Raw genomic sequence first — 54,393 nt, 5'->3', positions numbered from 1 at the left:
CGGATCAGCCGCCAGGTCGAGGTGACGTTGATGGTCATCACCTTCTCGAAGGTCTTGGCCTCGACATGGCCGATCGGCGAGATGACGCCGAGCACGCCGGCATTGGCGACGAGAATGTCGAGCTTGCCCCAGCGCTCATGGATGGCGCCGCCCAGCCGGTCGATGCCGGCCATGTCGGCGAGATCGAGCGGCACCAGCGTCGCCTGGCCGCCGGCCGCCTTGATCTGGTCGTCGAGTTCTTCCAGTCCGCCGACCGTGCGCGCTACTGCGATGACATGCGCACCGGCGGCGGCCAATTCCTTGGCGATGAAATAGCCGATGCCGCGCGAGGCACCGGTGACGACCGCGACGCGGCCGGTAAGGTCGAGGGTCATGCGAGAATTTCCGTAAGGTCCAGAGCAATTCCAGGAAAAGTGTGAAGCGGTTTTCCGCCCGGAATTGTGTCAAAACAAAGAGTTAGAGCGGTTCGCCGTTTTCCGTGAAACGGTGAACTGCTCTAGCCTACGCCCCACTGTTCGCCAGCAGCGACAGTGTGCGCACATTGTCGTGGCCTTCGAAGTCGAGCAGGCGGGTCGGGTATTGGCCGGTGAAGCAGGCGTCGCAGAACTGCGGTTGCTCGTCGTTGCGGCTGGCCTCGCCGACGGCGCGGTAGAGGCCGTTGATGGAGAGGAAGCCGAGCGAATCGACACGGATGAATTCGGCCATCTCTTCCACCGACATGCGCGATGCCAAAAGCTTCGACTTTTCCGGCGTATCGACGCCGTAGAAGCACGAGGCGCTGGTCGGCGGCGAGGCGATGCGCATATGCACTTCCCTGGCGCCTGCATCGCGCACCATCTGCACGATCTTCTGGCTGGTGGTGCCGCGCACGATCGAATCGTCCACCAGCACCACGCGCTTGCCCTCGATCATGCGGCGGTTGGCGTTGTGCTTCAGCTTGACGCCCATGTGGCGGATCGAATCGCCGGGCTGGATGAAGGTGCGGCCGACATAGTGGTTGCGGATGATGCCGAGCTCGAAGGGAATGCCCGCCGCCTGGCTGAAGCCGATTGCCGCCGGGGTGCCGGAATCCGGCACCGGCACGACGATGTCGGCCTCGACCGGGTTCTCCTGCGCCAGCTCGGCGCCGATGCGCTTGCGCACCTCGTAGACGTTGCGGCCTTCGACCGAGGAATCCGGCCGGGCGAAATAGACATATTCGAAGATGCAGAAGCGGGTCTTCTGTGGCTCGAAGGGGAACAGGCTTTCAATGCCCTTGGAGGTGACGACCACCATCTCGCCGGGCTTCAGGTCGCGCACGAAACGCGCGCCGATAATGTCGAGCGCACAGGTCTCGGAAGCGAGGATCCAGGCGCCGTCGAGGTCGCCCAGCACCAGCGGGCGGATGCCAAGCGGATCGCGGCAGCCAATCATCTTCTTGGCCGTCATCGCCACCAGTGAGAAGGCGCCTTCGACCTGCCGCACGGCGTCGATGAAGCGTGAGTTGAGGTCGCGTTCCTTGCTGGTCGCGACCAGATGCAGGAGCGTCTCGGTGTCGGAGGTGGACGAGAAGATCGCGCCCTGCTTCTGCAGCGCGCGCTGCACCGTCATGGCGTTGGTGAGATTGCCATTGTGGGCGACCGCAAAGCCGCCATCGGCGAGTTCGGCGAAGAAGGGCTGGATGTTGCGCATGCCGGCGCCGCCGGTCGTGGCGTAGCGCGTATGGCCGATGGCGCGGTTGCCTTGCAGGCTGTCGATCACGCGCTGCTTCGTGAAAGTGTCGCCGATCAGGCCGACATGGCGTTCGACATGGAACTGGCTGCCGTCATAGGAAACGATGCCGGCCGCTTCCTGGCCGCGGTGCTGCAGTGCATGCAGGCCGAGTGTGACGATGGCCGCGGCATCCTGCCGGCCGAAAATGCCGAACACACCGCATTCGTCGTGGAAATGGTCGTCGGCCTCGGCGGAAAGCACGTCGTCTGCGTCTGCCATCTTAAGCTCCGCTAAAATCGCCATATAATGCGGGTTCGCGTCGAAAGCAACGCGCGCCGTGCAGCCTTTCACACCATCGCCTTAACCGACGCCCGTTTCGGCGTCAGTTTGCCGGTGCCGTGGGTGCCGCCGGTGCCGGCTTGGCGGTGTTGTCCGCCGGGCCGGCGTCATTGTCGTCAGGGGCCGGCGTGTTGGCGTCGTCACCTGTTGCCGGCACATCCGCCGCAGGTGCATCCGGGGCAGCCGGAGTCTCGGCGCCCGCTTTCGGGCTGAGCTTCTTGAGGATTGCGTTTTCCGTGTCGGCCGGCAGCAGGCTTTCAAGCTTGGCGCCGATCTGTTCCAGCAGTGGCCGCGACTTGGCCTCCGTCACCCAGGCCGGAGCCTTGGCGCCGGCCAGCCAGTTGAAGAACAAAAGCGCCACCGCGACGACCAGGATGCCGCGCGCGGCGCCGTAGAGGAAGCCAAGCGTGCGATCGAGCGCGCCGATGCGCGAATCGATGATCCAGTCGGCAAGCTTCATGGTGATGACCGAGACGACGATCAGCGCGATGATGAAGACGACGCCGGCCGAGGCCGCCATGGCGACCTTCTCGTTCTCGATATAGGGCTTCAGATAGGGCAGGACCGGCTTGTAGAAGAAGAAAGCCGCCGCCGCTGCCGCCGCCCACGATACGACAGACAACACCTCGCGCGAGAAGCCGCGAACCATGGCGAGCATCGCCGAGACCAGGGTGAAGCCGACCAGGATTCCGTCAAGCAGCGTAATCGGCATGTCTTTGGCCCCACTCCGATCTCTTTTTCACGGCTCGGCGAGCCGCGTCACTCTTCTTCGTCCACGCGGCTTCGGCGTGAGCCGGCTATGCGTGCCACGAGGTCGGCAAGCTCGGTAGGCTGGAAAGCGCCGGCCCCGATCCCCCCAGCAAGTTCCTCGCTGCCCAAGGGCAGAACCGCGCTACCAAAACCCAGCTTTTCGGCTTCCTTAAGGCGTTGCTGCGCATGCGCAACCGGCCTCACAGCACCCGAAAGGCTGATTTCGCCGAAATAGACGCAATCGGCGGGAAGGGCAAGACCGGTGAGCGAGGAAACCAGTGCGGCGGCGACTGCCAGATCGGCCGCCGGCTCGCTGATACGGTAGCCGCCGGCGACGTTGAGATAGACGTCGTGCTGGCCGAAACGAACGCCGCAATGCGCCTCCAGCACCGCCAGCACCATCGATAGTCGCGCGCCGTCCCAGCCGACCACCGCCCGGCGCGGTGTGCCGAGCGAGGATTGCGCCACAAGGGCCTGGATCTCGACCAGAACGGGCCGCGTGCCTTCCATGCCGGCGAAAACCGCGGCGCCCGGCGATTTCGCATGCCGCTCGCCGAGAAACAGCTCCGACGGGTTGGAGACTTCGCGCAGCCCCTTGTCCGACATTTCGAAGACGCCGATCTCGTCGGTCGGTCCGAAGCGGTTCTTCACCGTGCGCAGGATGCGGTAATGATGGCCGCCTTCGCCCTCGAAATAGAGCACGCCGTCGACCATGTGTTCGACCACGCGCGGGCCGGCGATCTGGCCTTCCTTGGTGACATGGCCGACCAGGACGATGGCCGCACCCGTCGATTTCGCATAGCGGATCATCGCCTGGGCGGAGGCGCGGACCTGGGTGACGGTGCCCGGCGCCGAATCGGCAAGGTCGGTCCACAGCGTCTGGATGGAATCGAGAATGACCAGGTCCGGCCGCTTGCCGTCGGCGATCGTGGCAAGAATGTCCTCGACATTGGTCTCGGCCGCCAGCTCCACCGGCGTGTCGGCGACGCCGAGCCGCTGCGCTCTCAGTCTGATCTGCGCGACGGCTTCTTCGCCTGAGACATAGACGATGCGGTGGCCTCGCGACGCCAGCGCGGCCGCGGCCTGGGTGAGCAGCGTCGATTTGCCGATGCCGGGATCGCCGCCGACCAGAAGTGCCGAGCCGCGTACGAAACCGCCGCCGGTGGCGCGGTCGAGCTCGCCGATGCCCGAGATGATGCGCGGCGCGTCCTCGATATCGCCCGAAAGCGTGGTCAGCACCACCGCGCGGCCCTTGCGGGCATTGCGGGTGTTGGCCGGACCCGAGCCGATGCCGCCGGACGTGCCTTCCTCGACCAGCGTGTTCCACTCGCCGCAGCCATCGCATTTGCCGGCCCAGCGCTGATGCACCGACCCGCAATTCTGGCAGATGAACTGGACGCGCGATTTAGCCATGAAGATGCGCCGTCCACCAATTGCAGAAAATAGGCGCCCGTAGACAGCCGCCGCCCTGGATGTTTGCTGCGATCTCGGACAACTGCCTACTCGTCAAACCTCTCGGCGATATGGTGCTCCTCGGCCAGATCGGAAAAGCGGGTGAATTCGCCGTGGAAGGCGAGCGTCACCGAGCCCGTCGGGCCGTGGCGCTGCTTGGCGACGATCACCTCGGCCTTGCCGCGCATCTCGTTCATCTCGTTTTCCCACTTGACGTATTCCTCGGTGCCAAGCTTGGGCTCGCGGTTCTTGAGGTAATATTCCTCGCGATAGACGAACATCACGACGTCGGCGTCCTGCTCGATCGAACCGGATTCACGCAAGTCGGACAGCTGCGGGCGCTTGTCTTCGCGGCTTTCGACCTGACGCGACAGCTGCGACAGCGCGATGATCGGCACCGCCAGTTCCTTGGCCAGCGCCTTCAGGCCCGTGGTGATCTCGGTGATTTCCTGGACGCGGTTCTGCGAAGACTTGGCGGATGAACCCTGCATCAGCTGGATGTAGTCGATGACGATCAGGTCGAGGCCGCGCTGGCGCTTCAGACGACGCGCGCGGGCGGACAGCTGCGCGATGGAAATACCGCCGGTCTGGTCGATGAACAGTGGGATCTTCTGCATGGTCTGCGAACACGCGACCAGCTTTTCGAAGTCCATTTCGCTGATTTCGCCGCGGCGGATTTTTGACGACGAGATTTCCGTCTGCTCGGAAATGATACGGGTCGCCAGCTGTTCGGACGACATTTCGAGCGAGAAGAAGCCGACGACGCCGCCATTGGCCGCCTTGAACGATCCGTCCGCCTGCTGCGCCGGCACATAGGCCTCGGCGATGTTGAAGGCGATGTTGGTGGCGAGCGACGTCTTGCCCATGCCCGGGCGGCCGGCAAGCACGATCAGATCGGATGCCTGCAGGCCGCCCATGCGGCGATCGAGATCGCGCATGCCGGTGGCGAGGCCTGACAGATGGCCGTCGCGCATATAGGCGGCGTTGGCCATGTCGACCGCGGTCTTGACCGCGTCGGTGAAGCTTTCGAAGCCGCCATCATAGCGGCCGGTTTCGGCCAGTTCGAACAGCCGGCGCTCGGCGTCCTCGATCTGCTCGGACGGCGACATGTCGACCGGCGCGTCATAGGCGATGTTGACCATGTCCTCGCCGACGGTGATCAGCGCGCGGCGCGTCGCCAGATCATAGATGGCGCGGCCATAGTCGGTGGCGTTGACGACGGTGACGGCTTCGACGGCCAGCCGTACGATATATTGTGCCACCGTCATGTCGCCGACCTTTTCGTCGGCCGGCAGGAAGGTTTTCAAGGTGATCGGCGTCGCCACCTTGCCCATGCGGATAAGCTCGGCCGCGATCTCGAAGATCCGGCGGTGCAGGGGCTCGTAGAAATGGCCTGGCTTCAGGAAGTCGGAGACGCGGTAGAAGGCATCGTTGTTGACGAGGATCGCGCCGAGCAGCGCCTGCTCGGCCTCGATATTGTTCGGTGCCTCGCGATACAGCGGTTGCTCCGCCACGCCGAATTTCCGCGCTGCCTCTGCCATGATATCCCCAAATTCAATCCCACCTTGCCGTAGCAGACCACGTTCAGGGCGGGTGAAGATTCGTCGTCCTTTCCTGCTTGTTCACAGCACAAAAAAATCGGTGGAAAGAATCCCGATTGACTCGAATCAGGCAACCGACCGTAGCGAATCTGCACCGGGAACAAAACAGGAAAATACACATCCGCCAGGGTCGGACGAGTCTAGTCGTGGAGGGTGCAATGGCTGGCGAGTTGATTGAGGCGCGTCTCCAGGAAGCGTCGTTCCGCCGGCTGGCGGGTCAGGTCCAGTGCCCGTTGGTAAGAGGTGCGTGCGGCTTCAGTCAGGCCTAGCTTGCGCTGCATATCGGCCCGCGCCGCATGCGCCAGATGGTAGCCATCGAGGCTGCCTTGTGCCATCACGACGTCGACCGCCGCCAGACCGGACCGCGGGCCGTCGCGCATGCCAAGGGCGGCGGCTCGGTTCAGCGCCACCACCGGCGAGGGGGCGACGCGCCCCAGCACATCATAAAGCGCGACGATCTGGGTCCAGTCGGTGTCTGCGGTACTAGCCGCTTCCGCGTGGACGGAAGCGATGGCCGCCTGGAGGATGTAAGGCCCGACCTGCCGCGAAGCGAGCGCCCGACCGATGAGGCCGTTGGCGTCGGCGATCAGCCCGCCGTCCCATTGCGACCGGTCCTGATCTTCAAGCAGGACGAGGTCGCCATTCACATCGACCCGCGTCGCGCGCCTTGCCTCATGCAGCAACATCAACGCCAGCAGCCCATGTGCTTCTGGATGGTCGAGCAGATCCACCACCAGCCGGCCGAGACGGATCGCCTCGGCGCACAGATCGGCGCGCGTCAGGCTTGGTCCCTGGGTTGCCGCGTAACCCTCGTTGAAGATCAGGTAGATCACCTGCAGCGCGCTCTCGAGGCGTGCCGGCAGTTCGCCGCGGTCAGGCACCTCGTAGGGGATGGCCTCGTCGCGTATCCTTGCCTTGGCCCGCACGATGCGCTGGGCGATGGTCGGCGCCGGCGTCAGATAGGCGCGGGCGATCTCTTCGGTGGTCAAGCCGCCCACCTCGCGCAGGGTCAAGGCAATGCGTGCGTCCGGCGCCAGCGCCGGATGGCAGCAGACGAAGATGAGCCGCAGTTCATCGTCCGCTATGTCTTCAGGCGCGATCGGTTCCAAAGTCTGTTCGCTCAAAGCCAGCAGTTCCGGCAAGGAGCCGGCCAGCCGCGCTTCCCGTCGCCAGCGATCGATGGTTCGGAAGCGGCCGGCCGAGACCAGCCAGGAATAGGGATTGGCCGGCAGGCCATCGCGCGGCCAACGCTCGGCGGCGGCGACGAAGGCCTCATGCAAGGCCTCCTCCGCCGCGTCGAACCCGCCGAGCAGGCGGATCAAGGTCGCCAGCACGCGCCGCCCCTCGGTGCGATACACCGTCTCCAGGCTGGCATGCGTGCCGGCGGCGCTCACAGCACCGGCCGGGGCTGGCTGAAGTCGACGACCGGACGGACTTCGATGTGGCCGATCGTGGCCAATGGATGTCCGCTTGCCACCCGCACGGCTTCGTTGAGGTCGCGGGCCTCGATGACGATGATCCCGCCCAGCACCTCCTTAGTCTCCATGAACGGGCCGTCGACCGCCGACATCTTGCCGTCGCGGACCTGCAAGGTCATCGCTTCTTCAGGCAGCACCAGGGCTTCGCCGGTGACGAAATGGCCGCTGGCCTTCAGCACCTCGTCATATCCGGCGCACTCGGCAAGCGCGGCATTGGCCTGCGGACTTCCGCCGAACAGTGTCTGAGGGTGATAGTAGATGAGACAGGCATAGCGCATGATGGTTTCCTGGTCTTGATTTGCGGGGTCAGGCGTCGAGGATCGGCGCGAAGCCGCCATGGACCCTTCGGCCGTTGTCGTAGGGCATGATGTCGGCATACATGCGCGGATCGGCAATCACCTTCTTCCAGCCTTCGTCACGAACTTGTTTCGACGGCCATTCGACCCAGGAATAGACCACGGCTTCCCCGTCCTGCGCTTTCACCGCCGTCCTGTAGTCGGTGACCTCGCCGTCGGAAATGTCGTCGCCCCAGGCTTCGACGATGTGGGTGGCGCCGAATTCCCGGATCACTGCGGCATGCTTCGCGGCCACGGCAAGGTAGGCGGCCTTGTTGGCGACGGGAACCGGCACCAGCGAGCCATCAATATACCCGGGGTTGGCGGAAGGGCCCTCGTCAACGATCGATGCGAAGCCGCCTATCATCATGCGCTGGCCGTCGAAGGGCATGGTCGCGACGATCTTTGCCACACGCGGATCGCTCATCATCGTTTGGTAGGCGGCGTCCGCAGCTGTCTTGTCGGGATATTCGTGCCACGAAAAGATAACGACCTCGTCCGGCGTTGCCTTCACGGCGCGCTTGAAGTCGGTGGTCTTGCCGCCGGGCACGTCGTCGCCCCAGGCTTCAACCATCCGGGTCGTGCCGAATTCCTTCAGCACCGACGCCGCCTCGGTGACATGCCTGCGATAGGCTTCCTTGCTGGCGGCGGGCACGGCGGCGACAAATCCTGCGATATAGTTCATTGTCTTTCTCCTGTTGGCGTCCCGGAAGGTCCGAGAACGCCAATGGTCGAACGGCACAGCCTGGATTCGACACCGCTCCCAGATTTTTCTTTGCTGGCGCTGTCGCAGTGCCTTTGCCGCTCTATTCGGACGCCAGCCTGTCGCCCCAGTCCAGTCGCCGGGCCAGCTTGAAGTCCGCGCCGTCGCGCTTGGTGAACAGCTGCTCCGTGGCCGTGCCGTCTTCCCGGCAAAGCTTGAGCAGAACCTTGCCCGAGCCGGATTTCGGCGGCGCGATGACCCGAGCGGCATGGGAGGCGGCCGGCTGGCGCGACGCGGCGACAAAGATGAATTTCTCATCCTCCCACGGCACCTCGGCGTCCTTGGCCAGCCGGTGCAGGCGCGAGCGGGCGACGCGACGGGAAAAGTGGCACCAGTCGGGCGCGGTGAGCGGGCAGGTCACCTCGTGCGGACAGGGCGCCAGTACATGCGCGCCGGCCGCGATCAACTGCGCACGCACCGCCAGAATGCGCTGCCAGCCCGCCGGCGTGCCCGGCTCGACAATCAGCAGCGTGTCGGTCGTCAGCTGCCACAGCCGGTCGACCATTTTGGGCAGCGATGCCGGCACGATCTCGTCCAGCACATAGGCGCAAGTAACAAGGTCCGCCGACTGAAGGTCGGCGAGATCAATAGTGACGTCGCCAGTGCGCCAGACGGTTCGGGCCGTGATGGCATCGGCGGCGAGCGTCTCGCCGACCTTGCGCACCGCGGCACTTGCCTCCAGCAAAACCGCCTGTTCGAGATCGGGCCAGAGATCGTTGGTGGCCCATAGCACCGTACCAGGACCGGCGCCGACATCGAGCAGGGTTTTCGGTGCGAATTCAGGCCGGGCCGCGCTCAGCGCGTCGAGGCTGGCGCGGACCGCGGCATAGGTCGCCGGCAGCCGAGTCGCCAGATAGGCCCTGACCGCCATGTCCTGCGCCATGTGCAGGCGGCCGTCGCGCATTTCTGCACGGTAACGGTCCGACAGTGTTTTCGCGGCCTGCTTCAGCTCCGGCAGCGAGATTCTTTCCAGGATGCGATCGACGGCTTGTCGAAGAGGGGCTGGCAGCTCCACGCTATGCTCCTCGCGGTGCGAGCAGAATGACCGAAGCGCCGGCTATGCAGAGCGCGGCACCCGCAAGGTCCCAGCGGTCGGGACGCACGCCTTCCACCAGCCACAGCCAGGCCAGCGAAGCAGCGATGTACATGCCGCCATAAGCGGCATAGGCACGGCCCGCCGCATTGGTATCGACCAGCGCCAGAAGCCAGGCGAACAAAAGCAGCGAGACCAAGCCCGGCGCCAGCCACAAGGGCGATCTTTCCAGCCGCCACCAGGCCCATACCGAAAAACAGCCGGCGATTTCGGCGAGCGCCGCGGCGGTGTAGAGGAGATAGGTCATGAAAAAGGCCTCGCGACGATCACGAGGCCTTTTTCAGGGCAGGGGCCGGGAATGGCAAGCGCCAATGGCCAACGGCGTGTCTACTCCGCCACCTTGCGGCGGCGAGCGGGCTTGACTGGCTTCTCGACGGGAGCCGCTTCGCGGCGGCCCATGTCGCGCATTTCCAAGGCCTTCTCGCATTTGGCCATATAGTCGCGGGTCATCGGCAGCGTGTCGTTCTTCTTGGCGATCTGGAACTGGAAGATGACCAGGTCCTGCCAGCGGAAAGCCGCTTCCGAAGCGGCCAGATAGAATTCCCACATGCGGCAGAAGCGCTCGTCGTAGATGGCCTTGGCCTTGTCGCGGTTGGCGGCGAAGCGCTGGCCCCAGTGCTTCAGCGTGTCGGCATAGTGAAGCCGCAGGATCTCGACATCGGTAACCACCAGGCCGGACTTCTCGATCGCCGGCAGCACCTCCGACATGGCGGGAATATAGCCGCCCGGGAAAATGTACTTGCGGATGAACGCGCTGGTCGCCCACGGCACGCCGGAGCGGCCGATCGTATGCAGCAGCATGACACCATCGGGTTTCAGCAACGTCGCCGCCTTGTCGAAGAAGGTGCGGAAGTGATTGACGCCCACATGTTCGAACATGCCGACCGAAACGATGCGGTCGAAGCGCTCGTTGAGTTCGCGGTAATCCTTGAGCTCGAAATGGACGTGGTTTTCCAGGCCTTGCGCATGCGCCCGGTCGGTGGCCACGCCATGCTGTTCGGTCGACAGCGTCACGCCCTGCACGTCGACGTCGAACGCCTTGGCGAGATAGAGGCCGAGCCCGCCCCAGCCGGAGCCGATATCGAGCACGGTCTGGCCGGCCTTCAGCCTGAGCTTGGCGGCGATGTGGCGCTTCTTGGCGGCCTGGGCCTCGTCCAGCGTCATGTCAGGCTGCTCGAAATAGGCGCAGGAATATTGCATGTCCTCGTCGAGGAAGAGCCGGTAGAGGTCGCCCGACAGATCGTAATGGCGCTGCACGTTGCGGCGCGAGCGCGAGGTGGTGTTGATCTGCTGCAGGCGGCGGAAGGCGTGGCGCAGGCCCTCGATGGCTTTCGACCAGGTCGCGTCGATGCCGCCGCTGCCCATGTTCTGGAAGGCGATGCGCATCAGTCCGAGCACGCCGCCTTCGAGAATGTCGAGCTCGCCGTCCATGTAGGATTCAGGTACCGCCAGCATCGGATCGAGGGTGATGGCGCGTTCGGCATGCCGGGTCTTGATGTGCATGTGCACCGGCTCGCCGCTGCCGTCGCCGAAGATGACTGTCGAGCCTTTTGGCCCGGTTACCTTGAGATTGCCCGTGCGCACCAGGCGGTCGAGAACGCGCTTCAGCAGAATGTTCATAACCAAATGTCCCCTCACGGTCAGACTGGCTGCCTTAATTCTGCAACAATATATGGGGGTTCGAAAAGTTCCTTTTGGCACAAAAATGCCCGGGCGAGAGGCCCGGGCATTGGTCCAGAACGGCTGGATTACGACAAAGTGATCGGAGCGCCGCTCCTTCGCTTGTCGTATGCGATCAGGCGTTGTCTTCGCCGCCTTCGAACTCGGCGTTCGGATCGAAGAAGTTTTCCGGCCGCGCATTGTCGTTGATGTCGTCGCCATAGATGGCTTCGGCGGTGGTCAGCGTCTCGCCCTTGGCCTGGCGCTCGGCTTCGTCGGCCGTGCGGGCGATGTTGAGCGTGACGGTGACCTCGACTTCCGGATGCAGCGCGATCGCCACATTGGTGAGACCAATGGTCTTGATCGGCTGGTTGAGCAGGATCTGGTTGCGGTTGACCGAAAAGCCTTCCGCCGTCAGCAGTTCGGCGATGTCGCGGGTCGACACCGAGCCGTAAAGCTGGCCGGTTTCACCGGCCGAGCGCACGGCGATGAAGCTCTTGCCGTCCAGCTTCTCGGCAACCTGGCTGGCTTCCGACTTGCGCTCGAGATTGCGGGCTTCGAGCTGGGCGCGCTGGCCTTCGAATTTCTTCTTGTTGGCTTCGTTGGCGCGCAGCGCCTTGCCCTGCGGCAGCAGGAAATTACGGGCAAAGCCGTCCTTGACCTTGACGGTATCGCCCATCTGGCCGAGGCGGGAAACGCGTTCGAGAAGAATGACTTCCATGGTTTGTTCCTTTCTTTGGGCGCAAGCGCCAAATTCACTGGAACAGGTCAGGAAGCTTGAGCGCCTTGAGCGCCGGTGTCGCTGTCCTGCCTGTCGCGGCAGTTAGAGGTTTTGGCCTCAACTCGGGATTTGATGGCTGAACCGGTCATGCCCGTCATGGCCGGTGGAAGGAACGGGCGGCGAACCGCCCGTTCGGAAGAGTTAGCGGACCACGTAGGGCAGCAGGCCGAGGAAGCGGGCGCGCTTGATCGCCTTGGCGAGCTCACGCTGCTTCTTCTGGCTGACGGCGGTGATGCGCGACGGCACGATCTTGCCGCGCTCGGAAATGTAGCGCTGCAAGAGACGCACGTCCTTGTAGTCGATCTTGGGCGCGTTGGCGCCGGAGAACGGGCAGGTCTTGCGGCGACGATGGAACGGGCGCCGGGTCGGGATCTGGTTGATGTCGACCATTATTCTGCACCCCCTTCAAAGCCTTCGCGCGGACGGCGCGGACCACGATCGCCACCGGCGTCGCCGAACGAACGCGGCGGACGATCGCCACGGTCGCCGCGATCACGGTCGCCGAACGAACGCGGGCCACGATCGCCACGGTCGCGGTCGCCGAAGCTGCCGCGCTCGGAGCGCTCTTCGCGCTTCTGCATCATGGCCGAGGGACCTTCCTCATGCGCCTCGACCTTGATGGTCAGGAAACGCAGGACATCCTCGGACAGACCCATCTGGCGCTCCATTTCGTTGAGCGCTGCCGGCGGGCAGTTGAGGTCCATGAGCGTGTAGTATGCCTTCCGGTTCTTGTTGACCCGGTAGGTGAGGGACTTCAGTCCCCAGTTCTCGACCCGGCCGACGGACCCGCCATTCGCGGAGATGACGCCCTTGTACTGTTCGACAAGCGCATCGACCTGCTGCTGCGAGAGGTCCTGCCGGGCAAGAAACACATGTTCGTAAAGAGCCATTATGTCTTCGTGCCTTTCTTCGTTTCTCTCCCGGTTCCCGGCGGCAAAAGCCTCTGCAACTTCTCTGACCCGCTGGTCCCGGTTAAAGGGGCGGGGAAGAAAGGAGCATGACGAGACGGTCGAGAGCGGAGACACGGGAGGCGGAAGCACTTCTGGCTTCACGCGAAGGCTTTGATAAAACCTCCGGCCCTCCGTTCAGCCCCCAGCTGGGACCGGCAGATTGGCGGCGTCTATACAGCAATCCGCTGATAAGGCAAGGGCAGGCCGCGTTCCCGATGTCGCAGGTCGCCAAAAATCAGGCGGCAGCACCGTCATCACATGGCGGCTTCCGGCAACCGGCCCTTAACCACAAGTTCAGGTTGTGCAGGGTTGAGGCCTCGCCGTCAACGGTCGATTCATCAAGGAAGGCGCAAAAGCCCGGGCGATCCGCGCATATCAAGCGGTAAGCATTTCCGGGGGTAAGGATGCTTCTCAACAGATTCTGGCGCTCGAAGAGCGGCAATTTCGCGCTGCTGATGGCGCTCGGTCTGCCGGCCATCCTGTCGGCCGTGGCATTCGCGGTCGACGTCTCAACCATCATGCGGGCCAAGAGCAACCTGCAGAATGCGCTCGACGCCGCAAATCTTGCCTCTTCGCACCTCGGTGACCTCGACATCACCCGCACCGACGCCTTCGACCGCTATTTCCAGGCCAACATCGCCGGGCATGGCGAACTCGCCAATGCGCAGGCGACGCTGAGTGTCGACAGGGGCGTCAACTTCATTAAGACCAAGGCGGTTGCCTCGGCGGACATCAATTTGAACTTCGCCTTCCTGTTTGGCCAGAACAGACACATTGTCGTCGACGCCTCGGCGGTCGAATCGAACAATCAGCTCGAAGTCGTGCTGGTGCTCGACAATACGGGCTCGATGGCCGGTGCCCGCATGACGGCGTTGAGGACGGCAACGAAATCCTTGCTGGACACGCTCGAGGCGACGAAATCGCCGACGCGCCAGGTGCGCGCCTCGCTGGTACCCTTCGTCACGGCGGTCAACGTCAATGGCGAGGGGTTCGACCCGTCCTGGATCGACTTGCACGGCAAGTCCTCCACCAACGGCATCAATTTCCCCGTCGTCAAGGGCAAACGGCCCAACCACATGGCCCTGTTCAAGCAGCTCGGCCTGAAAGGCGGATGGAAAGACACCGGTTGGAAAGGCTGTGTCGAGGCGCGGCCCGGCACCTACAACATTTCAGACACGCCCCCCGATCCGTCGAAGCCCGACACGCTGTTCGTGCCCTATTTCGCCCCTGACGATCCGGAGCCGGCCGCCAAGCCGTCCGGCTCCTACGGCAATTCGGCCACCGGCTACAACAATTCCTATCTCGACGACACAATAGACGACGAGAAGCTCAAAGAGCCGGGCGTCAATGTGCTCGATATCGACCTGAGCGATCTAACTTCCGCCGTGGTCAACGCACTGACGCGCGGAGATTTGGAAAAGGTCGCCAAATATGTCGCGTCGACCAAAAAGATCGTCACCGAGACAAGCGGCGCCCTCACCGTTGGCCCCAACCGCGCCTGTCCCACTCCTGTCGTTCCGCTGACCGACGATTTCGACAAGTTGCGCAAGGCGGCGAGCCAGATGACGGAATGGAACGGCTCCGGCACCAACGTTTCGGAGGGCCTGTCGTGGGGCATGCGGGTGCTGTCGCCGGGCGCGCCCTATACCGACGGTGCGCCGTTCAAGACGGCAGGCGTCAGCAAGATCGTCATGCTGCTCACCGACGGCGAGAACGTGGTCTACGGGGCCAGCAATCAGCCGACCAAGTCCGACTATACATCCTATGGATATCTGGCCGATGGTCGCTTCGGGTCGGACAACCAGACGGCGGCGGCCCGCAATGTCGACGGCTGGACCAAGAGCGTGTGCACGCAGTTGAAGAACCAGGGCGTGCAGATCTACACCATGGTGCTGCAGTCCGACACCGCCGCCAATCGCACACTGTACAGTGCCTGCGCCTCGGACCCGAGCGGCTACTATGCGGTCAACGATCCGGCCAAGCTGCCGGATGTTTTCCAGCAGATCGCCAACAAGTTCTCGAGGCTGCAGCTGACCAACTAAGCTGCCTCTCACACGCACCTCCAAAGGATCGGACCCCCTCAGCTCGTGTGGGCGACGACCTTGTCGACCGTCTCGGGGAAGAAGTCGGGCGCCGCGTGGCGCTTGCCGAACATCATGTCGTACTGGATGAGCCGGAAATCGCGGATCGCCGGGTCGATCTCTTTCTGCCGCGACCAGTCGGGCGTGGCCTCGCCGGCCGGGGTCAGAAGCAGGTTGCGGTCGACCACGCGGTAGCGCTCCCGCATCTCGCCCAGGAAGCCCGTATAGTAGGGGTGAGTGATGCCGGCGGCAGTCAGGATATGATAGGGCAGGAACGCCGGGCTCACCGTGCCGAGATCAGCGACCGGACCGGAACGGTTCGACCAGATGATCAGTGGCGTTTCGTGATGGTCGAGGGCGGCCTGCGGTGTCGGCTCCTTGCGCGGCGCGACATTGTCCTTCAGGAAGCCGGTCTCGACATAGACCGGCCCAAGCGGCGGCAAATGGTCGCCGAAGAAGGCGACGATCGTCGGCCGCTCCCGCTTCTTGGCCCATTCGATCAGCCGTTCAAGGCCGCGGTCCGCGTCGGCTGAACCTTCCGCATAGCTCAACAGCGAGTCGCGCGCCCACTGGCTGATCGGCGCCTGCACCGCGTGGGTCGGGTTGTAATAGCGGTTTGGTTCATAGGGGCCATGGTTCTGCAGGCTGACCGCGAAGAAGAACACCGGGTCGTCGCTGGCGTCGGCTTCGCGGATGATCTCGTCCGTCATCGCCGCGTCCGATGCCAGCGGTCCGCGCTTTTCCATGGGCGGCAGCGTCTCTTCCGACCTGAAATCGTTGAAGCCGAAATCGGCGTAGACCGCGCCGCGGTTCCAGAACCAGTTGGTGCCGGGATGGATGGCGCGCGCCCTGTAGCCCTCGCTCTTCAGGAAGGTCGCCATGGAAGGCGTCGGCGTGCGCACATATTGCTGGTAGGGGATGCTGCCAGCCGGCAGGAAAGCGTTGGAAAAGCCGGTCAGCGCCTCGAATTCGATGTTGGCGGTCATGCCGCCGAATTCAGGCGAGAACATCGAACCGGACCGCAATGCCCGCACGGTGGGAATGGGATCCGGCGTGATGGTGACGCCGGGCAGCCTGTTCGGATCCCAGAAGGATTCGCTCATGACGATAATGATGTCGGGCTTTTCATCGGGCACCGATGCCGTCATCTGCGGCCGCTCGATCGCCGCGATCGCCTTCTCCGTATAGCCCGGCGGTGCCGAGACATGCGCCATTGGCACGTTGAGCGCGAAGGCGAGCGCAAAGCCGTTGGAGGCGTAGTTTTCCTTCTGGTCCCACATGATCGGGATGATCTGCAGCCGGTCCCTGGTCCAGGAGAAGGTGGCATAGTCCATGATCGAGACGAAGAAGGCGAGCAGCGGCACCGCCAGCGTCAGCCGCGCAAGGCGGCCCTTGTGGCTGAGCGCTGGAACCTTGCGGCGCCACAGCCGCCAGCCATAGACGAGCAGCGACAGGCCGGCGACGATGCCGGCGACCATGGCGAGCGCGGTCATCGGTCGGTCGCGCACCAGGAGCGGCAGCAGGGCGACGATCTGGCGGGCGTAGAGAAAGTCAGTCGGGTAGAGCGGATCGCCGAGATAATGCGACTTCTGATGGCCGACAAAGGCCAGCGACAGCGTCAATGGCGCGACGATCATCAGGCTCTGATGACTGCGGCCGAGCACAGCGTCGAGGCCAATCAGGATCAGCGCGAAGACGACGATGGTGGTCCAGCCCGGCTTGAGCGGCTGAAGGAAGAAGGAGACCGTGCCGGCAAAGTCGCCGCGCACGATCAGTTCGATGGCGAACACCAGGATGGTCGAGATCGCAAGGCTGATCAGCCCGTAACGGACGACCGGCCATGCCCGGCCCGGCAGATAGCCGGTGGACGGATCGTCTTCCAGGAATTGAGGCGCGGCTTTACCCGCGCGTTTCGAACTCTTTGCCACTTTAACTTCCCACCCAGCGACAACCCAAGTCACGCGATTGTCATATAATTGTCACGCAAAGCTAGCGCCTGTAGCGGAAATAAGAAGAGCCAGCGAACGATTCGTGAGCGGTTTTCATCAGGAGTGATCGCCAAAAAGCCTTTTGGAACAGGCACTCGGCGCGCGGTTCGGAGCCGGGGTAGGGTTGAACCGGGCTTGACTTGGCGGCCTGCCTTGCGCCACAGGCAGGGAAAATTCGTGTTATCAGGCAAGTAAAACCAGTCTTCGGGAGCCCTCGCATGGCCGTCGCATTCACCTTTCCGGGACAAGGCAGCCAGGCTGTCGGCATGGGCAAGGATCTCGCCGACGCCTTTCCCGAGGCGCGCAGGGTCTTCCAGGAAGTCGACGACGCGCTCGGCGAAAATCTGTCGAAGCTGATCTGGGAAGGTCCCGAAGAGACCTTGACGCTGACGGCCAACGCGCAGCCGGCGCTGATGGCGGTTTCGCTGGCGGCGATCAGGGCGCTGGAATCGCGCGGTTTCTCGCTGAAGGACAAGGTCGCCTATGTCGCCGGCCATTCGCTGGGCGAGTATTCGGCCCTTGCCGCAGCCGGTTTTGTGTCCGTCGCCGATGCCGCGCGGCTGCTGCGCATCCGCGGCAACGCCATGCAGGCGGCGGTGCCGGCCGGCGAGGGCGCCATGGCGGCCATCATCGGGCTGGAGCAGGCGGATGTCGAAGCCGCTTGCGCCGAGGCCGTGCAAGGGTCCGGCAAGGTCTGCCAGATCGCCAACGACAATGGCGGCGGCCAGCTGGTCATCTCCGGCGCCAAGGCGGCGGTCGAGCTGGCAGCCAAATTGTGCAACGAAAAGGGCGCCAAGCGGGCGCTGATGCTGCAGGTCTCGGCGCCCTTCCATTCGGCGCTGATGGCACCGGCGGCCAATGTCATGCGCGAGGCGCTCGCCGGTGTGACGAAGCATGCGCCGGTGGTGCCGGTGGTGTCCAACGTCACGGTGACCCCGACCAGCGATCCCGACGAGATCGCCCGGCGCCTGGTCGAGCAGATCACCGGCCGCGTGCGCTGGCGCGAAACGGTGGAATGGTTCGGCGCCAACGGCGTTGCGACACTTTACGAGATCGGCGCCGGCAAGGTGCTGTCCGGCCTTGCACGGCGCATCAACCGCGACATTGCGACGGCAGCCGTCGGCGCACCGGCCGATGTCGAGGCCGCGCTGGCCGCTCTTGCATAATCCACTGGCGATTTGACCCCACCCGTGTGAAGGGTGTTTTCTCAGATCAGGAGACGAAAATGTTCGAACTGACCGGCCGCAAGGCGCTCGTCACCGGCGCATCCGGAGGCATCGGCGAGGCGATCGCCCGCGTGCTGCATGCGCAAGGCGCCATTGTCGGCCTGCACGGCACCCGCATCGAGAAACTGGAAACCTTGGCGGGCGAACTCGGCGACCGGGTCAAGCTGTTCCCGGCCAATCTGTCGAACCGCGACGAGGTCAAGGCGCTTGGCCAGAAGGCGGAGGCCGAGCTCGAAGGCGTCGACATCCTGGTCAACAATGCCGGCATCACCAAGGACGGCCTGTTCGTGCGCATGTCGGACGCCGATTGGGACTCCGTCCTCGAGGTCAATCTAACCGCTGTTTTCCGGCTGACGCGCGAACTCACCCATCCGATGATGCGCCGCCGCCATGGCCGCATCATCAACATCACCTCGGTGGTTGGCGTGACCGGCAATCCCGGCCAGACCAATTACTGCGCCTCCAAGGCCGGCATGATCGGCTTCTCCAAATCGCTGGCGCAGGAGATCGCCACCCGCAACATCACCGTCAACTGCGTTGCTCCGGGCTTCATCGAATCGGCCATGACCGACAAGCTCAACGACAAGCAGAAGGAGGCGATCATGGCGGCGATTCCGACGCGCCGCATGGGCACGAGTGCCGAAGTGGCGTCCGCCGTTGTCTACCTCGCCTCCAACGAAGCCGCCTACGTCACCGGCCAGACCATCCACGTCAATGGCGGCATGGCAATGATTTGACGGATATGGCGGGCCTGTGAAAAGAGACCATTTCACCTTGGACCTCGGCCATTTTTCGTGTAATGCGGCCCGCAACCCGGCGGTTCGGGCAAAAACCGGTTCGTGGCCGTTGCGTTTCCGGCAGGACCATCTTTCAGCTTGATTAGCGGCATTCTGCCCGCTAACGAAGACAGACAAACAAAAGACGAGGATGCCCAAATGAGTGACACCGCAGAGCGCGTCAAGAAGATCGTCATCGAGCACCTTGGCGTCGATGCCGACAAAGTGACGGAGCAGGCGAGCTTCATCGATGATCTGGGCGCTGACAGCCTCGACACGGTCGAACTCGTCATGGCGTTCGAAGAAGAGTTCGGCGTGGAAATTCCCGACGACGCGGCCGAGACCATCCTGACCGTCGGCGACGCGGTGAAGTACATCGACAAGGCTTCGGCCTGACGCTTTCCGCAGTCATCACTGGGGAGGACCTGCGATGAGGCGTGTCGTCGTCACGGGCCTTGGGTTGTTGTCGCCATTCGGCATGGGCTTCGAGCACAGCTGGAAGGAACTTCTGACCGGCCGCAGCGCGGCCAGACGCATTACCGAGTTCGAGGTGGAGGATCTTGCCTGCAAGATCGCCCACGTCGTCCCGCGTGGTGACGGCAGCAATGCCACCTTCAATCCCGAGGCCGTGCTCGAGCCTAAGGAATTGCGCAAGATCGGCGACTTCATCCTGTACGGGATTGCGGCCGCCGACGAGGCACTGAAGGATTCCGGCTGGGAGCCCAAGACCCACGAAGAACAATGCGCCACAGGCGTGCTCATCGGTTCCGGCATTGGCGGCATCGAGGGCATCGCCGAGAACGCGATGATCCTCAAGGAGCGTGGCCCGCGCCGCATCAGCCCCTTCTTCATCCCCGGCCAGATCATCAATCTCGTCTCCGGCCAGGTTTCGATCCGGCACGGGCTGAAAGGCCCGAACCATGCCGTCGTGACGGCCTGCTCGACCGGCGCGCACGCCATTGGCGATGCGGCCCGGCTGATCATGTGGGGCGACGCCGACGTCATGGTCGCCGGTGGCGCCGAGGCGCCGGTGACAAGGCTGTCGATCGCCGGCTTCGCCGCCTGCCGGGCGCTGTCGACCGAGCGCAATGACACGCCGCAGACGGCGTCGCGTCCCTATGACCGTGACCGCGACGGCTTCGTCATGGGCGAGGGCGCCGGTGTCGTGGTGCTGGAAGAACTCGAGCACGCCAAGGCGCGTGGCGCCAAGATTTATGCCGAGGTGACCGGCTACGGCCTCACCGGCGACGCCTATCACATCACCGCGCCGGCTGAAGACGGCGATGGCGCTTTCCGTTGCATGACCGCGGCGTTGAACCGGGCCAGGCTCACGCCCGCCGATGTCGACTACATCAACGCGCATGGCACCTCGACCATGGCCGACACGATCGAGCTCGGCGCTGTCGAGCGGCTTGTCGGCAATGCCGCGTCGAAGATTTCGATGTCGTCGACCAAGTCGTCGATCGGCCATCTTCTGGGCGCGGCGGGTGCCGCCGAAGCGATCTTTTCGATCCTCGCGATCAGGGACAACGTCGCGCCGGCGACCATCAACCTCGACAATCCAGAGCGCGAAACCGCGATCGACCTGGTGCCGAACAAGCCTCGCTCCCGCCAGATCGACGTGGCGCTCTCCAATTCCTTCGGCTTCGGCGGCACAAACGCTTCGCTTGTGTTCCAACGCTACAATGGCTGATCGCCCGGCTGCCGGGCGATGCTTCGGCATGCCGTCAATTTTGCCATATTCGCCCCTACTCTGCCGCAGGGGATTCGTTGAGAGATCAAACGGTAGGGCGAGATGAACACAAATCCGGCGGGCAACGGAGAATTCGGGCAACGGCTGGCGAACAATACCGGACCGATCGTGCCGAAGACGGCCAGCGAGGCCTTGCGGCCGGAAGCCGGAACGCCGCCGCCGAAGCGCTCGCGCGCTTCGCGCAGCCAGGTCGTCGTGTTCATGAACTTCGTCATCTCCCTGGTGATGCTGATGGTTCTGGCCGCGGGCGCGGCGCTTTACTTCGGCAAGCAGGAGTTCACCGAACCTGGTCCCTCGGCCAATGGCGACACCTTCCTGGTCAAGCCGAACACAGGCGTCCAGGACATCGCCGACCAGCTTGAGCGCCGTGGACTGATCAGCGACGCCCGCGTCTTCCGCCTTGGCGTGCGTGCTTTCGGCAATGATTCCGCGCTCAAGGCCGGCGAATACGAGATCAAGCCCAGGGCATCCATGCGTGACATCATGGAGTTGTTGAAGAGCGGCAAGTCGGTGATGTACTCGCTGACCATTCCGGAAGGACTGACGGTCGAGCAGGCCTTGCAGCGCATCGCCGACGAACCCGCCTTGAGCGGCGACATGCCGGCGACAACGCCTCCCGAGGGCAGCCTTGCCACCGACACGCTGCGCTTCACGCGTGGCGCGACGCGCCAGCAGATGATCGACAAGCTGGTGGCCGACCAGAAGAAACTGGTCGACGAGGTCTGGCAGCGGCGCGCGCCGGACCTGCCGCTGGCCAATATCGAGGACTTCGTCACCTTGGCTTCGATCGTCGAGAAGGAAACCGGCAGGGGCGATGAGCGTTCGCGCGTCGCCGCCGTCTTCATCAACCGGTTGGCCAAGGGCATGCGCCTGCAATCCGACCCGACCATCATCTATGGCCTGTTCGGCGGCAAGGGAAAGCCCGCGGACCGACCGATCTACCAGTCGGACATCCAGAAGCAGACGCCTTACAATACGTATGTGATCAGCGGCCTGCCGCCGACGCCCATCGCCAATCCGGGCCGCGCGGCACTTGAGGCCGTGGCCAATCCATCGAAGACCGACGACCTCTATTTCGTCGCCGACGGTACAGGCGGTCACGTCTTTGCCGCGACGCTCGACGAGCACAACGAGAACGTTGCCCGTTATCGTGCGTTGCAGAAGAAGCAGGCCGATGACGCGGCCAAGGCCGCCGCTGCCGCTGGTACAAACGGCAATGCCGACAAGCCTGCTACCGACAAACCAGCCGCCGACAAACCAGCTGCCGACAAGCCTGCCGACGGCAGCAACACCACCGGTGGCGACAATGGTGACGCCGGCGGCGATGCGGGCGATGCCCAGTAAGACGAAGAAAGGCGTTGCCCGGAAGGCGACAGCCTGACATTTGAAGGAACGCCATGCGTCCGATTTCGACGCACCTGTGGCGTGGTTATTTTCAAGCAGCACTTGCCCTGTCCGGAAACTGGTTTCGGGGTGATGCGCCAGGGATGTGCAGGCGACATGAATTTGCAGAGCATGACCGGATTTGCGCGTGCCGTCGCCGAGCATGACGGCACCTCGATCGCCTGGGAGGTCAAGTCCGTCAACGGCAAGAGCGTCGAGGTGCGGCTGCGGCTGCCACAAGGTTTCGAGCGTCTGGAACCGGCGGTCAGGCAAACGCTGCAAAAGCGGTTCGCCCGCGGCAATTTCCAGGCGACGCTGACCATCGGCCGCGCCGCCGGCGCGCAGGCGCAACCCGTCGTCAACGAGGCGTTTCTGAAGGACCTTGCGGGTCTCGCCAAACGGCTGCAGGAACAGTTCGGCGTTGCTCCCGCGACGGCTGACGGGTTGCTGTCGCTGCGTGGCGTGCTCGATGTTCCCGAAACCGTGGAAACCGAAGAGGCGCGCGCCGCGCTCGACACCGCCATCATGGCGGCGCTCGACGTGGCGCTGAAAGGGCTGGAGCAGGCACGGCAAAGCGAAGGTGCGGCGCTGACTTTGCTGCTGTCCGGCCACATCGATGCCATCGAGGCATTGACGCTGCGCGCGGAGGCGGATCCGTCACGCGAGACGGCGGCGATCCGTGAGCGCATCGCCGAGCAGGTCAGGCTGCTGATGGACGCGTCCGCCAATCTGGATGCGAGCCGGCTGCATATGGAGGCGGCATTCCTCGCCACCAAGGCCGATATTCGCGAGGAGATCGATCGGCTGAAAACGCATGTCGCATCTGGCCGGGCTCTGCTTGAGGGCGGCGGCGCGGTCGGCCGCAAGCTGGATTTTCTGGCACAGGAATTTAACCGCGAATCGAATACGCTGTGTTCGAAGTCGAATGCCGCAGCCGTCACCGCGATCGGGTTGGAGCTGAAGGCGGTGGTCGACCAGTTTCGTGAACAGGTCCAGAATCTGGAGTAGCCGATGGTTGCCAAGGAGCCGATGGTTCCCAGGGATTTGGGATCCCGCATCCGCCGCCGGGGGCTGATGCTCGTCCTGTCGTCGCCATCCGGTGCCGGCAAGTCGACGATCGCGCGCAACCTCCTGGAAAGCGATTCCAGCCTCGAATTGTCGGTCTCGGTCACCACCAGGCCGCGCCGCGGCTCGGAGATCGAGGGCGTTCACTACCATTTCCGCACGATGCGCGAGTTCGAGCGGTTGCGCGATTCCGATGCGCTGCTCGAATGGGCGGAGGTGCACGGCAATTGCTATGCGACACCGCGCGAACCCGCGGAACTGGCGCTGGCGCAGGGCCGTGACATGCTGTTCGACATCGACTGGCAAGGCGCCCAGCAGCTCAAGGAGAAGATGCGCGCCGATATCGTCTCGATCTTCATCCTGCCGCCGTCGATGAAGGAATTGAAGGCCCGCCTGAAGCGCCGCGCCGAGGACCAGGAAGCGGTCATCGAAACGCGGCTGAAGAACGCCCGCAACGAAATCGAGCACTGGAAGGAATATGATTTCGTCATCGTCAATGACGATCTCGATCGCGCCTTCGCCGAGGTGCGCGGCATTGTCGTCGCCGAACGATTGCGGCGCGACCGCCGACCCGGGCTTTTTGACTTCGTATCGGGCCTGCTCGACGAGAAAACCGTCTGACCGGCTTCAGGGCGCCATGCCGTCGACCAGGATCAGATGGCGGCTGAGCGCGGCGTCGCGCACGTCCAGCGCCGCGGCATACTCGGCGGATGCGTACCAGCGCCGTGCCTGCTCCATGTCGGGAAATTCGACAACGATCAGCGGTGTGGGATGCCACTCGCCCTCCAGCGTATCCACCTGGCCGCCGCGTACGAGATAGCGCCCGCCATACTGGGCAATGGAAGCCGCGGCACGTGTTCGGTATGTCTGGAATGCCTCTTGGTCGCGGATGGTGACATCGGAAATGATATAGGCAGGCATTTGGCTTCTCCGGCATGCTCGCCAGAATATCTATGCCTGCATCCTCGCAATTCCAGAGCTGCCGGCGCTAGGCCGCATTGGTCAGCCGCACAAATTCCTCGACGCTGAGCGTTTCGGCGCGGCGGGTCGGATCGATGCCCGCGCGCTCGAGCAAGCCCTCGCCGCCCAGGCTTTTCACACTCTGCCGCAGCATCTTGCGGCGTTGGCCGAAGGCGGCCTCGGTGATACGCCCGAGTTTCTTCACATCGGCGGGCAGGGGCGTCAGGCGCGGCTCCAGATGCACCACCGAAGAGGTCACCTTGGGCGGCGGCGTGAAGGCCTGGGGAGGCACGTCGAAGGCGATCCTGGCCTTCGTGCGCCAGCCGGCCAGCACGCCAAGCCGGCCATAGGCGTCGCTGCCGGGTTCGGCCACGATGCGCTGGGCAACTTCGCGCTGGAACATCAGCGTCATCGAGGCGTAGAAGGGCGGCCAGTCCACGACGGTCAGCCACCGCACCAGCAACTCGGTGCCGATGTTGTAGGGCAGATTGGCCACGATCCGCACCGGACCGCCGTCTGAAGCCGCCGCGGAGGCGAGGGCGGCGAAGTCAGTCTTCAGCGCGTCGCCGGAAACCACCTCCAGCCGGCCGGGATAGTGAGCGGAGACTTCGGCCAGCGCCGCCAGGCAGCGCTCGTCGCGTTCGATAGCGACAACCCGGCGGGCGCCGTTGGAAAGCAGCGCTCTCGTCAGGCCGCCGGGTCCCGGTCCAACCTCGATCACCGCGGTGTTTGTCAGATCGCCGGCAGCGCGTGCGATCTTGCCGGTCAAATTGAGGTCAAGCAGGAAATTCTGGCCGAGCGCCTTCTTCGCCTGCAGCCCATGGCGCTCGATGACATCGCGCAGTGGCGGCAGCCCGTCGATGCTCATGCGTTCGGACCCGAAACGGGAGCGCTCATGCGGCCGCGGCCTTCTTGTCTGTGTCGGCGAGCCGCCTGGCGAGCTTCAACGCGGCGATCAGGCTGTCGGGCCGCGCAATGCCCTTGCCGGCGATGTCGAAGGCGGTGCCATGGTCGGGCGAGGTGCGGATGAAGGGCAGGCCGAGCGTGACGTTGACCGCTTCGTCGAAGGCCAGCGTCTTGGCAGGGATCAGTGCCTGGTCGTGATACATGCAAAGTGCTGCGTCATAGCCTGCCCGCGCCCGCGCATGGAACAGCGTGTCGGCCGCCAGGGGGCCGAAAGCATCGATGCCCTCGGCGCGCAGGATGTCGACTGCCGGCTGCACGATGCGCGCGTCCTCCAGGCCCATGGAACCGCCTTCGCCGGCATGCGGATTGAGGCCGGCAATGGCCAGCCTCGGCCTGGCGATGCCGAAGCGGCCGGCAAGGTCGGCCGCGGTGATGCGCGCGGTCGCGACGATCAGTTCGGTGGTCAGGGCCTTCGGCACCTCGGCCAGGGCGATGTGGATGGTGACGGGAACCGTGCGCAGGTCAGGGCCTGCCAGCATCATGACCGGCATTGCCTCGATACCATTGTGGCGGGTTGCCAGATGCGCCAGATATTCGGTGTGGCCGGGAAAGCGGAAACCGGCATCATAGAGCGGCTTCTTGGCGATCGGGCAGGTGACGACGGCAGCGGCGTCGCCGGCAAGGCAGGCGGCGACAGCGCGGTCGATCGCCTCGACGGTTCCGGCCGCATTGGCCGGATCCGGCCGGCCGGGGCTGTCGGTGAACCGGGCCGCCAGTGGAACGATCGGCAAGGAGCGGGTGAAAACCTGCGCCGCCTGCGCCGGTGTCGTTTCGACGAACGGCACCGACACGCCCAGTTGCCGTGCCCGTGAGGCGATCAGCGCCGGATCGGCCAGAAGATAAAAGGCGGGCAGGCCGGCGGACTCGCGCGCCAGGAAGGCGGCGATGGCGATTTCGGGGCCGATGCCCGAGGGATCGCCGACGCTCAGGGCCAGCGCGGTCATCGCGCTCCTCACGTCAGCGCTTGACGATGCGGGCTTTCGCCTTCAGCTCGTCGACATATTTCTTGCTGAGATCGTCGGCCGCCTTGTCATTGGAGCCTTCGCTCTGGAACACCATCTGGGCGGTCTTGTCGTCTGACACTTCACGCGACGAGCAGATGCCGATGAATTCGACGCCGCGCTCGGTCTCGCGCGTGGTGGTCGCGCCTCCGACCTTGGTCGCCTTGATCTGCTCGGCCCAGTCAGGCGGCAGCTGCGGCGCCAGCACCCTGCCCAGATCGCGAACAGTGACGTCGATCAGGCCCTTGGCGAATTCGCGCGTCGTGTTGCAGCCGTTGAAGCGGGCGCGCATGGCATCGGCTTCGCGCTTGCGCTTGGCCAGCGTCGCGCTGCGTTCGGCGGCGGGCACCACGAAGATGACCTGCTGCAGCATGTACTCGGTGGCGCTCGGTTTGGCTCCGCCCTTGTCGAGCATGCGCCTGACCGCGTCCTGCTCGGTCACGCTGCCGCCTTCACCGGAACGGTASCGCGCGCTCAAAGCCTGGTTCCAGGCCATCTGGGCGCGGATGAATTCCTTGAAATGGTCCCTGCCGACGCCGGATTTTTCCATCACGCCATCGAGCTGGCCAAGCTGCATCTTGTTGTTGGTGGCAAAGCGCTGATAGGCCGCCTCGACCTGGGCGTCGCTGATGCGGATGCCAAGCCGCCTGGCTTCGGCAAGCCGCAGCGTCTGGTCGATCATTTCCTGGGCGGCATCGCCCTTCTTGCGCTGCAGCTTCAAAAAGGCGGCGCGGTGCGCGATATCGCCCGACGTGATTGGTATGTCGTTGACGACGTATTTGATCTCGCTGGCGAAAGCCGGCGGCGTCATGACCGTCATCATCGACACGGATGTCGCCGCCACAAGCAGCGCGAACCCTGCTGAAAAGAGGTATTTCCTCATCATTAGCATCCCAATTCTATCCCGGTTCCGCCCAATTTCGTCCTCTTCCGGGTGCGCGAATCCGTGCCAGCCCTATGCGGCGAAACGATGACTCGCCGGCTATTGGATGGTGTCGACTGCGCTGGTCGACGAACCGAAGTCGCCGAGGGTGCGGAACGACAGGTTGAAGCCGATGCTCTGCGTCACTTCCCTGGTGTTCAGGTCACGCGACTGCGAGTACGTCATCAGATAGGTGAAGCAGGAATCGTTGTAGGCGAAGCCGACCCCATCCTTGACCAGCAGGCTTTGCTGCAGATCATAGGTTCCTGTCCCGAACACGCGCCAGTTTTCGGCAAGATGCGTGGATGCACCGAGCGTCACCTCATGCCGGTCGGTGGTGAAACCGTAGAGCGGCTGAGCCTGGATGAAAGCGTACTTGGCGCTGAGCGACACCGGCAGGCCTGAATAGGCGGCCTTGAACTCGGCGCGGCGAACTTCGAAAGTCTGTTCGTCGAAGCGGCCGCTGACGGAAGCCGCGAACCCATTCGGGCTGTTGATGCCGAACAGGCCGACATAGTCGGACTTGGTCGTCTGAAGGCCGGAATTTGCACCGACATTGACCAGGTCCGGCGCGGCAAAGGAGTTCTCGCCGCCAATCTGATAGGACTGGCCGAAAATGGCGTTGGTGCCCCAGCCGTTGATGTAGGAGCCGGAATAGCGGAAGCCGACATTGGCGCGCGAGCCGCCTTCGATGCGGTCATAACCGGAGAATTTGTCGCGCTCGAACAGGGTGGTCGCGTCGAACACCATGCTCTGGGCGTCTTCATTCGGGATGGCGAGACCGCCGACATATTGTTCGTTCGGACGCAGGAACAGCTGCGCCATCGGCTCGATGACATGGCTGGACCCGCTGGCCATCGAAAACAGCACCGGCCAACGCATCTCGAGACCGGCGGTTGCCATGTACCGGGCGAAAGACGAGCGCATATCGTCCTGCTGGCTCAAATTCGTCGCCATCTGGTTGACGGCGGCGAGCGAACCCGATGACGCATCGACGTAGTCGACGTCGCCCTGCAGTGCCAGCAACGGTGTCAGCACCAGCCCGTCGTCGGTCACGAAGGTCCGTTTCCACTCGGCCTCGGTGGTGAGGCGCCCGGACTCACCTGCGACGCCGCGCACGCGCTGTACGGGGCTGCTGGCGTCGTATGGGATGTTGAAAGCCTCATCGAGATCATCGCGACGGATGACCCGTGTATTGACATTGAGCGACAGCTGGCCGCCGGCAACCGGCACGTCGGGAATATAGGCGTAGTCGAGCGACGGCAGCACCCAAGGCTGCTGGCCGCTTCGCGCGGCCGCATTGTCGTTCGGTGTGTCTTCCTGGACTTCGAAGTGCATGGCGCGCACGTCGAAATAGTTACGGCCATTGAGACCCGTCAGGTAGACCGACGACTGGTGGACGGAACCGTTGTATTTGTCGATGTTGTAGGTGTTGGAGAAATTCTTGTCGGTCTGCAGCAGCACGTCCCAGCCGAAATTCCAGCGTTCGTTGATGGCGAACTGGCCCTGCGTGCCCATCATGCCGCGGAACTTGTTCGGATCGCCCGCCGCGCCCGAATCGACGTTGTGGCCACCGGAGGCCGGGAAAGCCGTTGTATCAAGGAAGGCGTCCGGATTCCGCTGCTGGATTCCGGCGATCTTCAAACTGTATTGGCCATTGTTGAAGCGCTGGCGCCACTCGGCCTCTCCGAGGAAACCCTGCTTGGTATAGCCGCTTCCCGTCACCGTCAGGTCATATGTCGGCGAAAGGGCGAAATAGTAGGGAACCTTGACGCTGTACCCCAGATGGCTGTTGTAGTTGATGCTCGGGATCAGGAAGCCGCTTTTGCGCTTCACCGTCGGGTCGGCGATCTCGAAAGCCGGCAAGTAGGCGAGCGGAAAGCCGAAGAACTCGAAATTCGCATTCTCGAAGCGAACCGTCTTCTTCTCGCCATTCCAGATGATCTTCCTGGCCTTCACACGCCAGGTCGGCGCCTTGTTGGGCTTGTCCTCGCACGGTTCGCAGGCGGTGTAGACGCCGTTGTGGAAGGTGGTCAGCACGCCGCCCATGCGCTCGGCGCTTTCGGCGGCGAAATACGCCTTGTCGATGGTTTCAACGCGCAACGCGTTGACGAAACCATCGGCGAAATCGTCGGTGATGTCGATATGCTGCGAATTGATCTTGGTGCCGTCACTGTTGACGATTTCAACATTGCCGGTGGCAACCATCCGCTTGGTGTTGCGGTCGTATATGACCTTCTGGGCGACGAGGCGATTGCCGCCATAGTCGATCTGCACACCGCCGACGGCGGTCACCGTCTGGTTGTCGTTGTTGTAGACCAGCGTGTCGGCGGCCAGCAGCATCTGCGAGCCGGACGGAACATTGGTCGCCATCTTGCCGACTTCCTGCGCGAACGCAGGCAACGGCACGGCGCAGGCAAGCAGGCACGCCAAGGCGCTCGCCGCATAAAGGCGCGCCAAATGGGCCTGCCTGCTGCTGGGCAAAAACGCCTCCCTCACTAGCCGTCTTCCTTGTATAGCAGGAAAGTCACCCCGAAGAACATAGCTACCACGACTGGCACCCAGGCGGCTATGGCAGTCGGCACGAACCCCGCCACGCCGAATGCCTTCACCAGCACCGAAACGACATAAAGCAGAAACCCGGCAACGACGCCACCCAGAATCATCGTTGCCGATTGTCCCATCCTCGCAAATCGCATTGAAACTGTTGCCGCAATCAGCGTCATGGCGACGAGGAGGAACGGCAACGCCACCAGCGAATCAAACTGCATGGCAAACGCATTTGCCTTGAGGCCGAAGGAACGGGCAACCTCGATTTTTCCAGGCAGGTCGTAGAACGGAATGGTCTCCGGGCGCGCCAGCCGCTCCTGCACGAATTCCGGCTTCAGATTGGTCGGCACACGATCGCTAGCCGCGGACTGGATGGTGCCGTTCCTGAAGGTCTTCACATCCTGCAATTCCCAATAGCCGTCCCGCAGGTAGGCGCGCGCGGCGTCCTTGCGCTCGACGATGTTGCCTTGCTGGTCGAGGACGAAAAAGACGGCGTCGGCCATCTCCAGGCCTTGGTTGAGGATGGCCCGCGCGCCGATGATGGTGTCACCGGAGCTGGTTTTCTGGCGAATCCAGGGGGCGGCGTCGGCCGAAACCGTGTTTGATTTGCCGGAGCGCAACTGGGTCTCGATCTGCTCGGACAAGGAGAAGGCGTGCGCGGCGAGGGGGTTGATGAGCCCGACCGACACAAAGCCGAACAGCAACGCGCCGATGCAGCATGGCAAGAGGAATTGCCAGGCGGAAACGCCGGCGGACCGCGCGATGACCAGTTCGTAGCGGCGGTTGAGCGAAACCAGCGTCGCCATTGCCGAGAACAGGCCGACAAACGGCACGGTCTGCAGCATGATCATCGGCATGCGGAGGCCTGAAATGGCCACCGCCGTTCCGTAGGTGAAGCCGGGCAGGCCGGTGGTGCGGCCGGACAGCTCGGTGAAATCGATCAGGAACACCAGCGCCAGCAGGCCCAGGAAGAACCAGATCGTGATCGTCACGTAGCGGAAGAAGAAATAGCGGCCCAGCGTCCAGCCCATCAGCCGATCCCCTGACCTGAAGTGCCGCGCCTGGACCAGCGCAGTTTGAGAGCGTTCCAGCCGTCCCCGAAGCGGCTGGCCAGGTTTGTCATCCAGTCCGCCCAGGCCACCGGCAGCTCCATGGTCCGGTTGGAGACGATGAACCAGATCGCCACCGCGGAAGCCACGATGGGCACTCCATAGACCATGTAGGCAAATTGCGGCACTTCATCGGCCTTGCTTGCGGCAAAGAAACCCAGCCAGCGCACGAAGAGGGATATGGTGATAGCCGTGATCAAGGGATTGACGCGTGCCTCGCGATGCGAGCGCGCGTCGCCGGCGACCGCGAGCGCGATCAGCGCAAACACCATGGAATAGAGCCATTCCGAAAATCGTTGGTCGACCTCGGCCCGGTATTCCTGGGGGTTTTGCTGATAAAGCTTGTCGTTGACGTTGGGATTGAGCAGGTACTGCGTGGTCTGGTCCTTCGGCAGCAGCGTCACCTCGGAAGCCGCCGCCATGAAGGCGGACATGTCGAAGGCGTAGGAGGTGAACCGGATGACACTGAGGTCGCCGGTCAGTGTTTTGCGGTGGATGACGCCGTCATTCATCATCAGCACCTTTTCGCCGCCGCGTTCGACGACGCTGCCGGTCTTGGCGTAGTAGACGAGATTGACGCCTTCCTCGCGCGAATCGGCGACAAATATGCCGCCCAGCCTGTTGTCGGGAAGCCGCTCGCCAATCTGCAGGAACAGCCCATCCTCGATCTTGCGGAAAGTGCCTTCCTGGATGATCAGCGACAACAGGTCGGCGCGCGACTGCGCCACCAAAGCGCGGTTCTTCTGCCGCGCATAGGGGTCGATGCCATTGTCGACGGCAAAGGAAAAAACGCTCGCCGCAAGGGCGAGAAGCATGATTGGCCGAACGATCGTCCAACGCGACGCGCCGGCGGCGTTGACGACGGCGAGTTCGGAATCCGAATTCATGACACTCAGTGTCTGCGCGACCGCCACCACCAGCGCGAAAGGCACGACGATCGGAATGATCGAGGGAAGAATGAGCGCGGCGACCTCGAAGAAGGTCATCGACGACTGGCCGCTGTCGGTAACCAGATCGATCTTGGCCAGCACCTGCGTGGTCCACACGATGGCCAGCGTCCAGACCAGCGCTGCCAGAAAGACCACGAAAGCGCGGCGCATGATGTAGCGTTCAACGACCTTCATGAAGGCTTTACTCGATTTTCTCGAACGGCATCATGCCACCACGCCAAGGGTAGCTGTCCGGCGACGCCCGCACAACTGGCTCCGATGGGCTCGATCAAGGCAGGCGATCCGGTTCCCGTCCCGCGTCGCGTGCCGCAATGGATCGGAGTGTCGGAGGGAATGGATAAGAAAGGGCGAACATCGATGGTTAACAACAGGTTGCGGCATGAAGCGGGGCCGTGCCGCGACGAATCGCCATCGATTCCAACTGTCATATGGGTAGCCATTTTGGCAAAGTCTTGCCAAATGCCGGAAAACGACCAAATGTCGCGGATCGCTTCAAACGCTTCGCGCGCCATCCCCGAAAGCAGGACATGATGAACCCGAGACCATCGATCGCCTTTGCAAAATTCGCCGCGCCCCAGACGGCGGCGAACAGGAAGGGCACGGTCTTCGTGCTATCGGCGGATGACGGCGGCCTGAGCGATGCGGCCAGAGCTTACGACCCCGGCAAGACGTTGGAGCGGGCCTTTCCGGTGGCCGAATTCACCGGCAAGTTCGCCGGCGTCGTCGAGATACTGGCGCCGGAAGGAACGTCGCTCGACAGGTTGGTCGCGATCGGCGCGGGCAAGGCGGCGGGGCTCGATGAATATGCCTGGCTGAAACTCGGGGGCACCATTGCAGCGTCGCTGCGCAAGGCAACCGACGTCGCCGTGCTGCTCGACCTGGTTGGCGCTTCGGCTGACGGCAAGGATGCCGCCAACCTTGCCGCGGGCATTCTCCTGCGCAGCTATTCCTTCGACAAATACAAGACCAGCAAGGACAAGGATGATGCAAAGGCCGATCCCAAGAAGCCGGTCAAGATAACCATCCACACGGCCGACCCGGCAGGTGCCAAGAAGGCCTTCGCCGATGCCGAGGCGGTGATCGACGGCGTGCTTCTGGCGCGCGACCTGGTCAACGAACCGGCAAACATATTGGGACCGCTCGAGTTCGCGGCCCGCGCCAAGGAACTCGAGACGCTTGGCGTCAAGGTCGAGATCCTGACCGAGAAGGAGATGAAGAAGCTCGGCATGGGCTCGCTGCTCGGTGTCGCGCAAGGCTCGCCCCGCGGCGCGCGCATGGCCGTCATGCAGTGGAACGGCGGCAAGCCCAAGGACAGCCCGATCGCCTTCGTCGGCAAGGGCGTCACTTTCGATACCGGCGGCAATTCGATGAAGCCGGCTTCGGGCATGGAGGACATGAAGGGCGATATGGGTGGCGCTGCCGCCGTGACCGGCCTCATGCATGCGCTGGCCGCGCGCAAGGCAAAGGCCAATGTCGTCGGCATTATCGGCCTGGTCGAAAACGCCGTCGATGGCCATGCCCAGCGTCCCGGCGACATCGTCACCTCGATGTCGGGTCAGACCATCGAGGTGCTCAACACCGACGCCGAGGGGCGTCTCGTGCTGGCCGACGCGCTGTGGTACTGCAACGACCGCTTCCAGCCGAAATTCATGGTCAATCTGGCGACGCTGACCGGCGCCATCATGGTCGCGCTCGGCCTGCACTATGCCGGCCTGTTCTCCAACAATGACGAATTGGCCGAGAGGCTTGCTGCGGCGGGGCAGGCGACGCAGGAGCGGCTGTGGCGCATGCCGCTCGGCGCCGAATACGACAAGCTGATCGATTCCAAGAACGCCGACATGAAGAACATTGGCGGCCGCTATGGCGGCGCCATCATCGCGGCACAATTCCTGCAGCGTTTCGTCAAGGACACGCCCTGGGCGCATCTCGACATTGCCGGCACCGCCATGGGCTCGCCGTCGAGCGAGATCAACCAGTCCTGGGGCTCAGGCTTCGGCGTGCGGCTGCTCGACCGGCTGGTGCGCGATCACTACGAGAGCTGACCCTGATCCATGGCCGATGTGCTGTTCTACCATCTGACCGAATCGACCCTGGAGGAGGCGCTGCCGGGCCTGCTGGAACGCAGCGTCGATCGTGGCTGGCGCGCCGTGGTGCAGACCGGTACCGAGGAACGGCGCGACGCGCTCGACCAGCATCTGTGGACTTTCCGCGATGATTCTTTCCTGGCGCACGCAACCGACCGCGAGGCTTATCCCGGCGAACAGCCTATCCTGTTGACCACGGGCGCCGGCAATCCCAACGAGGCCAAGATAAGATTCCTGGTCGACGGCGCGGTACCATCAGACCTTGGCGGTTACGAGCGTGCCGTGTTCCTGTTCGACGGCCATGACGCCGCCCAGGTCGAGGCGGCGAGGGCGCATTGGAAGACGATGAAGGACGCGGGCCATGCCGTGACCTACTGGCAGCAGACATCGGACCGCCGCTGGGAGCGCAAGGCTTGATGCCAGGCACGAACAGAGGCCCAAGCGCGCCGCATGAGCCCGTATCGGTGCGGCGCGCTTCAGCCGGCGATAAGGCTACTCTTGTGCCTTGATCCGTTTCTGTTTCCAGCTGACATAGTCGCCGTGTTTCAGTTTCATGAACTCGTCCGCCAGGTTGCGGTGCGAACTCCTGAAGACGTACCAGTCGCCATCCGGCAGCTTGCGCTGGTAGACCACCCTGCGGCTCTGACGATGCTCGAAGCAGGTGAGGGCGTTGGAGTCACCTCCCGCGCCATGCCATTTTGCCCGGAAGCAAAGCTTGCCGCCTCCGGGGATGAACCAGATCCCGTCACCATAGCCAGGCTTGCCCTTGTCCGAAGTCCAGGCGCTGAATTGACGGCGCTGCACGGCAAAATAACCCGCACCATTTCGGCCCCAGAGCCATGAACGGTTATGGTACATCTGGTAGATGCCTTCGTCGGGCACCGCTTCGGCCTTTTCGGCCAGGTCGGCGACCTGCGCCGCTGTCTTGGCCACCGCCGGAATCTGGAAGGCCAGGACGGCTATGGAACAGGCAAGTGCCGTTCCAATGGAATTGCCCAGTACTCGTTTCACGACCCCACCCCTACAATTTACGCTACGCTCAGTTCTTACGCTTGCACCCAACCTGACACAGCATGCCTAGGGCAGGACGTGCTGGGTAACCCTCCAATCGGGCAGCCCATAGCCGCCCAACCATGGCCACACCTCCTTCTGGTTGAAGTAGACGACCGAGGTCAGCGCCGGAAACTCGGAATAGGACTTGCGGGAATCGCCTTCCCATTGCGAAACATATTCCTGCTTCCCGACATAGCCGAGCTCCGCCACCACGACCGGCTTGTTGAAACCCGCGACGCGGTCATATCCGGGCTTCAGCGTTTCGGCGAACGTGCGGTCGCGACCGGCCTCGTCATTGTCCTTTTTCTGCAGGCCGAATACCGACAGGCCGATGACGTCGACATAGTCGTCGCCAGGGTAGTACTTCTCCAGACCCTCTTCACCTTTGGGCGACCACATGTATTTGGCGGCCGGAGCGGCCTTGCGGCAGAGGTCGACCTCGCGCTTGTAGGCGGCGATCCAATCCTTGGGTGCCCAGTTGGCCCAGGTGAAGCGACCGTTCTTGTCCTCCATTTCCTGCGCCCAGCGAATGGTGACGGGGCTCTTCATGGCCCCCACCAGGTCGCAGATCGCCTGCATGTTGGCGTCATATCTGCCGCTCAATATCCCGTCGCGCAGTTCGTTCGGGGTGATGCGCCAATCCTTCGACCAGGTCCAAGGCTCGATGGTGATCAAGAGCGACCGGTTTCGCTGAAGGGCATAGGCATCGGCCAGGGGAAGGGTCGTCAGATCGACGTCTTCCCAAGGCAGGAACAACTCTTCGATGCTGGCGGTCTTGTCGGCGCTGAAGTCGCCGTAAGGATCATAGGATCCGAACGCCGACGCGGCGCTGCTCGTCTGAACGGGATCCGTCGCGGCTGCCGAGCCGGCGCCCGCCGAAGTCGGCAACGCGGCGCTGCCGCCCAAAACCAGCGCGATTGCAAGCGCACTTGCTGCGATATTTTTCATGATAATCTCCCATGGCATCGATATCCTGCGGAAGTCGAAGCCTCGCCCACGCGTCGAAGAGTGATCGACGCGATCGTCCAAAACCCTATCGGCTTATCGGCGGAATCTGCGGGATTTGGAGCGACTATTGGCGGGTGTTGCTATGCACCGATCCCACCATGAAAATCATCTCTCAAGACGCTGGTACGAGGAGCTCAAGAGAGAAGGTTCGCCGCGATACTCACAAATTCGCGTCATATTCCGATATATCATCCCGAGCTAATTTAAGAGCCGATCGCGACCAGGAGTCAAGTACAATTAACGGTTGCTTAACCATGATACGCTCGGCATGGTTAACGGGCCGAGCTTGCCGGAAACGCACCGGGTGCCCTTGGTCCATCAGCTTTTCTTCCAACGCTGAAAATTTCATCGGACGTCTATTCTCAAGCCGACCATCGGCCTGCATGCCGAAAAGTTTGGGCTCCCGTTCAAAGGGTTAGGTTAACCAACGCTCAAGAAGAATGGTTAAGCAATATTTAATTTAGTTGACACTAACGGAGTGACGGCCGATTCTGCTGCGGGGATTTAAGGGTTTTGCAGCGGTCGTTGGCTGCAGCCCAAAGTGGCGGCGCGTAAGGGTATGAGTTTAGACGTAGGCATCATCGGCCGTACGAGCGGACAGGCAAGGCAGCCCAGGTCAACTCTGGCCCACGCGGCGCAGAAGGCGCCTTTTCTCGTGCCTGTGTTCTCTCCCGTCCAGCAATGGATTCTGCGGACAGGCTTGGCTTTCTGGTTCGTCACCCTGGGCTTTTTCTGGGTCTGGTGGCTGAAGCCGGAACATATCGAACACATCGGACCGTTCACTTTTGCCACACTGGTGCTGGCCTGGCTGACCTTGATGCCGATGTACTTCCTGCTCAACGTGTACGCGTCGAGGAAACCGTCCAAGCTTTCCAGCATCCCGAAGCGTTCGCGAGTTGCCATGGTGGTGACCAAGGCGCCGTCCGAACCCTTCGCCGTGGTCGCGCGCACGTTGGAAGCAATGCTCGCGCAGGATTATCCCCATGACACCTGGCTGGCCGACGAGGATCCTTCCGAGGAGACGGTCCGCTGGTGCGATGCCCGCGGCGTGCTGATATCGACGCGGCGCGGCAGGGAGGACTACCACCGCAAGACATGGCCGCGCCGCACGCGCTGCAAGGAAGGCAACCTGGCCTTCTTCTATGACCACTATGGTTATGAGCGTTACGATTTCGTCGCGCAGATGGATGCCGACCATGTGCCGACGCCGACCTATCTCAGGGAAATCCTTTATCCCTTCGCCGATCCCGCGGTCGGCTATGTCTCGGCACCGAGCATCTGCGACAACAATGCCGCCGAAAGCTGGTCAGCGCGCGGCCGGCTGTTTCCGGAAGGGATGTTCCACGGCCCCTTGCAATCCGGCCATACCGGCGGCGGGGCACCGCTCTGCATCGGCTCGCACTATGCGGTGCGGACCGAGGCGCTGAAGCAGGCGGGCGGTCTTGGCCCGGAACTGGCGGAGGACCATTCCACCTCGATGCTGATCAACGCGGCCGGATGGCGCGGCGTGCATGCGATGGATGCCATTGCCCATGGCGACGGCCCGCAAACCTTTGCCGATCTCGTCACCCAGGAATTCCAGTGGTCGCGCAGCCTGATGACGATCCTGCTCGAATATTCGCCCACGTACTTTCCCAAGCTGCCGCCGAGACTGCGGTTCCAGTTCCTGTTCTGCCAGCTCTGGTATCCGCTGTTCGCCGTCTTTGCGCTGATGATGTACGCAATGCCGATGTATGCGCTGTTCACCGGGCGCAACTTTGCCAATGTCATGTATGCCGACTTCCTCTTCTACTACCTGCCCAACGCCGGCGCCCTGGTTGGCCTGGTGATGATGCTGAAGGCATTCGGCCTCTCGCGACCGATGACGGCCAAGACCATAAGTTGGGAGGGCACGCTGTTCCTCTTCTTCGCGCGCTGGCCGTGGGTGCTGGCCGGCACGCTGTCGTCGCTGCGCGACTATCTGACCAAGTCGTTCGTGGATTTCCGCGTCACGCCGAAGGGCAGTGGCCCAAAGAGCCTGATTCCGTTTCGCGCCTTCGTTCCCTATGTGGTGCTGGCGGTCGGTGCGGCGCTGCCCGTCCTGCTCGTCGACCATCCCTTCGACGCCACCGGCTTCTACTGGTTCGCGGCCCTCAACGCCTTCCTCTACGGGCTTCTGGTGCTGGTTATCGTCGTAAGGCATGTCATCGAGAACAGGATCCCGCTGCGCGCCAATGCCGCGAAACTCGCCTTTCAGGCATCGCTCACGATCCTGGCGCTTGCCGTGCCGATCATGGGTTTTTACGATCGTGGCATGGAGGGCGTCTATGGGCTGCAGCAGGGAGCGGGAGGCTTGCGCATCGTGCGCATCGCCTATGTGGTTTCCGGCGCCGGCCAGGGCAACATCGGCACCCGCAATTTCTACTTCGATCCGGGTTGGGAAACGCGGCGCTGACGCCTGCGGTCATCCGCGCGCAAAGAACTCTCCTGTACTGCATTCACCTTGATGGATGGCTTCGATTGCCGGCCGGTGACCTGCTGTGCTTCAGGAACGGCCAAATAAGATCAAATTTTAATAATATCCGATCGAGCACTGAAGGGCGGCGCTGACCATGCCGTTTGCGCGAATTTTAATAAGTATCCCCTAATATTCCGGCATGATGTGAGTGGCGGCTGGCTGTTCACACGGCGCGGAAGACACCAAAGAAAAATATCTCCGCGTCCAATCGACTTGCAGTTCTCGGCAGGGGATAGGTGATGAACAAGTTCATGAGGGGTTTGGCTGCCAAGGGCAGGAAAAATGCCTGGTCCATAGCCGCCATTGCATTGATGTCGATGGTTTCCGGTTGCCAGAGCATGGACGCGACCACGACCGGCTCTCTCGCCGGCAAGCCCGCGGTGCATGCATCCGCCAAGAAAATCCACTACGTCGGAAAGAAGCGGGTTGGCGTGTTCCACCGCAAGCGCGTCATCCAGATGACCAGCGTGACGCGCACGACTGAAACGGCCTACGCCGCCTTCGTGCGGCCGCGGCCGGCCAGGATCGTCACGCCGGCGCCGGTGAAGGTTTCTTACAGGCTGGGCAATGCTGGCCCGCTCCTGGGCCATTCGCCCTGGATCTGCGGTCCAAGCGGATTTGGCCAGCGCGCGACTTGCCGCGCGCGCTAGCAAGAGTTCAGTGGGGGACGGAATCCGGGCGTGAGAAATCGGGCGGCTAAGGCTTCGCCACCCGCCTCTCGCGCCCGGATTTCCATTTGCACAGATACCGATCGACACGCGTCTTCGCGCCGTCTTAGGTCGGCTCTCGTGGCCTGACGTCGAAGTCGCAGGCCGGCCTGGTTTACGGGGCTTGTCGGTCCCTCGGCCCGTGGCACCTCGTTACGGCGCAAAAGATTGACATCGGTCTTTGCCCGGCTGTTAATACTCGCAAAACCAACTGCTGACCGCGCGGCCTGGGAAATCCAGCGTTGTGTCGATGGAGAGAACGCTCCGTGGTGGGGCGTTCTGGGTCATGGTCGTGTCGGCGCTACGCTGGATCGGGGTGTGAAAACCGAAATGCGACCGCTGATTGCGCTGACAGTTTCGACCGGATTGCCCTGGCCTTGCACAGGTCGTGAGCGGGAACGCCGCCAGTCCGGCAGACGCGTTTGGCTTGCGCTCCTGCTGGTCGTTTGTGGTCAGTTGGCGCTTTCCGGAACAGCTCGGGCGGCCAGCGAAGAGAACCCCAAACCTGCGGAAGCCGCCGTCACCGTGCCGACGGCCTATGAGCTGCAGCTTCTCTACTCGAACCGCACATGGCTATGGAAAGACGGGGCCGCCTATTTTGGACAGGCCGCCCGCCCTCTCCGGGCCTGGACGTCGGGGCAGGACTCAGCCTCCGTCGCCGAGGGCAGGTGGCTGGTGACCAAAGACGGCAAGATGTGCATGGAAGTCGCCTGGCGAACCAAGAGCTACAAGGGCAAGCCGCAACGCACCTGCTACAGCCACCGTGTCAGGGGCGGGGCCATCGAGCAGCGAAAGGATCCGGACGGGGCGTGGTACAGCTTCAAGCGAACCCCCGAGGACCTTTCCGACGAATACCGGAAATTCGAGGTGGGCGACACCAAGGCCGCGCAGTTCGAAGAGACCCGCAAGCTGATCGATTCCAATAACTAGGTCGCGTTTCAGCCATACTGAGCCCGGTGGTGCCTTGCGGCGTGCCGCAATGAGAATTGTCGCGGCCGGCGGTTTTCGCGATCCTGCTTCGCCCCATTGTGGCGGGTTGGACCGTCAAATCGGTCTCTGGTTCGACGGCAGGCTGCCTGCTGGGAACCTGTCCAGGAAGTTGCGAATCACTTATCGTGAAGGCTGAGGGATGGGGTCCGACCGGAGTCGCCGGGGCACCGATCCCCAATGAATTGCATTCCATTCCCCAAAAAGGCGAGAGGTTGCGCCTGACTGCACGGTTTGTTTAATAAGCATTGTCTAATATTCGGCGTGATTGTAAGTGGCGGGTGGCTACTCATGCGGCGTGAAGGCAACGAGAGCATGGAATGCCGCACCTCGCCCTTGGCTTGATTAAGAGGGGATACGTGATGAGCAATTCCGCGACGGGCGCATTTCGCCCAGGCAAGTACAATCTATGCATTGTTGCGGCCGTGGCGATCATTTCGGGTTGTCAGGGCCTGGATCCGACCAAAACCGATGCGGTCGCTCTCAAGCCCGTCGTCCACCCGGCCCGCGTCAAACCCGCGGTTCCGCCGGTCTACGCCATGTCCACGGTTCATTCGCTTAGAGCCGAGCCTCAGATTCTGATGACGAGCACGATAGGGTCGACCGAAATCGACTACGCTTTCGTATCACCGCAGCGGGTCAAAATCGGCGCGCCGGGACCCGTGAGGATCTCCTACAATCCGGCCATTGGCGGACCGTTTCCGGGCAGTTCGCCCTATATTTGCAGTCCCAGCGGATTTGGTCAGCGCGCCAGCTGCCACCCGCGCTATCTCTGATCTAGCGAGCAGCGAGCGATGCCCCCGCCTTGCCTGGCGGCAGGTCCGCCGGCTTTGCCCGCAATCCGAAGAACGGGGCCGCCGTCCTGACGATCGTGTCGATGTCGGAAAGCTGCGGCACAAAGCCAAGATCGGCGCGCGCCTTGCCCGGATCGGCATAGAGCTCTGCCGGATCTCCCGGGCGCCGGTCTCTGAAGACCGCCGGAACCGGTCTCGAAGTTATCCGGCTGACCGCCTGTATGATCTCCTTGATGGATACGCCGCGCCCGGTGCCGAGGTTGACCGACAGGCTTTGTCCGCCGCCCTCGAGATGCTGGAGCGCTTTCAGGTGGGCGCTGGCCAGGTCGCTGACATGGATATAATCACGCACGCAGGTGCCGTCCGGCGTGTCATAGTCCGTGCCGAAGACTTCGATTTCGTCGATGATGCCGGACGCCGCCATCAGCACCCTGGGAACGAGATGCGTTTCCGGTGAATGCCACTCGCCGAGCTCGCCATCGGGATCGGCGCCGCAGGCGTTGAAATAGCGCAGGATCGCGAATCTCATCCCATAGGCGGACGCATAGTCGCCGATGATCTGCTCTCCCATCAGCTTGGTGCGCCCGTAAGGGCTGATCGGATTTTGCAAGGAGGTCTCGCGAACGGGCAACGCCTCCGGCACGCCGTAGGTGGCGCAACTGCTGGAGAAGATGATGTTGTCGACGGCGTGCGCGCGAGCCGCGTCGAGCACGGCGATGGTCCCGGTCACGTTGGTCGAATAATAGTCGGCCGGCTCGCCGACGGATTCCCCGACATAAGCCAGCGCCGCGAAGTGGATGACCGAAATCGGCCGGTACGTCCCGATCGCCGCCCGCAGCGCATCCCGGTTCCGGATATCGCCGACGACAAGCGGTCCCCAGGCGACGGATTTCCGGTTGCCGCGGCTCAGATTGTCGAAAGCCACGGGCAGATAACCGGCGGCGGCCAGCAGCTTGCAGGTGTGACTGCCGATGAAGCCGGCTCCGCCTGTCACCAGGACCGCCGGTCGGCTCATGAAGCCGCGGCCCCGGTGATCATCCGGCGTCCGTAGAGCAAGGTGTCGAAATAGTCGACGGTGTGGGCGAGCCCCTGGGCCAGGTTGATCCTCGGCTCCCAACCAAGATTGTCCCTGGCGAAGGAAATATCCGGTTTGCGCTGCCTGGGATCGTCGACCGGCAATGGCCGATGCACGATCTTCGACCTCGAATTGGTGTAGCCGACAACCAGCGTTGCGAGTTCCATGATGGTGAACTCGCCGGGGTTGCCGAGATTGACCGGATGGGCAGGCGCGCGCGGCGCATTCATCAGCCGTATGAAGCCCTCGATAAGGTCGTCGGCGTAACAGAAGGAACGGGTTTGCAGGCCGCTGCCATAGACGGTCAGGTCTTCGCCGCGCAACGCCTGGACGATGAAGTTCGAGACCACGCGCCCGTCATCGGGCTGCATGCGGCGGCCGTAGGTGTTGAAGATGCGGGCAACGCGGATGTCGAGCCCATATGTCCTCGAATAGTCGAAGAACAGGGTTTCGGCCGAGCGCTTGCCTTCATCATAGCAGGACCGCGGTCCATGCGTGTTGACGTTGCCAAAATAGCTCTCGGGCTGCGGGTGCACTAACGGGTCGCCATAAACCTCCGAGGTCGAGGCCTGGAATATCTTGGCATTGTTCCGGCGCGCGAGTTCCAGAAGGTTCAGCGAACCGAGCACGCTCGTCTTGAATGTATGGATCGGATCCGCCTGGTAGTGTGGCGGAGAGGCAGGGCAGGCGAGATTGTAGATCTCGTCGGCCTCAAGGCCGACAGGCAGAGGATCGACGATGTCGTGCTCGATGCAGGTGAATCTGGGATCGCGCAGAAGGGTGTTGAGATTGTATCTCTTGCCGGTGTGGAAATTGTCCAGCGCGACGACGTCATACCCGTCCCGCAACAGGCGTTCACACAGATGCGACCCCAGGAAACCTGCGCCCCCGGCAACCAGGGCGCGACGTCGTTTTTGGTGAGGCTCCCTTTGACCGATCCCGGATCCCAGTTTCAGAACCTTGATGATCTTGCTCATGCTTTTCCCCTACGCAACGCGCACGCTATCGCCGCGCCGGGACAACGCCCCGGCAACGCCTTCAGAACGTGACAAACCCTCCGCATCAGCGGATTTGCTGCCCATTGATGTGCGTTAACTGACCTTTGGGTTCGCCGGGTCGGGCCGCACGGTTTACGTGCGGCCGCTCACCCGCTTCCACGCCCCAAAATCGCGATCACACGCTCGGTGCCGTCATCGTCGATTGCTCGCCCAAATTGCACATCCCAACGTACTAAAAATATACCTGTAGGGATCATAGTCAACTAAATTAGTAATTTCTTAACTACAACAATTCGCGAATGGTTAACCCTCGGATAGGCTCGGGCCTGCAAATCCAGACCGTGAGCGTCCGGGGAGATAGTCGTTGCAAGTCAATGGTTTGGATCGACCGCCGATGCAATGCTGGGGCTGAGAATGCCGAGGCCGCCACTCCATCGCGCGTCTCGGTCCGTATCCAAGGAAATATACCTAAATAAAAAGCGGCCTTGGGCAATCCCCCGCGGATGTCAAATTTTCAGTTCGCAATGAGACTGCTGGCCAAAGCCGCTTGGGCTGCAAATATAAATGTCTGGGTGTGAATACTTTGCCAGTATTTCCTTGCGAAAAGAGGATTCATCGCAGCCACTTATGGAGAATAGAAAGGCGAGAGCCAAAAATTGAATGGAAAACCGCTGCGCCCGGGATGATTTGAACCGCGACCTTGCTTCATCGGACTGCTCAAAGGCTTTGTGCATAAAGGCCTCTTATTCGCTTGGCGCGGATCAACGGTCATTTTGGTCAGAAAAAGCGCCTGTGTCCATTCCACGCCGCAACATCGATGATCTCGATAATGGCATTGAGCGCATAGGTAGAGAGCGCCGTCCATTGCGCGATCGCGTATGCACGCGACGGCACCTCGGCACAACCGGTTGTAAAATACCTGAGCCGGGGGATGGTCTGCATCCGCGGGCCATCCCCTGGCGGGGCACGACAAGACGGTCGCATTGCTCTTTTGTCGATTGGGCTCGGATCAACCTGGAGGCGGTCGACCGCTTCCAGGTCGAATGGCCTACTGCCCGCCCATCTCCTTCTTGAATGTGTCGAAATCGACCTGCATGCCGTTGAAGATGGTGCTCCAATGGCGGGTCAGCGCAGCCATTGCCACGGCTTCCTGTATCTCCTCGTCGGTGGCGCCTGCGCGCTTGGCGTCCTGCGTGTCCGACCAGATGCAGTAGTTGCACGGAATCTGCGCCGCCACTGCCAGCGAGATCAGCGACTTGACCTTTGGCGGCAGCGCCGTCTTGTCGTTGAGCTCAATGGCCTTGACCTCGGCCCAGGCGCCGGGCAGACCGGCCTTGGGAAACTGTTTCACAAAACTCGGTACGCCGCCCATGGTCGCCTGGATATCCTTGAGGGTCGCATCATAGTCGTCGGCATAGGCAGGTGCCGCGACCAGGGCCAGCGCACAGCCGGCGGCGGCGGCGAGCAGGCAGCGGTGGTGTAGCGATGAAAGCACGGATGAAAGAATGCGATAACTGGACATGACATTCTCCTCTGGTCTTTGTTAGCCTTACGATGTAAGGTGATGCGGAAAATGAACCTTACAGTGTAAGTTGTCAAGCGGCGCAATGGACTCATCAATCAAAAAAAAGCGAGTGCGCGGGCGCCTGTCGCGCGAAATGATCGAGGACGCTGCCTTCGAGGTGATCGAGAAGGAAGGGCTCGCCGGCTTTTCAATGCGCAAGCTGGCGGCGGCACTCGGTTGCGAGGCGATGAGCATCTATCACCACTTTCCTTCGGTGGCGCATTTGCACGAAGCGCTGGTCGACCGCCTGGTCGGTCCTCTTGAAATCCCTGACGCCGGCCTTCCGTGGCGGCAAAGAATGCGCGTCGCCATCGAGGATTTTCGCCGTATCGGCCACGACCATCCCGCCTATGCAGCTTTCTTCGTCACTTACCGGATGAACTCGCCGATCTGCCTTGCCTGGCTGAACGGCATTCTGAGCCTGTTCAGGGATGGCGGCTTCGACGCCGAACTCAGCGCCAGGCTTTTCCGTGCCGTCGGTTATTATCTGATGGGCGCGGTGCTGGACGAGAATGCCGGCTATGCCAAGGGCCCGTCGGCGGTGAACACGGTCAGCGACGAGCAACTGGCCCGGGATTTTCCCAATGTCATGGCCGCCGGGCGCTTCTTCGGCACCGCCGAATTCGACAAGACATTCGAACTCGGCCTCGACATGCTGCTGGACGAGATGGAACGCCTGCGCGACGGTGCCGGCGCAAGCCAGCTGTCCGGCAAGGTGTGACTACGGGGTGAGTTCTGAATGCGCTTTCTGTTTGTCCTGATCCTGCTCGCCGGCACCGGCGTCGGCCTCATCTATCCCTGGGCGATGACCAATTTTTCCGGCCGCGAGATCGGTACCTGGCGGGTCTATGAGCAAGGCCGCTTCAAGCCGCTGACCGTGGCGCTGTCAGGCCGCGACGCGCCGGTACGGGTCCTAGTCGATCTCACCGCGCGGGCCGAACGCATCGTTTCGCAGCAGCGCACGGTGTTGACGCTGACCGCCGCCACCAATAGCCGCACGGTGCTTGCCTCGACGCTGCAGTTCAACCATGTCGACAATCCGCGCCAGGTCAGCCCGCAGCTGCCCGACAAGATCTTTCGCGACGAGGCCGGCGTCATCGCCACCGTAAATTCCGGTCCTTATGTCTTCACCGTCGGCCCCGGCGATGCCGAGGACATCCCGATGCGCGCGGTCGATCTCATCCTGCGCTCCGGCGTCGGCGAAGCCGACCGGCGTGCGCGGCCGGTCGGTTTCTCGCTGATGGCGATCGGCTTGATCGGCTTCCTGCTGTCCCTGCGTTCTGGCGGCGGCCGGCCGGACAACCCGAACTCGCAACCACCGCCGCCGCGTTGGGGCAGGGGGTGACGCATGTCGCTCAAAAGTGTGCAGCGGTTTTGGGACAACGACATGCGTAACGGCAACGGATCATGAACTATCGCCACGCCTACCACGCCGGAAATTTCGCCGATGTCGTCAAGCATGTCGTGCTGACACGCCTGCTCGACTATCTCAAGCAGAAGGACAAGGCGTTTCGTGTCGTCGACACCCATGCCGGCATTGGCCGCTACGACCTGTCTTCGGTCGAGGCGCAGAAGACCGGCGAGTGGCAGGGCGGCATCGGCAGGCTGATAGACGCCTCGTTCGACGCGAAGGCGGCCGCGCTGCTGGCGCCTTATCTGGAGGCGGTGCGGTCGCTCAATCCTGGGGGCGGCGTCAAGAAATATCCGGGTTCGCCGCTGTTCGCGCGCCATCTCCTGCGCAAGCAGGATCGGTTGTCGGCGATCGAACTGCACCCGAAAGACGCCGCCAAGCTGAAGGCGGAATTCGCCGGCGATTTCCAGGTGAGGGTGATGGAACTCGACGGCTGGCTGGCACTCGGCGCGCATGTGCCGCCGAAGGAGAAGCGCGGCCTTGTGCTCATCGATCCGCCCTTCGAGGAGGAGGGCGAGTTCGGCCGCCTCGTCGACGGGCTCATCAGGGCGCACAAGCGCTGGCCCGGCGGCATCTATGCGCTGTGGTATCCGATCAAGGACCGCAAGGCGGTGATCGCCTTCAGGAAGGCGCTGAAGCAATCGGGCATCCCGAAAATCCTCGATATCGAATTCGAGATCAGGCCGGCCTCTTCGGAACCCAGCCTCGATGGCAGCGGCATGGTGGTGGTCAATCCGCCCTTCACGCTGGAGGGCGAATTGCGAACCGTGTTGCCGGCCCTGCACAAATTGCTCGCCGTGGAAAAGCCGGCGCACTGGTCGCTGGAGTGGCTGGCCGGGGAGTAGGCGGGCACGGCTTCGACCGCGACGGTCGAGGAACTGCTATGTTCTCGACGAGGCGCCTGCGAAAGTCGATGGCGTGGCGCCGGACAGTCGCCTGCTCTCGCGTATCAGATGAGCCTGATCCGAATAACCGGCTTCGACCGCCAGCATTGCGGTTGAAGCATCGCTGGACGTTTGCCTCAGGCGCCGGTAGCGATGAAAGCGCAGGATGCGGTCGAGCGTCTTGGGGCCGTAGCCGAAACTTTCCTCGAAACGGCGACGCAGCGTCCGCTCGCTCAAATGCAAGGTGCGCAGCAGGTACGGCACCAGCGGCTTGTCGGCTGGCAGTCCTTGGTCAATCAGATCGAAGGCATGGCCCATGACCGTGTCGGATGCACGGTGCTCTAGCGTGTGTGCCCCGATTGCCTCCTCCAATTGTCTTACCATGCCGGCGAGATCGGGCGTGGCGTGGATACGGTCCGCCAGATGGCGCGCCCGCTCACCCCAGAGGCCGCCGAGGTCAAGGCGTTCTCCCACGATCCGGTTGGCCGGCACGCCCAGCCAGCCGGCGGCCGCCCCTGGCCGGAATCTCAATCCGACGATCGTCGATCCTGAGGGCAGTGTCTCGATCTGCGGCTCCCGGTCCGGTCCCGCGACCCGGAACCGGCCGTCGATCCACTGCAGGTCGATCGTCGCATCCGGGGTTATCACGACAGGCGGAGCGTCCCGGTCCTGCATGCGGTGGACCCAGACGGACACGAAAGCGGCAGCCAGCCGCCTGTCCGCGGGGCGTTCCTGGAAAAAGCCGGTGGTCTGCGCCAGTACCGCTTCCATCCCTTCAGCCTTCGTCAGTCTGCTCGGCCCCTGGTCTTCTCCTCGGCTCGCCATTTGGGTCCGCTGCCTCGGCCGTTTTGGCCGAAATCTTCAATGCGGGCCGCTCCCGCCATGGCAAACCACACCAAGCCTTTTCGGTGCCATTGGCGACCACATCGGCGTCGAGGTCACCGATACGGTGCAAGTTCCGAATATAGAAAGGAGAAATCAAAATGAAAGCGCGCATCAGTGTCATCACGCTTGGTGTCGACAATCTGGAAGCTTCGCTCGAATTCTACCGAAACGGGCTGGGGTTTCCGACCGAAGGCATTATCGGCAAAGAGTTCGAGCACGGCGCCGTCGCCTTCTTCGATCTGCAGAACGGCCTGAAGTTCGCGATCTTCGAACGCTCCAACATCGCCGTGGACGCCGGCATCGCCCAGACCGGCCGCAGCCCGACGGAGTTCACCATCGGCCACAATGTCACCAGCGAGGCCGAGGTCGATGCCGCGATGGCGCAGGCCATCAGCGCCGGCGCGCGCCTTGTCAGGCCGGCGCAGAACACGTTCTGGGGTGGCTATGCCGGCTATTTCCAGGATCCGGACGACCATCTGTGGGAAGTCGTCTTCAACCCTGCCTTCCTTCCCGAGGACTGAACCCTGGCAGGCATCTGGTAGGAGGTTGGCATGTTCGTTCAAACGGTTCAGGCGCTGGGCGCGCTCCTGATCGGCGGCATGTTCGCATGGGCCGGCGTCGAACATTTCGTGAAGTTCAAGGCAATGACCGAGTATCTGGCCGCCAGGCGATTTCCGATGCCGGCCTTCGTGCTCGCCGCGGGCTCGGCGTTGGAGATTGTCGCCGGCTCCTTGCTTGCCATGGGCATTGCGATGCCATTCGCCGCCGCCGCGCTGGTGGTGTTTACGTTGGCGGCGAACATGCTCCTGCTGCGGTTCTGGGCCTGTGAGGGCCTGGAACGGCAGACGCTGCGATCCGCCTTTCTGGTCAACTTCGCCGTTATTGGCGGATTGCTGCTTGCGGCAACCGCATAGTCTTGTTCTGGAAACCATTGTTTCGGCAACCGCTTGACCGCCGCCAAGCGAATCCGCACAGTGCGCGCAATCGACCTTGAGAGGCTGCCATGACTCGCTTCGCCAAATCCGCACTTGCCGCCCTGATTTCGCTCTGCACCCCGCTAGCCGCGCCTCTCGCTATCACCCAGACGGCGCAGGCGGCCGACCTTGCCGTCTATTCTGACGATGATGGCGGCGTCTGCGGCCAGCCCTGGGTGCTGAGCAAGATCACCAGCCGCTTCTCCTACCAGGTGCATCACGTGCCGCATCTGCCTGACGTGCAGATCACCGATTTCCGGCGTATCCACCAGCACCGCTATCTGCCGGCCAACGACACCTGGCCGATCGGCCGCCGCTATTGCGGCGCCACCGTCAGCCTCTCCGACGGGCGCGACCGAACCATCTGGTACCTGATCGAGGAAGGCCAGGGCTTCGCCTCGATCGGCGACAATGTCGAATTCTGCGTCTCGGGCTTCGACCGCTGGATGGTCTATAACGGCCGCTGCCGCGTCCTGCGCTAAGGGAATGTTGATATTCAGGTGAGGCCGGCCTGCAAACGGCAGCTTCCTGCGCTTCTGGTGCTCGCGTACTTTAAGTACGCTCCGCTCCGGTTCTCGGAAGCCACCGTTTTCGACTCGGCCTGACCTGCATCTCAACATTCCCTAAACGCAGTCTTCCAAATTCCCGATTGTTTTGACGCCTGCGGCTTGATCAGCCGCAGGCGTTTTGTTGTGTTGACAGAAAACGCGATCCATTGCACTCTGATGAGACAGACCTGTCTCATCACTTGTTGGATGCCATGACACCGTCGCCTCTCTCCGACAAACGCCAGCATGTCGTCGAAACCRCCTACGCGCTGTTCAAGCGCGCCGGATTCCATGCCACCGGCATCGACCGGATCATCGCCGAGGCCGACGTGGCCAAGATGACGATGTACCGTCATTTCCCCAGCAAGGACGAGTTGATCGTCGCGGTACTCGACTATCGCGCCCGGCGTTTTGACGGTCAGCTCGACCAGCTTGCCCGCAAGGACATCACGCCGGAGCAGAAGATCGCGGAGATATTCGACTGGCATCGCCGCTGGTTCCGCAGTCCCGATTTCCACGGCTGTCTGTTCGCGCATGCGCTGGCCGAGTTTGGCGACCCCGGGCATCCGGTGTTCGAGGCTGTCGCCAGGCAGAAGAATGGCCTTCGCCAGCGCATGCGATCGATCCTGTCGGAGGTGATGCCGCGCGGCCGGGCCGAGAACGTGGCGGCAACCCTGTTGATGCTGATCGAAGGGGCGACCCTGATGGCGCAGATGGGGCAGGGGAATACCGCCCTGCGTGAAGCCCGCAAGACCGCCCTGGGGATCGTCGCTGCCTCGCGCGGGCCGCAATGAGCCCGCTGGTCATCGGGCTCGCGCTTTTCGCGGCGATCCTGCACGCAAGCTGGAATGCTTTTCTGCGAACCGGCGCCGACAGGTTGTGGACCGTCACCGTCATGAGCTTCTCCAGCACGGCGCTGGCCGTTCCGCTGGCCATCGTCAACGGTTTTCCAGCCCCATCGGCCTGGCTCTATGTCGGGCTCTCGGCCTGCCTGCAGGTCGGCTACAGCGTGTTTCTGGTGGCCGCCTACCGATATGGCGAACTGGGGCAGGTCTATCCGATTGTTCGCGGCAGCGTGCCTCTGCTCGTCACCCTTGGTGGCTTCCTGCTCGCCGGCCAGCAGCTCAGCGTTCTGGAGACTGTCGGCGTCGCCCTGGTCGGTAGCGGCATCATGGGGCTATCGCTCGGACGCGGAAGAGCTGCCACGACATCGATCCTCTATGCGCTGGCGACGGGAGCAATCATCGCCGCCTATGCGACGGTCGATGCGATCGGCGTTCGCGCGGCCGGCAATGTCGGCGCCTACACCGCCTGGGTGCTGCTCGCCTATGGCGCCTTGCTGCCGGCGACCTTCATAGCATGCCGTGGGCGGCTGATTGTCGACCCGCGGGCGCCGGAGACCTGGAAGGCACTGGGCGGCGGTCTGTTCGCGCTTCTCGCCTACGGCGTCGTGGTAGCGGCCTTCGCACTCGGGCCTGCCGGTCCGATCACCGCGATCCGCGAGACCAGCGTCGTCTTCGCGGCCTTCATCGGCCGGCTGTTTCTCGGTGAGACGCTGACGCCCCGGCGGGTCGGCGCCTGCGCCGTCGTCGCGCTCGATGCCATCTGCCTCGGTTACCAATCGTGACGACAATGCATGCGCCTGCCGGCACGCGCGCCTGCGGCTCGGGTCTGGCGGGACTTGCCTATTCGGCGTGGGGCTGGAGCGGCGCCTGCCTGTTCGGCGCGGCATCCGCCGCGGCGGCGCTGGTGGTGTCACGAAGGCCCTGAAGTCTGGGTATCGCCGGCGGGCAAATCGGCTAAGCTGAACACCCGAGAGCGACACATCACTTTCGGGAGCCTTCATGGACCTTGCCACCGTCCTTGCCTTCGCGGCCGCCTTCTTCGTCTTCGCCGCCAGCCCCGGTCCCGACAACATGACGATCGTCGCCCGCACGATCTCCAGCGGCGCCGCGTCGGGCATCGCCTATGGCGCCGGCACGGTGGTCGGCATCCTCATCTTCCTGATGCTCGCGGCCTTCGGCCTGTCGATCATCGCCGCCAAGATGGCAATCGTCATGACGGTGCTTCGCTACGGCGGAGCGGCCTATCTGATCTGGATGGGCGTCAAGCTCTGGACGGCAGTGCCCGTCGTGCCGGATCTGCAGCCTGTCTCCGGGCGGCGCGGCCTGCTGACGATCTTCGCCACCGGTGTCGCGCTCAATCTCGGCAATCCGAAAATGCCGCTGTTCTATGTGGCACTGCTGCCCAACGTCGTCGGCGCCTCGCTGACATCATCTCATCTCGGCATCCTCGTCCCGGTGATCCTGGCTGTCGAGATTGTGGTGATCGGCGGGCATGTCCTCCTTGCCGGCCGCGTCCGCGGCCTGTTGCGCACGCCCCGGATCGTGCGCCGGGTCAACCGCGCGGCGGGCGGCGTCATGATCGGCGCCGGCGTTGCCGTGGTCGTCACGCGCTGAGGCAGAGCGCTCAGTCGCAGCGCTATTTCCTGCGTTGCGTCGCCTCGGCCTGGTCGATGATCTTGCGGAGAAAAGCGATGTGGCCGCGAAAGGCCCGCCGCCCAATCGTCGTTGCCTTGACCCGGGTCTGCGGCCGTCGCCCGACGAAAAGCTTCTCGACATCGACATAGCCTGCCCTGGCCAGCGTATCGAGATGTGCCCCGAGATTCCCATCAGTGGTTTCGATCGTGGCCTTCAACTGGGTGAACTCCAGTGCCTCACGCCTTTCCAGCGTGTTCAGGACGGCCATGATCCTCAGCCGGGTGCTCTGATGAATGATCTCGTCGGCACTCATCGATGGGCCCCTCCGAGGCGAAGCCCTGGGCTGTCGCCACGTGGCTTGGCGATTGCGGGTCCTGTCTGTTGCCTTTGTGTGATCGAAATCAAATCACTAGCTCCTGCTTCTGCAGAATATTCTGCCTCGCAGAGCAATCTGTCAATCAGCGACGGATGATGGAAGCACGCTTGACAAGGTGTTCTTCAGATCGGTCGTCGCGTCGTGCTCGTGATCAGTATGGATCATTCGATTGCAGAAGATGATCGCTTCGATGAGGCGGCAGGCCGTGATATTCGCGGCCACAGATCATGCGTGAATCGGCTCGCTAATCTTCGTGGCTTCATCGTCAGCTCGCATCGAGAGTGCCGGTGTGAAATTGCTGGCGATGTCAGAAGATCAGCAGCGGATTTTTGTGATGATGAGTGCGATCGTGTGTCGATCTCAACCAAAATTTAAGCTGAGAAAATCATACCATTGCTTCGCTGGCTAGCGAGCCGCGAGTCAGATATGCATTGCGCGCCGGGGTCATTCACGGCCATCGGCATAACGTGAAGGGGCATGACATGGCTAAGCAGTCATCTAAAGCGCCGGCATCCAAGGCACCGGCAAAGAAAGCACCCGCAAAAGCAGTCGCGGCGAAGGCCGCAACAGCAGTGAAGAAAGCAGCGCCTGCGAAGGCGGCGGCAAAGCCCGCGGCGAAGGCAGCACCGGCCAAGAAGCCGGCGGCCAAGGCAGCGGCGAAGCCGGCAGTGAAGAAGGCGGCGCCCGCCAAGGCAGCGGCAAAGCCGGCGGCGAAGGCAGCACCGGCGAAGAAGCCGGCAGCCAAGGCAGCGGCAAAACCCGCCGCCAAGAAGGCAGCGCCCGCCAAGGCCGCGGCAAAGCCCGCCGCAAAGGCAGCGGCAAAGCCGGCAGCAAAGGCGGCGGCAAAGCCGGCCGCGAAAGCAGCAGCGGCCGCGACCAAGCCGGCTGTGAAGAAGGCCGCCGCGCCGAAGGCCAAGGCAGCGCCTGCGAAGGCGAAGGCTCCGGCCAAGAAGTAGACCGGTCGTTGGGGCGTCGGGTATCCCTTCGGGGTTCGCAAGGACGCTCTGACGCTCGGGATCGAAACTGTCCGGCAGCGGGTTCAGCCCTGAGGGCTGAACATCGGAATGGGACCGAGGGGCAAGCAAAGCGAGGCGCCGGTTGGCTGCCTCGCTCGCTCTTTGGGTTGCCTCCTTGTAGCAGTCGGCGAAGGTCTGGGTACGATGCCTGGGCTTCTTGAGATGCGAATGCAGGTCTGATCCCGTCAGACTGCCGTCTTCGCACGCTCGTGTTCCAGCGTGTCAGTTCGTAGGCTGTCCGTGATGTCTGGAAGCGGAAACCGCAACCGGTTTCTGGCTGTTGTTTTTTCGTGCCCTGGCGGTTGATCGCAAGCGCCTCTCCAGTCAACACTGGGCGCCTGCAAACAGGAAACCGATCATGCCGAAGCTGCTCTACGCCTCCACCTCTCCCTACAGCTCCAAGGTAAGGATGGCCGCGGCCTATGCCGGGATCGCGATCGACGAAGTGCCGGTCAAGACCGAGGACAAACCGGCCGAACTGATCGGCGCCAATCCGCTCGGCAAGATCCCGGTGCTGGTACTGGACGATGGCCGCTCGGTTCACGACAGCCGCGCCATCACCCAGCACCTCAACCGGATTTCGAAGAACGCCTTGTTTCCGCGCAATCCCGACAAGCGGCTCGAGGCGGAAGTGCTGGAGGCGCTGGCTGACGGCATCTGCGATTGCGCGCTGTCGATGGTCTATGAACGCCGCACCCGGCCTGACGAGATGGTCTATCAGCCCTGGCTCGACCGGCAGTGGGCGAAGATCACCGCCGCGCTCGACCTGCTCAATGCCAACCCGCCGAAACTGCCCAAGAAGATCACGGCCGGCCAGATGGCCTTGCGTGCCTGCCTCGGCTATCTCTCTTTGCGTTTCGCTGGCAAATGGGAAAAGGGCCGCGGCCGGCTGACCCGTTGGGCGGCGCGTTTCGACGAAAAATTTCCGGAGCTGAAGTCGGCGATTCCGGCCTGAGCGGCCGGCAATAAAAAAGCCGGGCGCGAGGCCCGGCTTTTTCGTGTCGTGGCTTGAACGACTTAAAACTTCATGCCGAGGCCGAAGGTGACGCGGTTGTCGGTGGCCTTGACCTTGCCGATACCGTCGAAGCTCTTCGAGCCGAAGTCCGTGTAGCGGTACTCGACACGGCCGAAGACGTTGTCGGTCAGCTTGATGTCGGTGCCGACGCCGGCGGTCCAGCCGAGCATCGTGGCGCGGTCGCTGACGCCGAGATCGCTGTCTTCCACCTTCAGGCTTTTGCCGGCGAGACCGCCGGTACCATAGAGCAGGATTTCCGGGGTCACAGCGTAGCCGAGACGGGCACGCAGCGAGCCTTCGAAGCCGCCCTTGGAGTGGATGCCGTTATCGTCACCCTTGACGCCGTTGTAGCCGAGTTCGGCTTCACCGCCGTACACGAAGTTCTCCTGCTGCCACTGATAGCCGCCGAAGACG

60 protein-coding genes (1 of these 60 only partly in view) are annotated in these 54,393 nt (G+C 62.9%); 26 read left to right on the top strand and 34 right to left on the bottom strand.

The window, feature by feature from the left end:
• From AC1DPX_RS32630 to rpsF, 14 genes are all read right to left on the bottom strand, one after another.
• A protein-coding gene (locus AC1DPX_RS32630; RefSeq protein ID WP_284278328.1) for an SDR family NAD(P)-dependent oxidoreductase crosses the window boundary here: on the bottom strand, window positions 1-374 show its 5' portion. It extends 367 nt beyond the left edge of the window; only the first 374 of its 741 coding nucleotides appear in the window; the start codon lies at window positions 372-374; its stop codon lies off the left edge, out of view.
• 127 nt (window positions 375-501) lie between these two features.
• Window positions 502-1,971, bottom strand: a complete 1,470-nt coding sequence (purF, locus tag AC1DPX_RS32625) for an amidophosphoribosyltransferase (RefSeq protein ID WP_019857255.1) — start codon at window positions 1,969-1,971, stop codon at window positions 502-504.
• Window positions 1,972-2,074: 103 nt separating this feature from the next.
• Complete coding sequence (locus tag AC1DPX_RS32620) at window positions 2,075-2,743, bottom strand: CvpA family protein (RefSeq protein ID WP_202355059.1); 669 nt, start codon at window positions 2,741-2,743, stop codon at window positions 2,075-2,077.
• Between the two features lie 47 nt (window positions 2,744-2,790).
• A complete protein-coding gene (gene radA / locus AC1DPX_RS32615) occupies window positions 2,791-4,194 on the bottom strand; it encodes a DNA repair protein RadA (protein ID WP_477241966.1) in 1,404 nt (467 codons plus the stop codon).
• A gap of 86 nt (window positions 4,195-4,280) precedes the next feature.
• Window positions 4,281-5,774, bottom strand: coding sequence for a replicative DNA helicase (locus AC1DPX_RS32610; RefSeq protein WP_202355057.1), 1,494 nt, complete (start codon window positions 5,772-5,774; stop codon window positions 4,281-4,283).
• Window positions 5,775-5,974: 200 nt separating this feature from the next.
• Complete coding sequence (locus AC1DPX_RS32605; protein WP_477241964.1) at window positions 5,975-7,228, bottom strand: RNA polymerase sigma factor; 1,254 nt, start codon at window positions 7,226-7,228, stop codon at window positions 5,975-5,977.
• Entirely contained in the window at window positions 7,225-7,590 is a 366-nt protein-coding gene (locus tag AC1DPX_RS32600) for a YciI family protein (protein ID WP_202355055.1), read from the bottom strand. The genes AC1DPX_RS32605 and AC1DPX_RS32600 overlap by 4 nt, the downstream gene beginning before the upstream one ends.
• Window positions 7,591-7,618: 28 nt before the next feature.
• The gene (locus tag AC1DPX_RS32595; RefSeq protein WP_477241962.1) at window positions 7,619-8,332 is read right to left on the bottom strand and encodes a DUF1428 domain-containing protein; all 714 of its coding nucleotides are present in this window, start codon (window positions 8,330-8,332) and stop codon (window positions 7,619-7,621) included.
• A gap of 121 nt (window positions 8,333-8,453) precedes the next feature.
• Entirely contained in the window at window positions 8,454-9,425 is a 972-nt protein-coding gene (locus AC1DPX_RS32590; RefSeq protein ID WP_477241960.1) for a small ribosomal subunit Rsm22 family protein, read from the bottom strand.
• Between the two features lies 1 nt (window position 9,426).
• On the bottom strand, window positions 9,427-9,750 hold the full coding sequence (locus AC1DPX_RS32585; protein WP_202355052.1) for a YnfA family protein: 324 nt from the start codon (window positions 9,748-9,750) through the stop codon (window positions 9,427-9,429).
• 80 nt (window positions 9,751-9,830) lie between these two features.
• Window positions 9,831-11,123, bottom strand: a complete 1,293-nt coding sequence (locus AC1DPX_RS32580; RefSeq protein ID WP_477241958.1) for a class I SAM-dependent methyltransferase — start codon at window positions 11,121-11,123, stop codon at window positions 9,831-9,833.
• Window positions 11,124-11,298: 175 nt separating this feature from the next.
• Window positions 11,299-11,883, bottom strand: a complete 585-nt coding sequence (rplI, locus tag AC1DPX_RS32575; RefSeq protein WP_202355050.1) for a 50S ribosomal protein L9 — start codon at window positions 11,881-11,883, stop codon at window positions 11,299-11,301.
• 201 nt (window positions 11,884-12,084) lie between these two features.
• Window positions 12,085-12,333, bottom strand: coding sequence for a 30S ribosomal protein S18 (rpsR, locus tag AC1DPX_RS32570; protein ID WP_006203718.1), 249 nt, complete (start codon window positions 12,331-12,333; stop codon window positions 12,085-12,087).
• Window positions 12,333-12,833, bottom strand: coding sequence for a 30S ribosomal protein S6 (gene rpsF, locus AC1DPX_RS32565; RefSeq protein ID WP_010915168.1), 501 nt, complete (start codon window positions 12,831-12,833; stop codon window positions 12,333-12,335). Before rpsF ends, rpsR begins: the two co-directional genes overlap by 1 nt.
• Window positions 12,834-13,297: 464 nt before the next feature.
• Between rpsF and AC1DPX_RS32560 the strand changes: the two genes are divergently transcribed.
• Window positions 13,298-14,935, top strand: coding sequence for a pilus assembly protein (locus AC1DPX_RS32560; RefSeq protein ID WP_202355049.1), 1,638 nt, complete (start codon window positions 13,298-13,300; stop codon window positions 14,933-14,935).
• Between the two features lie 38 nt (window positions 14,936-14,973).
• On the opposite strand, the gene AC1DPX_RS32555 is transcribed toward AC1DPX_RS32560, so the two are convergent.
• Entirely contained in the window at window positions 14,974-16,935 is a 1,962-nt protein-coding gene (locus AC1DPX_RS32555; RefSeq protein ID WP_477241956.1) for an LTA synthase family protein, read from the bottom strand.
• Between the two features lie 245 nt (window positions 16,936-17,180).
• Here AC1DPX_RS32555 and fabD point away from each other — a divergent pair, with 245 nt between their 5' ends.
• From fabD to fabF, 4 genes are all read left to right on the top strand, one after another.
• Entirely contained in the window at window positions 17,181-18,128 is a 948-nt protein-coding gene (gene fabD / locus AC1DPX_RS32550; RefSeq protein ID WP_477241954.1) for an ACP S-malonyltransferase, read from the top strand.
• A gap of 59 nt (window positions 18,129-18,187) precedes the next feature.
• Entirely contained in the window at window positions 18,188-18,925 is a 738-nt protein-coding gene (gene fabG, locus AC1DPX_RS32545) for a 3-oxoacyl-[acyl-carrier-protein] reductase (protein ID WP_202355046.1), read from the top strand.
• A 198-nt stretch (window positions 18,926-19,123) separates the two neighbouring features.
• On the top strand, window positions 19,124-19,360 hold the full coding sequence (locus AC1DPX_RS32540; protein WP_006203723.1) for an acyl carrier protein: 237 nt from the start codon (window positions 19,124-19,126) through the stop codon (window positions 19,358-19,360).
• 34 nt (window positions 19,361-19,394) lie between these two features.
• Window positions 19,395-20,657: a beta-ketoacyl-ACP synthase II gene (gene fabF, locus AC1DPX_RS32535; protein WP_202355045.1), complete on the top strand. Its 1,263-nt coding sequence runs from the start codon at window positions 19,395-19,397 to the stop codon at window positions 20,655-20,657.
• Here the strand turns inward: fabF and AC1DPX_RS32530 are convergent.
• Window positions 20,645-20,920 carry a hypothetical protein gene (locus tag AC1DPX_RS32530; RefSeq protein WP_477241952.1) on the bottom strand — a complete coding sequence of 92 codons (276 nt, stop codon included), beginning with the start codon at window positions 20,918-20,920 and terminating at the stop codon, window positions 20,645-20,647. The genes fabF and AC1DPX_RS32530 overlap by 13 nt on opposite strands.
• Between AC1DPX_RS32530 and mltG the strand changes: the two genes are divergently transcribed.
• The 3 genes from mltG (at window position 20,919) to gmk (ending at window position 23,786) form a co-directional block, all read left to right on the top strand.
• The gene (mltG, locus tag AC1DPX_RS32525) at window positions 20,919-22,061 is read left to right on the top strand and encodes an endolytic transglycosylase MltG (RefSeq protein WP_477241950.1); all 1,143 of its coding nucleotides are present in this window, start codon (window positions 20,919-20,921) and stop codon (window positions 22,059-22,061) included. The two genes, AC1DPX_RS32530 and mltG, sit on opposite strands and share 2 nt — an antisense overlap.
• A 156-nt stretch (window positions 22,062-22,217) precedes the next feature.
• Window positions 22,218-23,108, top strand: a complete 891-nt coding sequence (locus AC1DPX_RS32520) for a YicC/YloC family endoribonuclease (protein WP_477241948.1) — start codon at window positions 22,218-22,220, stop codon at window positions 23,106-23,108.
• Between the two features lie 21 nt (window positions 23,109-23,129).
• Entirely contained in the window at window positions 23,130-23,786 is a 657-nt protein-coding gene (gene gmk / locus AC1DPX_RS32515; protein WP_027053294.1) for a guanylate kinase, read from the top strand.
• A gap of 6 nt (window positions 23,787-23,792) precedes the next feature.
• On the opposite strand, the gene AC1DPX_RS32510 is transcribed toward gmk, so the two are convergent.
• From AC1DPX_RS32510 to lptF, 7 genes are all read right to left on the bottom strand, one after another.
• Window positions 23,793-24,086, bottom strand: coding sequence for a DUF1330 domain-containing protein (locus tag AC1DPX_RS32510; RefSeq protein WP_477241946.1), 294 nt, complete (start codon window positions 24,084-24,086; stop codon window positions 23,793-23,795).
• 67 nt (window positions 24,087-24,153) lie between these two features.
• Entirely contained in the window at window positions 24,154-24,993 is an 840-nt protein-coding gene (rsmA, locus tag AC1DPX_RS32505) for a 16S rRNA (adenine(1518)-N(6)/adenine(1519)-N(6))-dimethyltransferase RsmA (protein WP_477241944.1), read from the bottom strand.
• Between the two features lie 25 nt (window positions 24,994-25,018).
• The gene (gene pdxA / locus AC1DPX_RS32500; protein WP_477241942.1) at window positions 25,019-26,035 is read right to left on the bottom strand and encodes a 4-hydroxythreonine-4-phosphate dehydrogenase PdxA; all 1,017 of its coding nucleotides are present in this window, start codon (window positions 26,033-26,035) and stop codon (window positions 25,019-25,021) included.
• Between the two features lie 13 nt (window positions 26,036-26,048).
• Entirely contained in the window at window positions 26,049-26,984 is a 936-nt protein-coding gene (locus AC1DPX_RS32495) for a peptidylprolyl isomerase (RefSeq protein WP_477241940.1), read from the bottom strand.
• A 90-nt stretch (window positions 26,985-27,074) separates the two neighbouring features.
• On the bottom strand, window positions 27,075-29,513 hold the full coding sequence (locus AC1DPX_RS32490) for an LPS-assembly protein LptD (protein ID WP_202355038.1): 2,439 nt from the start codon (window positions 29,511-29,513) through the stop codon (window positions 27,075-27,077).
• Entirely contained in the window at window positions 29,513-30,598 is a 1,086-nt protein-coding gene (gene lptG, locus AC1DPX_RS32485; protein WP_477242060.1) for an LPS export ABC transporter permease LptG, read from the bottom strand. Before lptG ends, AC1DPX_RS32490 begins: the two co-directional genes overlap by 1 nt.
• Window positions 30,595-31,797: an LPS export ABC transporter permease LptF gene (gene lptF / locus AC1DPX_RS32480; protein WP_202355037.1), complete on the bottom strand. Its 1,203-nt coding sequence runs from the start codon at window positions 31,795-31,797 to the stop codon at window positions 30,595-30,597. Before lptF ends, lptG begins: the two co-directional genes overlap by 4 nt.
• Window positions 31,798-32,153: 356 nt before the next feature.
• Between lptF and AC1DPX_RS32475 the strand changes: the two genes are divergently transcribed.
• Window positions 32,154-33,665: a leucyl aminopeptidase gene (locus tag AC1DPX_RS32475; RefSeq protein ID WP_202355036.1), complete on the top strand. Its 1,512-nt coding sequence runs from the start codon at window positions 32,154-32,156 to the stop codon at window positions 33,663-33,665.
• Between the two features lie 9 nt (window positions 33,666-33,674).
• Window positions 33,675-34,124 carry a DNA polymerase III subunit chi gene (locus tag AC1DPX_RS32470; RefSeq protein WP_202355035.1) on the top strand — a complete coding sequence of 150 codons (450 nt, stop codon included), beginning with the start codon at window positions 33,675-33,677 and terminating at the stop codon, window positions 34,122-34,124.
• A 75-nt stretch (window positions 34,125-34,199) separates the two neighbouring features.
• Here the strand turns inward: AC1DPX_RS32470 and AC1DPX_RS32465 are convergent, their stop codons facing one another.
• On the bottom strand, window positions 34,200-34,718 hold the full coding sequence (locus AC1DPX_RS32465; RefSeq protein WP_477241938.1) for a DUF995 domain-containing protein: 519 nt from the start codon (window positions 34,716-34,718) through the stop codon (window positions 34,200-34,202).
• A 66-nt stretch (window positions 34,719-34,784) separates the two neighbouring features.
• Window positions 34,785-35,708 carry a glycoside hydrolase family 26 protein gene (locus AC1DPX_RS32460; RefSeq protein ID WP_477241936.1) on the bottom strand — a complete coding sequence of 308 codons (924 nt, stop codon included), beginning with the start codon at window positions 35,706-35,708 and terminating at the stop codon, window positions 34,785-34,787.
• A gap of 619 nt (window positions 35,709-36,327) precedes the next feature.
• On the opposite strand from AC1DPX_RS32460, the gene AC1DPX_RS32455 reads away from it, so the two are divergent.
• Entirely contained in the window at window positions 36,328-38,202 is a 1,875-nt protein-coding gene (locus tag AC1DPX_RS32455) for a glycosyltransferase family 2 protein (protein ID WP_477241934.1), read from the top strand.
• Between the two features lie 226 nt (window positions 38,203-38,428).
• Here AC1DPX_RS32455 and AC1DPX_RS32450 read toward each other — a convergent pair whose 3' ends face one another.
• Window positions 38,429-38,605, bottom strand: a complete 177-nt coding sequence (locus AC1DPX_RS32450) for a hypothetical protein (RefSeq protein WP_477241932.1) — start codon at window positions 38,603-38,605, stop codon at window positions 38,429-38,431.
• Between AC1DPX_RS32450 and AC1DPX_RS32445 the strand changes: the two genes are divergently transcribed.
• From AC1DPX_RS32445 to AC1DPX_RS32435, 3 genes are all read left to right on the top strand, one after another.
• Entirely contained in the window at window positions 38,604-38,915 is a 312-nt protein-coding gene (locus AC1DPX_RS32445; RefSeq protein WP_244730434.1) for a hypothetical protein, read from the top strand. The genes AC1DPX_RS32450 and AC1DPX_RS32445 overlap by 2 nt on opposite strands.
• A 225-nt stretch (window positions 38,916-39,140) precedes the next feature.
• The gene (locus AC1DPX_RS32440; protein WP_244730433.1) at window positions 39,141-39,902 is read left to right on the top strand and encodes a DUF995 domain-containing protein; all 762 of its coding nucleotides are present in this window, start codon (window positions 39,141-39,143) and stop codon (window positions 39,900-39,902) included.
• A gap of 419 nt (window positions 39,903-40,321) precedes the next feature.
• The gene (locus AC1DPX_RS32435; protein ID WP_477241930.1) at window positions 40,322-40,735 is read left to right on the top strand and encodes a hypothetical protein; all 414 of its coding nucleotides are present in this window, start codon (window positions 40,322-40,324) and stop codon (window positions 40,733-40,735) included.
• A 1-nt stretch (window position 40,736) separates the two neighbouring features.
• Here AC1DPX_RS32435 and galE read toward each other — a convergent pair whose 3' ends face one another.
• The 4 genes from galE to AC1DPX_RS32415 form a co-directional block, all read right to left on the bottom strand.
• Window positions 40,737-41,768 (bottom strand): UDP-glucose 4-epimerase GalE, encoded by a 1,032-nt coding sequence (gene galE, locus AC1DPX_RS32430; protein WP_477241928.1) that lies wholly within the window; start codon window positions 41,766-41,768, stop codon window positions 40,737-40,739.
• Entirely contained in the window at window positions 41,765-42,805 is a 1,041-nt protein-coding gene (locus AC1DPX_RS32425) for a UDP-glucuronic acid decarboxylase family protein (protein WP_202355028.1), read from the bottom strand. Before AC1DPX_RS32425 ends, galE begins: the two co-directional genes overlap by 4 nt.
• A 798-nt stretch (window positions 42,806-43,603) precedes the next feature.
• Window positions 43,604-43,768: a hypothetical protein gene (locus AC1DPX_RS32420; RefSeq protein WP_202355027.1), complete on the bottom strand. Its 165-nt coding sequence runs from the start codon at window positions 43,766-43,768 to the stop codon at window positions 43,604-43,606.
• A 106-nt stretch (window positions 43,769-43,874) separates the two neighbouring features.
• Window positions 43,875-44,348: a carboxymuconolactone decarboxylase family protein gene (locus AC1DPX_RS32415; protein WP_477241926.1), complete on the bottom strand. Its 474-nt coding sequence runs from the start codon at window positions 44,346-44,348 to the stop codon at window positions 43,875-43,877.
• Between the two features lie 112 nt (window positions 44,349-44,460).
• Here AC1DPX_RS32415 and AC1DPX_RS32410 point away from each other — a divergent pair, with 112 nt between their 5' ends.
• The 3 genes from AC1DPX_RS32410 (at window position 44,461) to AC1DPX_RS32400 (ending at window position 46,646) form a co-directional block, all read left to right on the top strand.
• Window positions 44,461-45,111 carry a TetR/AcrR family transcriptional regulator gene (locus AC1DPX_RS32410; RefSeq protein ID WP_244730431.1) on the top strand — a complete coding sequence of 217 codons (651 nt, stop codon included), beginning with the start codon at window positions 44,461-44,463 and terminating at the stop codon, window positions 45,109-45,111.
• An 18-nt stretch (window positions 45,112-45,129) separates the two neighbouring features.
• Window positions 45,130-45,735, top strand: coding sequence for a hypothetical protein (locus AC1DPX_RS32405; protein WP_477241924.1), 606 nt, complete (start codon window positions 45,130-45,132; stop codon window positions 45,733-45,735).
• 62 nt (window positions 45,736-45,797) lie between these two features.
• Complete coding sequence (locus tag AC1DPX_RS32400; protein ID WP_477241922.1) at window positions 45,798-46,646, top strand: 23S rRNA (adenine(2030)-N(6))-methyltransferase RlmJ; 849 nt, start codon at window positions 45,798-45,800, stop codon at window positions 46,644-46,646.
• A gap of 36 nt (window positions 46,647-46,682) precedes the next feature.
• Here AC1DPX_RS32400 and AC1DPX_RS32395 read toward each other — a convergent pair whose 3' ends face one another.
• Both AC1DPX_RS32395 and AC1DPX_RS32390 read right to left on the bottom strand, forming a co-directional pair.
• A complete protein-coding gene (locus AC1DPX_RS32395) occupies window positions 46,683-47,456 on the bottom strand; it encodes an AraC family transcriptional regulator (RefSeq protein ID WP_477241920.1) in 774 nt (257 codons plus the stop codon).
• A gap of 4 nt (window positions 47,457-47,460) precedes the next feature.
• The gene (locus tag AC1DPX_RS32390; RefSeq protein ID WP_477241918.1) at window positions 47,461-47,682 is read right to left on the bottom strand and encodes a hypothetical protein; all 222 of its coding nucleotides are present in this window, start codon (window positions 47,680-47,682) and stop codon (window positions 47,461-47,463) included.
• Between AC1DPX_RS32390 and AC1DPX_RS32385 the strand changes: the two genes are divergently transcribed.
• From AC1DPX_RS32385 to AC1DPX_RS32355, 7 genes are all read left to right on the top strand, one after another.
• Window positions 47,669-48,091, top strand: coding sequence for a VOC family protein (locus tag AC1DPX_RS32385; RefSeq protein WP_477241916.1), 423 nt, complete (start codon window positions 47,669-47,671; stop codon window positions 48,089-48,091). The genes AC1DPX_RS32390 and AC1DPX_RS32385 overlap by 14 nt on opposite strands.
• Window positions 48,092-48,121: 30 nt before the next feature.
• The gene (locus tag AC1DPX_RS32380) at window positions 48,122-48,484 is read left to right on the top strand and encodes a DoxX family protein (RefSeq protein ID WP_477241915.1); all 363 of its coding nucleotides are present in this window, start codon (window positions 48,122-48,124) and stop codon (window positions 48,482-48,484) included.
• Between the two features lie 89 nt (window positions 48,485-48,573).
• The gene (locus AC1DPX_RS32375) at window positions 48,574-49,026 is read left to right on the top strand and encodes a hypothetical protein (protein ID WP_202355020.1); all 453 of its coding nucleotides are present in this window, start codon (window positions 48,574-48,576) and stop codon (window positions 49,024-49,026) included.
• Window positions 49,027-49,304: 278 nt separating this feature from the next.
• Complete coding sequence (locus AC1DPX_RS32370) at window positions 49,305-49,886, top strand: TetR/AcrR family transcriptional regulator (RefSeq protein WP_477241913.1); 582 nt, start codon at window positions 49,305-49,307, stop codon at window positions 49,884-49,886.
• Complete coding sequence (locus AC1DPX_RS32365) at window positions 49,883-50,719, top strand: EamA family transporter (RefSeq protein ID WP_477241911.1); 837 nt, start codon at window positions 49,883-49,885, stop codon at window positions 50,717-50,719. The genes AC1DPX_RS32370 and AC1DPX_RS32365 overlap by 4 nt, the downstream gene beginning before the upstream one ends.
• Window positions 50,716-50,862: a hypothetical protein gene (locus AC1DPX_RS32360; protein WP_477241909.1), complete on the top strand. Its 147-nt coding sequence runs from the start codon at window positions 50,716-50,718 to the stop codon at window positions 50,860-50,862. The genes AC1DPX_RS32365 and AC1DPX_RS32360 overlap by 4 nt, the downstream gene beginning before the upstream one ends.
• A 74-nt stretch (window positions 50,863-50,936) precedes the next feature.
• Entirely contained in the window at window positions 50,937-51,551 is a 615-nt protein-coding gene (locus AC1DPX_RS32355; RefSeq protein WP_477241907.1) for a LysE family translocator, read from the top strand.
• Window positions 51,552-51,573: 22 nt separating this feature from the next.
• Here the strand turns inward: AC1DPX_RS32355 and AC1DPX_RS32350 are convergent, their stop codons facing one another.
• Window positions 51,574-51,885 (bottom strand): transcriptional regulator, encoded by a 312-nt coding sequence (locus tag AC1DPX_RS32350; RefSeq protein WP_477241905.1) that lies wholly within the window; start codon window positions 51,883-51,885, stop codon window positions 51,574-51,576.
• Window positions 51,886-52,520: 635 nt separating this feature from the next.
• On the opposite strand from AC1DPX_RS32350, the gene AC1DPX_RS32345 reads away from it, so the two are divergent.
• The gene (locus AC1DPX_RS32345; protein ID WP_477241903.1) at window positions 52,521-52,904 is read left to right on the top strand and encodes a hypothetical protein; all 384 of its coding nucleotides are present in this window, start codon (window positions 52,521-52,523) and stop codon (window positions 52,902-52,904) included.
• Window positions 52,905-53,322: 418 nt separating this feature from the next.
• A complete protein-coding gene (locus AC1DPX_RS32340) occupies window positions 53,323-53,919 on the top strand; it encodes a glutathione S-transferase family protein (protein ID WP_202355013.1) in 597 nt (198 codons plus the stop codon).
• A 62-nt stretch (window positions 53,920-53,981) separates the two neighbouring features.
• Here the strand turns inward: AC1DPX_RS32340 and AC1DPX_RS32335 are convergent.
• Window positions 53,982-54,393, bottom strand: a 412-nt coding sequence (locus tag AC1DPX_RS32335) for an outer membrane protein (protein WP_477241902.1), incomplete at its 5' end; no start/stop codon positions are given.

It is taken from the genome of Mesorhizobium sp. 01N446, from assembly GCF_056399285.1.
This window is presented reverse-complemented; position numbering and strand designations above follow the sequence as displayed.

Excerpts from the sequence above, each read along its gene's own strand:
- AC1DPX_RS32620 (WP_202355059.1), bottom strand. The coding sequence starts at position 2,743 with ATGCCGATTACGCTGCTTGACGGAATCCTGGTCGGCTTCACCCTGGTC.
- AC1DPX_RS32425 (WP_202355028.1), bottom strand. The coding sequence starts at position 42,805 with ATGAGCAAGATCATCAAGGTTCTGAAACTGGGATCCGGGATCGGTCAA.
- AC1DPX_RS32580 (WP_477241958.1), bottom strand. The coding sequence starts at position 11,123 with ATGAACATTCTGCTGAAGCGCGTTCTCGACCGCCTGGTGCGCACGGGC.
- fabF (WP_202355045.1), top strand. The coding sequence starts at position 19,395 with ATGAGGCGTGTCGTCGTCACGGGCCTTGGGTTGTTGTCGCCATTCGGC.
- AC1DPX_RS32610 (WP_202355057.1), bottom strand. The coding sequence starts at position 5,774 with ATGGCAGAGGCAGCGCGGAAATTCGGCGTGGCGGAGCAACCGCTGTAT.
- mltG (WP_477241950.1), top strand. The coding sequence starts at position 20,919 with ATGAACTTCGTCATCTCCCTGGTGATGCTGATGGTTCTGGCCGCGGGC.
- pdxA (WP_477241942.1), bottom strand. The coding sequence starts at position 26,035 with ATGACCGCGCTGGCCCTGAGCGTCGGCGATCCCTCGGGCATCGGCCCC.
- rpsF (WP_010915168.1), bottom strand. The coding sequence starts at position 12,833 with ATGGCTCTTTACGAACATGTGTTTCTTGCCCGGCAGGACCTCTCGCAG.
- AC1DPX_RS32470 (WP_202355035.1), top strand. The coding sequence starts at position 33,675 with ATGGCCGATGTGCTGTTCTACCATCTGACCGAATCGACCCTGGAGGAG.
- AC1DPX_RS32435 (WP_477241930.1), top strand. The coding sequence starts at position 40,322 with ATGAGCAATTCCGCGACGGGCGCATTTCGCCCAGGCAAGTACAATCTA.
- AC1DPX_RS32455 (WP_477241934.1), top strand. The coding sequence starts at position 36,328 with ATGAGTTTAGACGTAGGCATCATCGGCCGTACGAGCGGACAGGCAAGG.
- rplI (WP_202355050.1), bottom strand. The coding sequence starts at position 11,883 with ATGGAAGTCATTCTTCTCGAACGCGTTTCCCGCCTCGGCCAGATGGGC.
- AC1DPX_RS32395 (WP_477241920.1), bottom strand. The coding sequence starts at position 47,456 with ATGGAAGCGGTACTGGCGCAGACCACCGGCTTTTTCCAGGAACGCCCC.
- AC1DPX_RS32600 (WP_202355055.1), bottom strand. The coding sequence starts at position 7,590 with ATGCGCTATGCCTGTCTCATCTACTATCACCCTCAGACACTGTTCGGC.
- AC1DPX_RS32375 (WP_202355020.1), top strand. The coding sequence starts at position 48,574 with ATGACTCGCTTCGCCAAATCCGCACTTGCCGCCCTGATTTCGCTCTGC.
- AC1DPX_RS32460 (WP_477241936.1), bottom strand. The coding sequence starts at position 35,708 with ATGAAAAATATCGCAGCAAGTGCGCTTGCAATCGCGCTGGTTTTGGGC.
- AC1DPX_RS32595 (WP_477241962.1), bottom strand. The coding sequence starts at position 8,332 with ATGAACTATATCGCAGGATTTGTCGCCGCCGTGCCCGCCGCCAGCAAG.
- AC1DPX_RS32340 (WP_202355013.1), top strand. The coding sequence starts at position 53,323 with ATGCCGAAGCTGCTCTACGCCTCCACCTCTCCCTACAGCTCCAAGGTA.
- AC1DPX_RS32385 (WP_477241916.1), top strand. The coding sequence starts at position 47,669 with ATGAAAGCGCGCATCAGTGTCATCACGCTTGGTGTCGACAATCTGGAA.
- AC1DPX_RS32420 (WP_202355027.1), bottom strand. The coding sequence starts at position 43,768 with ATGCAGACCATCCCCCGGCTCAGGTATTTTACAACCGGTTGTGCCGAG.
- radA (WP_477241966.1), bottom strand. The coding sequence starts at position 4,194 with ATGGCTAAATCGCGCGTCCAGTTCATCTGCCAGAATTGCGGGTCGGTG.
- AC1DPX_RS32510 (WP_477241946.1), bottom strand. The coding sequence starts at position 24,086 with ATGCCTGCCTATATCATTTCCGATGTCACCATCCGCGACCAAGAGGCA.
- AC1DPX_RS32450 (WP_477241932.1), bottom strand. The coding sequence starts at position 38,605 with ATGCTCTGGCAACCGGAAACCATCGACATCAATGCAATGGCGGCTATG.
- AC1DPX_RS32445 (WP_244730434.1), top strand. The coding sequence starts at position 38,604 with ATGGACGCGACCACGACCGGCTCTCTCGCCGGCAAGCCCGCGGTGCAT.
- AC1DPX_RS32520 (WP_477241948.1), top strand. The coding sequence starts at position 22,218 with ATGAATTTGCAGAGCATGACCGGATTTGCGCGTGCCGTCGCCGAGCAT.
- AC1DPX_RS32390 (WP_477241918.1), bottom strand. The coding sequence starts at position 47,682 with ATGCGCGCTTTCATTTTGATTTCTCCTTTCTATATTCGGAACTTGCAC.
- galE (WP_477241928.1), bottom strand. The coding sequence starts at position 41,768 with ATGAGCCGACCGGCGGTCCTGGTGACAGGCGGAGCCGGCTTCATCGGC.
- purF (WP_019857255.1), bottom strand. The coding sequence starts at position 1,971 with ATGGCAGACGCAGACGACGTGCTTTCCGCCGAGGCCGACGACCATTTC.
- lptF (WP_202355037.1), bottom strand. The coding sequence starts at position 31,797 with ATGAAGGTCGTTGAACGCTACATCATGCGCCGCGCTTTCGTGGTCTTT.
- fabD (WP_477241954.1), top strand. The coding sequence starts at position 17,181 with ATGGCCGTCGCATTCACCTTTCCGGGACAAGGCAGCCAGGCTGTCGGC.
- gmk (WP_027053294.1), top strand. The coding sequence starts at position 23,130 with ATGGTTCCCAGGGATTTGGGATCCCGCATCCGCCGCCGGGGGCTGATG.
- AC1DPX_RS32380 (WP_477241915.1), top strand. The coding sequence starts at position 48,122 with ATGTTCGTTCAAACGGTTCAGGCGCTGGGCGCGCTCCTGATCGGCGGC.
- AC1DPX_RS32475 (WP_202355036.1), top strand. The coding sequence starts at position 32,154 with ATGAACCCGAGACCATCGATCGCCTTTGCAAAATTCGCCGCGCCCCAG.
- AC1DPX_RS32540 (WP_006203723.1), top strand. The coding sequence starts at position 19,124 with ATGAGTGACACCGCAGAGCGCGTCAAGAAGATCGTCATCGAGCACCTT.
- AC1DPX_RS32405 (WP_477241924.1), top strand. The coding sequence starts at position 45,130 with ATGCGCTTTCTGTTTGTCCTGATCCTGCTCGCCGGCACCGGCGTCGGC.
- fabG (WP_202355046.1), top strand. The coding sequence starts at position 18,188 with ATGTTCGAACTGACCGGCCGCAAGGCGCTCGTCACCGGCGCATCCGGA.
- AC1DPX_RS32400 (WP_477241922.1), top strand. The coding sequence starts at position 45,798 with ATGAACTATCGCCACGCCTACCACGCCGGAAATTTCGCCGATGTCGTC.
- AC1DPX_RS32415 (WP_477241926.1), bottom strand. The coding sequence starts at position 44,348 with ATGTCCAGTTATCGCATTCTTTCATCCGTGCTTTCATCGCTACACCAC.
- AC1DPX_RS32365 (WP_477241911.1), top strand. The coding sequence starts at position 49,883 with ATGAGCCCGCTGGTCATCGGGCTCGCGCTTTTCGCGGCGATCCTGCAC.
- AC1DPX_RS32560 (WP_202355049.1), top strand. The coding sequence starts at position 13,298 with ATGCTTCTCAACAGATTCTGGCGCTCGAAGAGCGGCAATTTCGCGCTG.
- AC1DPX_RS32350 (WP_477241905.1), bottom strand. The coding sequence starts at position 51,885 with ATGAGTGCCGACGAGATCATTCATCAGAGCACCCGGCTGAGGATCATG.
- AC1DPX_RS32355 (WP_477241907.1), top strand. The coding sequence starts at position 50,937 with ATGGACCTTGCCACCGTCCTTGCCTTCGCGGCCGCCTTCTTCGTCTTC.
- rsmA (WP_477241944.1), bottom strand. The coding sequence starts at position 24,993 with ATGAGCATCGACGGGCTGCCGCCACTGCGCGATGTCATCGAGCGCCAT.
- AC1DPX_RS32585 (WP_202355052.1), bottom strand. The coding sequence starts at position 9,750 with ATGACCTATCTCCTCTACACCGCCGCGGCGCTCGCCGAAATCGCCGGC.
- AC1DPX_RS32530 (WP_477241952.1), bottom strand. The coding sequence starts at position 20,920 with ATGAACACGACGACCTGGCTGCGCGAAGCGCGCGAGCGCTTCGGCGGC.
- rpsR (WP_006203718.1), bottom strand. The coding sequence starts at position 12,333 with ATGGTCGACATCAACCAGATCCCGACCCGGCGCCCGTTCCATCGTCGC.